Source organism: bacterium, from assembly GCA_035454885.1.
In the GTDB taxonomy this organism is placed as follows: Bacteria; UBA10199; UBA10199; order JACPAL01.
The window spans coordinates 1-57,266 of sequence record DATIGE010000040.1 but is presented as its reverse complement, the minus strand read 5'-3'; the positions used below and the strand labels follow the sequence as shown (position 1 = coordinate 57,266).

Sequence of the window (57,266 nt, the reverse complement as noted above, 5' to 3'; positions counted from 1 at the left end):
TCGCGCGCTCCTCCTCCTGGCCATGATCCACGAAAAGGAAGGCCGGACAACCCTCCAAGATGAGCGCCTCTCGGAGGCGGTCGCGATCTTCGAAAAGGCGGGATTCGCCTTCGAGGCCGCCCAAGCCCGGATCCATCGGGCCTATTTTTACGAAACGGCCGGCCGTCTCGACGCGGCCGAGTCCGATGCCCGGTCGGCCCTGGAGCGGGCCGGGGCGATCGGGGCCGCGGATCTCGCGGCCCAGGCGCGGCTGGTCCTGGGCAGGACGCTCGGCCGCCGGGGTCAAACGGCCGAGGCCAAGGCCTGCGTGGAGGAGGCCCGGCGTCATTTCGCGGCGCACGGAAACGCGCCCATGGAAAAGGAATGCGCGGAGGCCCTGAGGGGCCTGGGAGGTGAGGCATGAGCGAACGGGCGATCGCGGTCGATCAGGTCTTGGACCTCTTGGAGACGAACAAGAGGCTCGTCGCACTCGGGGAAAAGCAAAAGATGCTCGATTTCGTCCTGGACCAGGCGGTCCGCCTCTCCGGGGCGGAGCGCGGCTTCGTGATCTTCCGCAAGGGCGGGGACTGCGAGGTTGCCGCCGCGCGGAGCTTCGACCGCGAGGACCTCAAAAAAGCGGACGACAAATTCAGCCAGACGGTCTTGAAGGAGGTCATGGAGACGGGCAAGGCGCTCTTGACGATGGACGCGGGCGAAGACCGGCGCCTCAAGGGCGCGCCGAGCGTCATGCGGATGAAGCTTCGGTCCATCCTCTGCGTGCCCGTCCGGATCGCGGACCGTCCGCTGGGGGCGCTCTACCTTGACAACCGGTTCACCGAAAAGGCCTTTCAAGAGGATCAGGTCCGCGTCGTGTCGCTCTTTGCCGACCAGGCCGCGCTGGCCTTGAACGCCATCGACTCGCTGGAGGAGGCGCGCCGCCACGCGGAGGAGATGGAGCGCCTCCAGAGGCAGCTCTCCCTCTTGAACGAGACGCTGGAGGAGAAGGCCGAATCGGCGCGTGCGGAGCGGGACCGCGTCTGCGAGATGTTCGGCGTGGCCTCCTTCCGCGAGGGCTTCGAGGGGATCGTCGGAAACTCGAAGCCGATCCGCGAGATCTTCAAGACCATCGTCCGCCTGAAGGATTCGGAGGCCCCGGTCTTTCTCCACGGCGAGTCGGGGACGGGCAAGGAGGTCTTCGCCCGCGCGATCCACCGGAACTCGCCCCGGAGGGACAAGCCCTTCCTGGGCGTCAACTGCGCCGCTTTTTCCGAGCAGGTCCTGGACAGCGAGTTCTTCGGCCACGTCCGCGGGGCCTTCACGGGGGCGGACCGCGACCGCCGCGGCCTCTTCGAGGAGGCGAGCGGGGGGACTCTCTTCCTGGACGAGGTGGGCGAGATGAGCCCCGGGATGCAGGCCAAGCTCCTGCGCGTGCTCCAAGAGAAGGAGATCCGGCCCGTCGGCTCCAATCTCACGAAAAAAGTGGACGTCCGCGTCGTCTCGGCCAGCATCCGCGATTTGCAAAAGATGGTGCGGGAGGGGGGCTTCCGGGAGGATCTCTATTACCGCCTTCACGTGGTGCGGATCGGCCTCCCGCCCCTCAGAGACCGCCCCGAGGACATTCCCGATCTGGTGCGGCACTTTCTCAAGAACAATCCGGTGGGCCTGCCCGCGGAGGAGGTCTCGGTGGACCCTGACGCCATGAAGCTCCTGGTGGGCTACAGCTGGCCCGGCAACATCCGCGAGCTCCAGAACGAGATCCATCGCGGGATCGCGCTCGGGAAGGGACGGATCACGGCCGGGCTCTTGTCGCCGGAGATCTTGGAGCACGCGGGGGAGTCGGACTTGCCGCCGACGGGCTTGGGTTTGGACGAGGCTGTCCGGAACTTCGAAAAAAAGATGATCCTCCGGGCGCTGGAGGAGAGGGAGGGCAACAAGAGCGAGGCGTCGGAGGCCCTTCAAGTGTCGCGGATGCGGCTCTATCAAAAGATGAGGCAATACGGACTCTCACTCCGTCACGGACGGGCGGATGCGCGGAAGATCTGGAAGGTCCTCCGCGAGGTCGGAGGGAACCGGACGCTGGCCGCCAAGAGGCTCGGCGTGACGCGAAAGACCCTTTATAATCGCTTGAAGGAAAACTCCTGACCCCGTAAGGGCCGATATTCTAAGGACAGAGCCAAAGATGAATTCGTCCCGAGTCAAATTTCCCTGTCTTCTCGGCTTGTTGGGTCTTCTTGCCGGCTGCCCGATCCCGGCCGTGTCCCCCACGACGGCGGGTCCGGAGGGGACGACCGTCTCCGCCGCCCCTGCGGCGGTCCCGGCCCCGTCTCCCTTGGGTGCGACGAAGGAAGAGGGTCCTTCGGAGGAAGAGGCCCCGCCGCCCGAGGCCGGGGAACAACGGATCGCGGAGGCCAGCCCCACCTGGATGGCCCCCACCGACGGATTCATCGGCTGCCACGAGGCCCTCTGGGCGGAGGCGAGCGTGTCGCTCGAGGATGGGGCGGCGATGGAGACGGGGACCCTGGGCGTGAATCTCAAGGTGAGGAATCCGGAGACCGGCGAGGAGGAACCCTTGGAGGATCATTCCATCGCCGTGGAGACGCGGATCTCCCTCCCCGACGGCCTCTTGGAGGGGATTGGCGACGCCTTCCGGAGTGGGGCCGTCCACAGGGTCGGCGAGGGGTCCGGGGAGATCCCGCCGGGACCGACGTCCTTGAAGGTCACCCTGATCCTCACCTCGACCCGGCCGACCGACCCCTCGGTGCGCGATGCCTGCACCCCGGAACGCGCCTTCTTGCGCGGGAAGACGTTCGCCCTGCACGGAGCCTACCGGCGCGGCCTCGTGCCCTACTCGGGGCACGAGGACTTTCAACTGGCGGCCGACGAGTCTCTGACGCCTTTGGAAAAAATGACCTTGACCCGCACCCCCCTGTCCCTGCCCGAAGGGGCCGTCCTCAAAGGCCCTCTGAAAGGCCGCCTGACCCGATGAGCGGCTTGATCGGCGGCCCTCCCTGAGCTATTCGATCCTTTCTTATGTCGACGAACGGACGGCTCAACGCATCGGAGGCCTTGGAACTCCTGAGGGGCGACCCGGAGGGGCTTCGCGCGCGCGCCCACGCGGCGCGGTGCGAGCGCTATCCCGGCGGCAAGGCGAGCTACGTCGTCATGCGGATCGTGAGCTACACGAACGTGTGCGTGGCGGACTGCGGCTACTGCGCCTTCTACCGGCGACCGGGGGACGCTGAGGCGTACGTCCTGACGAACGATCAGATTTCACAAAAGATCGACGAACTGATCGCGGCCGGCGGATCTCTCGTCGCCATGGAAGGCGGCTTCAATCCCAAGCTCCGGATCGACCACTATGAAGACCTCTTCCGGGCCGTGAGAAGGCGCTACGGCGACGCCGTCGAGGTCTACGGGCCGACGATCGTCGAGGCGATCTTCATCGCGCGGAGCTCGCGGGTCTCCTTGGAGGAGGTCCTGGTCCGTCTCAAGGAGGCGGGCTTGCGCTGGATTCCGGGGGGAGGGGCGGAGATCCTGACCGACGAATGGCGGAAGAAGCTCTCGCCCAAAAAATATTCGGTTCAGGAGTACTTGGACGGCATGGAGGCCGCGCAACGGGTCGGTCTCGGCACGACCGCCACGATGGTGATCGGCTTCGGCGAGACCTGGGAGGACCGCATCGAGCATCTGCGCCGCGTCCGCGACCTCCAGGACAAGACCGGCGGCTTCGCGAGCTTTCTCCTCTGGACCTACCAGCCGGACAACACGGTTTGGAGGGGGGCGAAGGCGTCCAACGAGGAGTACCTGAAGGCGGTCGCCCTCAGCCGGCTTTACCTCGACAACATTCCCATCGTGCGCGCCTCGTTCCTGACGCAGCACGAACGGGGCCCCGAGGCCCTGACCTGGGGCGCCCATGACTTTGACATCCCCTTGGAGGATCAGGTGACCCAGCTCGCGGGGGCCAAGATCGAGGCGAATGTCGCGAACGTCCTGGGTTGGGTGCGGGCGGCGGGGATCGAGCCGATCATGAGACGCCCCCTGGCGGTCACGCGAAATCGATGACCTCGACGTCGACGGGGTACCACTGACGCCGCTCCATCGACCAGCCCCAGTTCGGCAGGTGCATGGCCTCGGCGGGATTCAAAGCTTCGTTTTGAAGGCCGGGAGGCACCCGCTGCAGCCATTCACTGAGCCTCTTGTCGCTTTCCGGAAGCCGGTCGGGCGTGTTCCACATCGCGCGCGGGTGTTTCAAGGCGCGCGTCACGGCGAAGAGCTGGTAGCCGCCGTCCGCCGTCTCATAAATCCCCCATCGCGTTCCTGGAAAGAGAACGCCCCGTCGGGTCAAATCGATCGCCGTGGCCAGCATCTCCCGGGCTCGGGAGAGGTCGCGGACCAGATGGATCGGCTTCGCGTAAAAGTAGCAATCGAGGGCCTTCGATTCGAACGTTCCGCGCCGAATGTGACGGAAGCCGAGATCCGCCAGCCTCTGATGAACATGCGCCTCGGTCTGTATCCCCGCGGCAGGGAGACCCTTCACGAAGCGGATCTCGGGCCCCGTGATTTCAAAATCGGCCCACTCGTTGAATTTGCGGACGCATCCCCACAGTCCGACTCGGAGGATGTCCCTCGGCGCGGTGACGCCCGGTTCCGGCCTCTCACTGAAGATTCGGGCGGCGGCGTGGAGGGCCGAGGGGAGGGCCTGGGAAGCGGTCGCGGATAGGGTCTGCAGAACGAAGGGTTCGGCGAGCGGCAAGAGCATGTTGACCATGGAGGACATCGTCATCCCTATCCTGATGGCCCTTTTCGGCGAAAAATGCTCGTTGTTGCTACAAAATGTCCATGAACGCGCTCACCGAGAAGACCGCCTTGCCCAATCCCGCCGCGCCGTAGCCCGGTGGGATCGGCAACCGGTGTTTCCGGAAGATCTCCCGGTAAACCTGCAAGAGACGAACGTAGTACGCGAGCGGCGGCGGCCCGTCGTTGGTCTTCGAGAGCTCCGTGTTTGGCTCCACGCACCAGACCGTGAAGCGCGGCAGGATTCCTTGCGACATGAAGAAGTCGAGGCCCTCGGCCGTCGATCGGATCGCGCCGTCGACCGAATCGAGGCCATGGGGTTTGGACATCTCGACGCCCGCCACGAAGTTCGGGATGACGTTTTCGGGGCCGAAGATCCTTGCGGCGTCCAAGATGCGTTTCACCCACTCGTCTCGGCCCACGTAACGGGCCTTGCCCGGGCAGAGGGTCTCGAAGAGGCGCTTGTCCCAGACCTCGTAGTTCGGGTGGTAGATCGTGTAGCCCGCATCCTTGAGGACCCTGACTTCCTCTTCGGGCAGGGCCTGGACGACCGCCTTGCCGATCCATCGGCCCGGAAACCTCTTTTCGATCGCACGCGCGTATTGGGCGTAGAACTCCGCCTCGCCTTGACCGTTCAGCGTCGAGGTCACGCTCCCGCCGGTGACGGTATAGGCGCGGCTGAGGCGCTCCGAGTCCCTTTCGTCGATGATCGCGAGGGCATCGAGGATCTCCTCCGGCGACTTCACGCCGGTGTAAGGCCGACCGACGTGCTTCTGCTGGCGGTAGTTGTGATTGATGTCGCAGAACTGGCATTCCTCCTCCGCGCCGAAATACTGGCAGAGGCGGAAGGCGGTCAGATAGATCAGATATCCCCATTCGATGGTGGGCGCGATATCGGCGACGGGTTTGCCGTTCGCCAAAGGGACGCCGTAGTAGGCGGGGAATTGGGGTAATTGGATCTCGGATAAAATGGAATTATCGGTGCGTAATTGTAGGGGCGCATGGCCATGCGCCCCTACAGGAGCATCAATGCGATACGCCGACCCCGGATTCACCCGCGCGGACACAATTGTCCGTTTCAGGTCAAAAGGCCCGCCGATGAGAGCGATCTCCTCCGGTACGGAGCGGCGCTCCATCTCCGAAAGGTCCTTCTGCTCCGCCCGGTCGAACGAAAAGATGAAGTAGGACTTCGGCTTCGCCGTCCGGCAAATTTCCAGGGCCTCGGGCGAGAAGGAAACGCCCTGGCGGAGCAGGTCCGTCTTGAGGATCGCCTCGAACGGGATGTCCGGAAAACCCTCCTTGGCGAGAAAAAGCTCTTTAGGAGACGGCATATTGGAACTTCGGTTCCTCGAGGAATCCGCCGCGGGAGACGTAGTCGCGGAAGAGGTTCAACCCTTCCATTTCCTTGGGGCCCAGGGTGTAGACCAGTTTTTCCAGGTAGGATTTGACCGCCTGAAAGCCGAAAACGGATTTTTCGGGGATGACGCTCGCGAGGTTCGACGTTCCCTTGTCGCGTGCGTCTTGGAGGTCGCGGATGGCCCGCGCGCTGACCTCCGCGTGGCGGCTGATCCAGGCCGCGTAGACAAACGGGAGGCCCGTCCAGGCCGTCCATTCATAGCCCAAATCGGCCGGGGGCGTGGTCGTGAGCTCCTTCATGGCCTTGTCGCCGATCAGGAGTTTGGCCTCGCACGAGCGGGGCGGGATGGGGTGAAAGAACGTGATCTCATCCAGGTTCCGTCCGTATTTGAACTTGAGCAAAACCTTAAGGAGTAGGGCCGAGGTTTTGGACTCCATGTCGAGATAGAGGGTGCGCACATTCGAGAGATCGATACCGGGGGCTGCGAAGAAGACCTTTACGCTCCCGACGGGCCCGTGGGAGCCGATGCAGACGCCGGGGACCAGGCTGTATTGGGGATTCTCAAAGAGAGTGACGACGGGGGCCGTGGCGATGTCCACCTCGCCAATCTTTAACAGGCGTGCGAGAGGCGCGGGCGGCTCGAGGCGCGGTCGCTCCTTGAGATAGTGAACAAGGGGAAGCGCATTCAGATACGGCACCGCGCCGAGTCTATAGAGCACGTGAGACTCCTTGAGGAATCCAAGCTTCGATCGTCCCCTAAGGGACGACGCGGGAATCTAGGTAAGGAGAGCTAGATTGTCAAACGGCGCGCTTCGTGGGAGAGCTTTCCGGCGCCGCTGATGGGAAAGAAGTTCCTCTATACGACGGTCTTTCTCTCTGGCATGGCGGTCATGGCGGTGGAGCTGACGGCCTCCCGGCTCGTAGCCCCTTATTTCGGGACCTCGTTTCTTATCTGGACCAATCTCATTGGCGTCGTCCTTCTGGTCCTCTCCTTGGGGTATTATTTCGGCGGGAACCTGGATGTTCCGGGGGCCAAGCCCTTTTCGTTCAAGGGAATTCGATAGGGGAAGGAACGTCTCCCCGTGTCAGAATCCGTCGAACGCGAAACTGCCTTTGGGCCTCCAAGACACGATTCATGACGGATTGCGGGATGGCGTCGAGACATCGTTCCACGAATTCGCGAAAGGGTTCCGTCGAGCCGTTAAAGGCGAACTCGGTCAGCTTGATCCAGAGATCCTCCAGGGCGCCAGCCATTCGGGGCCATCGGACCTGGAACCGGCCGTCATCCTCCAGTTGGACGACTCCGTTCCGCGACAGCCATCCGAATGTCATCGTGCAACCTGCCTCATGGCCGAAGTCATAGGCAGGCTCCCAAATACGATCCTTCGGCGCCATTCTCTTAACGATGGCCAGGAAGGCGTAGCGGAGCATGAGATCGAATTCCTCGTTGGTGATGCGCCCCGCATCGCGCAGCCAGCTATTGACCACGGCGAAGGCCGCATCCGACTGGGGTTCGACTAGCCGTCCCCAGAGGCGTCCGTAAACCTGTCCCAGTGTGCGTCCGTCCACGAGTTCCGTATCGGGTTTGTTGCCCAAGACCCCGTGGGAGCCTTCATGCCAGGTCGTAAATAGAAACGAGGTCTCAGTCGTGTCCGGAAGGGCATCTTTCGGAGGGAGCAACTCCGCCGCATACTTCTGGTCGAGACCTGCTGCGGCGACCATCGCGTCCGCGATCGCAATTGATCTGTGCCCCCCCACGCCGGCAAAAAAGATCTTGGGGTAGTCGTGACCGGCGGGTTCCCCATGAGGATAGGTCCTGAGAAAACCGCCGTTTCGGTAGTTCCAGACCAACTGGAACATCTTCTCGACGTCTCCTGTCTCGGCAGGGCGATTCGGGACAGGCGCCCCGTACGACTCCGCGATCCGGCGGGCGCGCTCCTCGAGCATGGCGAAGGCGTCGCCTCGACACCGGATCGTCTCGGCGAGCGATCGGCTCCGGATCCCTGCTTCGAAGCTCCACGGGAACTTTAGGTTGTCCGCCCAAGATCCTTCGTGCGGGAAGAAGGTGAAAAAGACATTTCCGCTGCTTTGCTCTAGGTCCGCTCGGAGGATGTCCAGAAAATCGCCGGTACGCAGGCTGCGGGCCATGCGGAGCGTGTAGTCTCGAAATCCCGGATCCAGACCTTGACCCCCGGCCGATAGATCCGCGTTTCGTTCCAAAATCTCCGCGAATTGTTCAAAGTAGGCGGCGTAGCGCGGGTGAAATCTCATGTGGGTCACGCGGTAGGCACGGCCTTCGCGTCCCCGGACGATCCAGACGCCTTCTCTCCTATCGGGATCGCATTCACTTTCGTCCATCCGTTCGACGACGGTGTAAGGCAGACGGATCGGGTGGTCCTGGGGAAAATCTTGAACGAGGTAGGCCAGTTCGTCCTCCGTGAAATCGACCGGAAGCATCGCATGGTAGGCTGGTTCCCGGGGAAAGAAAGCGACGGAACTCGCGTAGAGGGCGTAGTCCGGGATGTCCTCCGGCACGAATGCGGGCAGCAAACCCGGCAGTTTCGGCGTGCGGATTCGGTGGTAATGCCACAAGGAGGCGGCATCCGCATATCGAGCCATCCAGCCATCGATCTGATCCGACCATGGGCTCGCCTGCGCCGCGTAGAGGTCGTTGGCGATCCGCGCCAGGGGCTCGGCGGCTAGTTGAAGCCAGAGGCGCTCGGCCGGCGTCGCTTCATTGAGGTGTTCCAGGGTGGTGGATCGTGAGATCGTCATTTGGCGCGTGGCGGCTTCGACCACCCGCAGGCGCCGATGCTCCACGGACTTTCGGGCCTGGAGGAGAGGCCCTTGGATTAGAGATAGCTCCCTCACGAAGCGGTCTCGAACGATCTTCGAGGCAAAGATGACGGTAACCGATGGATTTGACCCCTCCGACGAGTTTGGAGCGGGCGCGACGGAAAATGGGGTATTTTCGTCGACGAGCTCCCGGTTGAGGAGATCGCAGTACCGCTCCGAGAGGGGGAGGGACTCAAGGTGTGCCGGCAAGGCTCCGGAGGCGCCGAGGATTGCCGAAATAGGCAAATAAATTGCAACAGGCATGTCGAATGTCCTATGACAGGAGTGTCGATCGTTCAGTCAGAAATGGGAGTTGCGGGTATTTTGGGAAAAAGTCAGAGGCCCGCGGACCCGAAGCTGCCCTCGGATCGAGGGTTCTTCTCCTGTACCAAAACGGAATGATCGGATGGCGGGAGCAGTTTGAGAAACTCAGCGAAGGTTTCAAGGATAAAGGGACCGTTCATATTTTTCGGGCCATATCGATCGACCATCCAGTTGATCCAGCGGACAAAGAGTTCCAATGGCGACCAGGCCGTATCGTCGAAGACCTTTTTCAGTTCAGAAGTCATGTTGTTGACCAATTCGCCATAAAAATAGGCGAAGACGGGCACGTTGAGGGGCTCCAGGAGCGGCGTTGGCACCGAGTGGAAGGAAGAGAATAGTTCCGGAGAGCTCGCAATGAGTCTGGTCGTTTCAGATCCGACGAAAGGCTGAAGGGCAAAATCGGTCATCTTTCTGGGGTCAAAGACCAGCCCGGAGGCATTCTGTTCGTAAATCGCAGTGCCCGATAGAGGGGAAAGCGCGTGAAATGAGGTGACGTTTGCTCCGGCGAGCTTCGACCAAAGGCCAAGGTTGATCGTGGCCTCGAGATCCTCGGGCGATTCTTCCGGGAATCCGATAACGAAAGAGGTCGTACATTTCAGTCCGAGAGAGACCGCTATTTTTAAATGATCCCTGAATTGATCGAGGTTGAGGTGCTTTCGAAGGGCTTTCTGCACTCGGGGCGATCCCGAATCGACTCCGAAAAAAAGTCCAGCGCACCCCGCTTCCCGCAGGAGGCGAAGGCGATCGGGATTCAGCGTGTCACTACGCGCGGCGACCGACCATCCGAATCGCTCGTGATTATTTTGCTTGAAGTATTCGCAAAAGCGCGAAACCCAGCTATGCGACGTCGTGAAGTTGTCATGGGTAAGGGGAAAGGCTTTCAGTCCGTAGCGGCGGTTGAGCCGTCGCATTTCCTCCAGAATTCGTGAGGGCGACTTAACACGGAACTTCCTCTCCCACATGATGGCTGTCGAGCAAAAAGAGCAAAGAAATGGACAGCCTCGTCCTGCCTCAATCAAATCAAAACCGGGCGCAAAGGTTAAATAATCTTCCAATGGAACGAGGCTAAAATCGGGAAAAGGTGTCTTGTCCAGGTCGTCGATCAGGTTCCTCGGCGAGGAACGGATTATCTGACCACGGTCCCGGAAGGCGACTCCGGGGATCTCTCGCAACGACTCCTCGCGAAAATCGCTTGCGACGAGTTCCGCGAGGGTCATTTCACCCTCACCGATCACAATCACATCGACCCAGGAACAAAGCCGAAGTGTCGCCTCGGGAACCGCCGAAGGTTGAGGCCCCCCCATGATGATCCTGGATGACGGCCAGAGACGGCGTATTTCCCGCGCGAGAAGGAGGGAAGCTGGAAAATTGGAACAGATGCTGGAAATCCCAAACAATTGGGTTTGCGATTGTTCCAGTCTCTGCAGCGCGTATTCACGAAAGCGCGAGAATTCGCAGAGGGAAGGATCTTTTCGAATCTCCAGATCGAAATCGACGATCTCGACCGCATAGCCGCGTTCCTTCAAGACGGAACCCAGTACCACCAGGCCCATCGGAAAGTAGATGCCCCAGACGCCGGTCGACGTCGGAGGGTTGATGAGGCAGATCTTGTTCAGTTCAATCTCCCTAGGCGTCACGGGATGGAGGTCCTAATGCCTTCATCCCGTGACGCGATAAGCAAGGCGCCGACGGCGCTGAGATCATAGCTCGCTTGAATCAGTTCCCGGTGTCGGTGACGAAAACGCCGCAGATCGGCGTCAGAATCCGTTTGACGTCGCCGATGGTTTCATCCGCCACCGTTGTCGCCTCGGCATCCGAAGCGGCAAGCTCCGCTTGATTGTTGCCCGCATTCGCAAGTGCCTGGGCCCTTTGCTTCACTCTGATGTCCGGCGAGCAATCGACCGTGTTAATGGTCCTGGTCAGATTGTTGACGATCGTGATCGTGCCAATGTCGAAGATGACCGAGACCGGCTGCTCGATTAACGTGATTGCGGAAGCGTCCCAGGCGACCGTTGTCATGCCGGCTGCTAGGGTCAATGCAGACAGTGTCTTCTTTAGATCCATTATTTCTCACCTCCCCCAGTTTTTTTGGATTAATGTTCTTCCTATACTTCTAATTTGTAAAGATAAATGAATACAAATGTTGTTGTGATTATCATAATGATAGACATGAAACAGGGTGCCTCCTGGCGGAGCCTTCCGCGCCGGACGCAAAGAGGCCATCCGATCGGACGGCCTCTTTCCAAGGTGCTACCGAACGACAGAGACGTTACCGCGTCGCCTTCTTCCGATTCGCCAGACAACAGCCGTCAGGGATTCCGTCCTTGGGGCAGAAATCCGCAAACGCCTCGTGCCCGTGACAAGCCGTCTTGCGGTTCACGCTGTCCCGGGGAATTCGGCAACAGGCAAATATTGTATTGTCGCAGAGCGGCGAGATTTCGACCAGATCATACTGGCCATGACAGGCATCCGCCTTCACGGCCTCGATCCCCACGCCCTCGCTGCAACCATCGGGAATTCCGTTGCCGTCCGAATCATCCGGGACCTCGTTGGCGGCGCACGAACAACAGTCCGCGTCGCCCTCGCCAGGAGCGGCCTCGCAGGCGAATTGGTTGTCGTTGCAAGCCTGCGCGAGCGAGAGTGCGAAGAACGACGTCGCGAGAACGGTTAATGAAAGGAACAGTAATTTCTTCATCGGTTGTTTCACCCCCCTCCATTGATTTAAGTGTGGATAGATTGTCACCCTAATAGATCGTAGTGTAAAGATTAAACGTATATTGTGTATTATTATTCTCATTATGATAATTATTATGACCGACCGGAATCGGAAATAATGGAGGGGCGTGGCGGTTCCGCGCCCCTACGGGAACATTCCCGAATATTTTGATGGCCGGCGAGAATGTCAATCAAAGGGAAACCCTTGCCCCATGAACGTCGGACACATATAGGACACCGATGCGTCTCCTCCTGATCAATCCAAAATTCCCCGAGAGTTTTTGGAGCTTCTCCTGGGTCGTCGAGAAGGTGATGACGGACAAAAAGACGATGAATCCGCCGCTGGGATTGGCCACGCTGGCGGGGCTGACGCCCCCGCATTGGGAGATCACCATCATCGACGAGAACGTCGAGGAGATCGACTGGGACTTTCCGGCCGACCTGGTCGGAGTGTGCGGCATGCAAGTCCAGTTCGGGCGCCAAAAGGAGATCATGGCCCGATTTCGCCGCCGCGGCGTCTATGTCGTGGCCGGGGGGAGCTACGCCTCGCTCTGCCCCGAGGACTACGCCGGCATCGCGGAGACGGCCGTCAGCGGGGAGGCCGAGTACATCTGGCCGCGGTTCTGCGCCGATTTCGAGGCCGGAAGACCCCAGCCGCTTTACCGCGAGGAGGGGGAGGTGAGCCTCCGCGATTCGCCCGCTCCCCGCTTCGACCTGTTGAAAACGGATCTTTACGCCGCCGTGTCCCTGCAATTTTCGCGCGGGTGCCCCTTCCGCTGCGAGTTTTGCGACATCATCGTCATGTTCGGCCGCAAGCCCCGCACAAAGGGGCTCGACCAGGTGGAGCGAGAGCTCGATCTCCTTCGAATGCGGGGCGTCCGAAACGTCTTTTTTGTCGACGACAATCTGATCGGCCATCTGCCGGATTGCCGGAAATTGCTCGCCTTCCTGGCCGGCTATCAGAAGAGGCACAACTATCGCTTCACCTTCGGCACCGAGGTCTCGATCAACGTGGCGGCGGACTTGGACCTGTTGCGCCTCTTTCGAGAGGCGAATTTTGCCTGGTGCTTCATCGGCATCGAGAGTCCCAGCGAGGCCTCTCTCCGGGAGACCAAGAAGGAGCAGAATACGCGGGCCGACCTTCTCGCTTCGGTCCATACCCTCTATTCGTTCGGCATCGAAGTGCTGGCCGGTTTCATCGTCGGATTCGACTCCGACGACCGAACCATCTTCGAACGCCAATATCGCTTCATCCTCGAGTCCGGAATCATGGTTTCTATGGTCGCCTTGCTGGCGGCCCTCCCCAAGACCCCCCTGTACGAGCGCCTGCAGAGGGAAGGAAGGCTCCGGTCCTCCTTTGCGCCCGACAACACCGTGCACGCGACCAACGTCGATCCCCTGCAGATGAGCTATGATGATCTCCTCTCCGGGTATGAAGACCTCCAACGGCGGCTGACCGATGAAAAGGCGATCGCCGAACGGATCCGGAACAAATTCCGCTCCTTCCGGGCCCCTCCCACATTTTCCCATGTGCCGAGGACCCGGCTCCTCCTTTATATGGGGCGGCTGCTGGCGCGGGGGATCCTGACGGGAGGGGTCCGGCGGTGGTATTATTTCCTGCGTTCGTTAGGGTTGGGTCTACGGGATCCCCGGAGGCTCCCCATGGTCTTGAGCGACTGGGTCATCGGGATTTCGATCAAGACCTTCGCCGCGAAATCTGCGGCGCAGGCCTCCTGTCAGCAAGGGAAGGACCAAGAACTTGTGCCGTTAGACGAGGCGCTCTTTTTCGCGCAAAAAATTCCGTAGACCCAAATCGTTCCTGCCTGGGTCTTTAAGACGAGTGGAACGGAGAAGGGACGGAAGGAGAAAGATGGAAGCAAGGTACGCGACGAGGATCGCGAATCCCGTCAGAAGCCCGAAATTTTCCGCGATCGGCAGGGCCAGCACGCAGGCCGCCGAAAACCCGACGATGGTTGTCAGGGCCGCCGCCCACAGGCTGGGACCCATCCGATTCATCGCCGTTTCAACCGCCCGGAGGCGTCCGTCCGGACCCGCTCGCTCGAGTTCCTCGTGAAAACGCTCGATCACGTGGATCGGATAGTCGACTCCGAGTCCCACGACGATCACGCCGATGCAAAGGTTCAACACGTTGAGATTGAGCCCGACAAGCGGCATGACACCCATGGTCAACGCGACTGAAAATAGGACGGGGATCATCGCCAGGAGGGCGGTCCAAATGTTCTTCCAAAACAGCCAGAGAACGAGGAAGTTGATCACGACGCTGACGAGGAACGAATAAATGAAGCTGCGGAAATAAGCCCCCTCGTCGATCCGGTAGGCGATCGCGCCGCCTCCGAGGGAGACGCGGATGCCCGGGACCTCCTTGAATCCCAATTCGTGAAGGTCCCGTTCCAGTGACTTGAGAAATTGTCTGATCTCCTCGCCGCCGCGTTCCTGGATCACGAATTCCATGGCCAATGCATCGTAACGGTCGCCCGTCTTACGAACGAGGTGTTTGGCCGCCTCCTGATAGGTTTCGTTCAGGACATAATTCGCCGTATCTCCACTCTCGGTGATCCGGTCAAAGATTTCGCGGACCGGCACGGCAGGTGGCACGGAAAGGCCCATCTTTCGGATGAGGTCGTCCACCGATTCGACATCCGGTTCCCCGAGGACTTTTTGGACGATGGGATAGTCCCTCATCCTCTCTTTCAGGCGCTTCATCTTTTCCAAGAGGGCCGGGTTTTCGACCTCCCCTTCGAGCAGGAGGTAGCCGGAGATCTCGCGTCCGAAATAGCGGTCTTGGATCCGGTCCGCCTCGAAGGTCGGCATCGTGCGCTTGAGAAAGACGCGGCGGTCGAACTCGGGCTTCAGATGAAGGATGCCGACTCCGGAGAGGAGGAGAAGCAGGAGACCGGCGGCCAATGTCTCTCGGGGCCGACGTACGACGGCGGCGGTGGCGAAACGGCTTAGTCCGTCGAGGAGACGGTTGGCGGGAGGACGCGAGCCGGGAAGCCCTTGCGACGGCCCGCCGCGGGACGCCTCGGCCCTCATCGGTTCCTGCAGGATGACCGTCAGGAGGAAGACGACGGCCATGGACAGGGCGACCAGCAAATAGAAGCCGCGAAGGGCCTCCGCGGAGGAGGTCAGCACCCCGGACAGGAAGGCCAGAAAGGTCGTGAAGGTCGTCAGGAAGATCCCCCTTCCGGTCGCCCGCTGCGTGGCTTGGATCGCCTCCTTCAGGCCCTTGGAACGGCGCTCCTCGGCGAGCCGCCACCCGAAGACGATGCTGTCGTCGATGCCGGTGCCCAGCAGGATCGGGAGGGCGATCAGGTGGAGGAAGGAGATCTTGATCCCGAGGAGGGCGGCTGCTCCGAAACTCCACAGACACGCGGTGACGAGGATGAACAGCGTGAGTCCGACCTCGCGGCCGCTCCGGAAGAGCCCCCAAAGGAGGGAAGCGTCGACGAGACAAAGGATCAAGGCCATCCACAACGCGTTGGCGCGGGCGTGGGCGTCGACGTCGTAGGACGAGAGCACCTCCGAGTGGTGATAAACCTTGAAATCGGGCGGGCTCGTGACCTCCGTCAGATGGCGGATATCCGCGAGGATCCGCTTCTGCTCCGCGGGCGGGTACGAGGGATCCAGTCTCATATAGACGGCCATTGCCCTCACGTCGGGGATCGGGAACTCCGTCCTCGCGCCTGCGAAGGCGCGGAGCGGAGCGACCGCCGACGCGACATTGAGTTTGGCGTAGAAATCGATCGCCTCAGGGTTGGAGAGGAACCTTCGGCTCACCCTCTCCAGGTCGAAGACCGTCTTCGGACCGGAGAGGGCGAGGATCGCGTGGGCGACCGTGGCGTAGTCGTCGACCTCGGAAAGGGAGATCTTCCTCGTCCTTCGGAGTCCCTCGTCGATCGCGTCGAGGGGGCTCATGGTCGTCACCTTGTGACGCTTCTTGATCTCCTGAAGGATGCGAAAGGCCTCCCGGAGCATCGACGGCTCGAAAAGGCTTTTCCCCGACTGGGATTCGAAGATCATGCCGTGGTAGGCGCCGATCTCGAACCGGTCGCGGAGCGTTCGGACCACCCGGGCGGTGTCCGTTCTGAGGAAGTCGGTGATCTCGGAGCTCACCCGCAGGCGGATCAGGGCGTAGGAGAAAAAGAAGGTCGTCGCGAGGACCAAGGCCAGGGTCAGACGGCGGTGGCGAACGGCTCGGTCGGTCCAGCGTTGCCAAAGGGACGATCCGCGTTCCGGTCTCATGCGCCCCGGCAAGGTAGCACGAACCGGGAGCGGGGTCCAAAAGGATCGGCTACGGCGCCATCCCCAAGAGCCGAGTGGCGGCGGCGGCGGTGATCAGGTCCCCGCTGTTGGAGGAGACGGTGTCCTTGAACGCTTCGAGGATGTCGTCCTGCGCGGCCGCATCGCCGGAGCGGAATTGGGCATCATAGATCATGTGATGGAGCGCGTCCGCGAGGTTCGCATCCTTGATCTCCCCCGCAGCCCTGTCGGCGTCGATCTGTTGGAGAATCTCGGCCAGGGTCGCAGCCTCCGCGTTCCGGGGCGGGAGCAGGATCCCGCTCGCCCCGAGGAGAAGACAGCCCGCTAGGACCAGGATTCTTTTTGCTGTGGTCTTCTTCATCGTTTGTCCCTCCTCGTCTATTGACTCTGGCAACACAGGTTTTCGACCGAGTCCAACGTGCCGAAAAACAGGGCGCTCAAGGTCGCATCATGGATCTGGTTCGTTGCGACCGATTGGGCAGCATGGACCCTCTTTCCGCACTTGACCAAATCGCCGTCCTGGCTGGCCATGAGGGCCTTATCCAGGTGGAGCGTGACGGCCGTCTTGATCCCGTTATTGACGGCGCCGTCGGTGTTACCTTGTTTGACGATCTCCTTGCCGAGGGCGACATTGCCCTCGCACGTGGTCGTGTCGCAGCCCGCCGGACCGCAGCCCGGGACGAATTTCTCCGTCAGGTCGGAGACCCCGTCGCCGTCCGTGTCGATTCCGGAGGACAGGACGAGGGACGGGGAGGCGTTTGCAACGAGCTCCTGATTCTTCTGGGCGAGGCTGCTATCGCCGACGTCGGCGACGAGAAGAAGAGCGCCGGGAGACGTTTCGCAAGTGCCGTCGGCCTTCCGGTAGCAGATCCCGCTGGCCCGGATGGTGTTGACGATCGAGCCGACGCTCTTGGCCGGGAAACCGCCGTATGCGGGCAGATACGTCGTATTCACGTATCCGGCCGGGCTCGCGGTGCAGTAGTTGCCCCCGGTCTCCTCGATATCGAAGAGCGCGGTCCCCCAGCGCTCCACGTCGGGTCCCGAGGTGAAGGCACCGGGGAGGGTGATCCCGCAGGCGGGTGCGCCATACAGCTTGAGGTCGGCGTTCGTGCCCGTGCAGGTCAATTCCCCGGTTTCGAGGAAGTCGGAGTTTACCCTCGGAACGATCGGGTTCCCTCCCGTGCAGTTGACGAGACCTCCGGCGCCGTTATCGCAGCAACCGAGGTTCGTATTCTGCAGAGTGACTCGGACCGGCGCCGCGATGCCGCCTGCCGTCGCGACCCGGAAGTCCTCTTCGCCGAACCCGACGTTCGGGAGGCTATAAAGGGTAGCGGCCGTCTCGCAAGGTCCCGGGGGGTCGCCGCAGCCGAAGTTTGCCGCGGAGTAACCCGTGAGCAGGGGCGTGTACTGGGTGTTGCGGATGTCCATGTTGGCGAAGGTCGCATTGATGTTGGCCCCCGTCGTGGCGCCGATCTCGACCTGGTCCACCGATGCGTTAGCGATGCCCGCCACCAGGGAACGGACGTCGTCCGCGTTCGCGTCGGTGGAGTCGCGGGGCTCGCCCGTCAGGAAGTCCACGTTCGGTCCGCCGGAGACGGCCACGCCCACCTCATAATTGGAGATGTCGCTCGCCGGGTAGGTTCCGGACGTCCGGATCGTGGCCTCGTTGGTCTCGACGTTCCCGCTGTACTCCCATCCGCCGAGAGCGCAGGTCCCGTATTGTTGGCCGCAGCTGAACGCGGTGCCCGTCGGGGAAAGAGGGTCCGACTGGCCCGTCGCGATCAGCTGTTTGATCTCCAGACGGCCGATCCCGGTCGTGCCTGGATCGGTCAGGGCCGAGCCCGTCGCCGGATTCACGGGACCGCCCCCGCCGACGTATCGGTTGGTGATGGGGTTCCACCCGACGACGTTGCCCTTGGTGGCGGCCATCGAGACGCCCCCGGCGGCAAGGGTCAGGCTGGGGTTCCCGGCTGCGTCCGGGTCCTTCCCACCGACGATCGTCAGGCGGGTGCACTTGATATCCGACTCCGCACCGGCCAGGGCGAACTGGGCCCCGGAGATCGTCAGGTGGTCGTCCGGTCCGTCACAGAGGAAGCTCGAACGTTTGTGGATGGCCGTTTCCGGAACCCCGGAGATGCGGGCATTGCGGATGTCACGGTCGCCGGGTCCGACGGCGACCCCCGAGAAACCGTCGTTCGAGGTGATCGTGGACGTTCCCGCGAAGTGGATATTGCTTCCGAGAAAGGCCACTCCGGTATCCGCGACGGCGCAATCCTCGTAGGCGCAGCCCCCCCCGAAGAACGGGAATTTGGAATAGACGATGGGGCCGCCGTCAAAGGTGCGGGGACCATCGTTATGGACGATGAACGTGATGCCGTTCAGGGTACCCTCGACATTCTTGAGCGCGACCCCGTGTCGGAGATGGACGACGGTACCGGGGGGCGGGGGATTAATGACCTGATTGGCAACCTGGATTTCGGTGCCGACCGCCACGCGGGTGGATCCGTAGGTCCGGTTCCGGTCGAGGAAGGCCTGGCTGCACCGGGCGGTGATATCGATGCTGCCGTCGGGTTGCGTCACGATGGTGGTCGAAGCCAGCTGCGAGTCACTGCCGGCGAAGGCGTCGTACTGGAACTTGATGTTGTTCGAAACCGTATTGTTGTGCCACCCGATGCCCACGAGATCCGGGGGACCGGACGTCGCCGTCTTGGGCGGCGAGCCCGACTCCTCGATGGCTGCCTGGATGCCGAGGACGTCGGTGCCGTTGTCGGTGACCGTTTCCTGTCGCCCGTTGGTTGCGCAGACGGGGGCGCTGATCTCATAGACCTTCCCGCCGGCGGCATCGCGGATCTCGATCGGCGCGTACGCGACGGGCTGTGTGGCGGTGTACCCTTGCGGCAACACGTATTGCCACGTGACGGCCGCGTCCGTGCCCGCGATGGGGATGTTCATCTCCACCCCGTTGGACACGAAGTTACCGGCGCTCCCCCAGTGGACACGCGGTGCGAGCTGAGGATCCGGAAAGTCGATCGGCAGCTTCAAGGCGCCGTCCGCCCCGACCCCCTGCCAGTGGTATTGCTGGATGTCCGAGAGGGTTCCCAAGACCATCTTCGCGCAGGAGGCACCCAGACAGACATGGCTCGGAGCAAAGTCGATGATGTTGGTCAGGTTCGGGTGGAGGCCGATATCCCCGCCGCCGCTTCCGGCCCCCGCAAACTGGGGGCCATCCGCGCCCAGCTTGAAGAGGTAGTCCTTCCCGCCGGCGAAATAGGCGCCCGAGAGGTCCTTTTCGATGATTGCGTTCAGCGTGGCGTCGTCACACCGGTCGCCGACGCGGTCGCCGTCGCTGTCCTCCTGGTGCGGATTAACATTCAAGGGACAATTGTCGCACGCGTCGCCGCGACCGTCGTGGTCCGTGTCCGTCTGGTCGGCGTTGGCGACCGTCGGACAGTTGTCACAGACGTTCCCCACGCCGTCCGAATCGCCGTCCGCCTGGTCGGCGTTGGGTTTCGTCGGGCAGTTATCCTGCGAATCGGGGACGCCGTCCCCGTCGGTGTCGGGCGCCGAGGGGACGACGACGTCGAGGTCCAAAATGGGCGCGCCGATGGCAACGCTCTGGAGGACGTCTTGAAGGTCGGGCGAGAGGACATCGACGTTCTGGCCGACGGTGTCGGCGACGACGAGGTCGTTGAGATCGTCAACGTCGGCGGGCACCCAGATCTGGCCCGGGGGCAGGTTGCGCCAGACGCCGGGAACCCAGGTGAATCCATCGTCAACCGATGTGTAGACATTGTCCCCATAAGTGGCGACCAGCCGCCCCGTGGAGTCGACGGCGGCCGCAGGTCGGGCGCCCTCCCGTGCCGCGTTGGTCACGTCGAGGACCGAATAAAAGGTCATTCCGAGGTCGACCGGTGAAAAAACGAAGAATTGGAGAAAAATGGCGTGAAAGTCAAAGTCGGTGCCTGACATCACACCCACCACTTGGTTCTTGGCGGTGTCGTAGGTGAGATCCCAGACATAATCTCCGACGAAATCGGAAGAGTCGACATTGGCCAATCGAGTCGGCGGTTTCGCGGGGTTTCTGGGGTCCCAGGCGCTCAGGGTATTGGCGGCATCGGTGAAATAGAGAAGGCGGTCCGTTGTTGAAAAGACCATCGGACCGATCCCGTTGCCGGAGAGTTCCGAGAGGAGGTTCCCTGCCGCATCGAAACAGGCGATCCCTGAGCCGGAAAGGCAAATCTCCGTCCCCACGGCCTGTGTGTCGCCCGGAATCGCCGCGAGTCTCATGGGGCATTCCTGTCCCACCGGGCAGGCGAAGGCGCGCGTCTCAAAGAGTTGCTGGACCGTCCCCGCGGAATCAATCCGCGATACGGCCGTTCCGCCGATGGCCGTCTCGTGCCAGACGAGGGTCTGGGGTTTCGATGTTGTTTGAGCGAATGTCGTGACGGGCAGCAAACAGATCGCCGCCGGGATCATCACCCGAAAGATTTTCTTGAGGCCCATGGGCCACCCCCTCGCTTCATGACTCGGTTCCGTTGAGGACAAGTCTTTATTCTTGTAAGGAACGCCCGGCCCTGACCGTCCTGAGGGAGTGGGACGAAGAAGGTCGTATCAAAGATGTCAATTATCTAGCTGGGAATGCTACACTTCTTGACGTTGGTGTCAACTTTTCAATCCATAATGATAAAGAATAGTGGGTTAATTTATTCTCATTTTGAGAAAGTGTTATGTTTAAAGACATATTTCGGCGGACCCTTGTCGGCTTTTACTCCTTAGCTTCCTCGAATTCGGCGTCCACAGCGTCCGGTTCCTTCTGAGCCTCCTTGTCCATGTCGATGAAAGGGAAATGCCCCATGAACGTCAGACACGTAGTGGATCGCACCCGATGGGGCCCATAATCGATTCCCAGGGCCAGTTGAACAAAACCCGAGCCTTGACCTGATCATAGATCACCCCCCTCGAAGGCCGGCTCTTCGAAGTCACCCGAAAAATCAAACCCGACGACGGCGTCCCGCAGGAATCGTCCGCCCAACAGGGAGACATCGAAACGGCGTACAGTCTGGGTGATCCGCATGACAATCCGGAACCGGTCGATATGAGGATCGAAGCCATAGACCGGGTTGACTCGAAGGGCCGGGTTGACCGAGACGGTCAGATTGGCCGCCGTAACCCCGGTCTTCTCTTCCCGCTCGATGGCAAAGGTGGTGAGCGGGGTGAATAAATCCACGGGGGACAAGATGCGTATGGCCCCCAATCGATTTTTTGCCGCCCAATGACGGTGGTCACCGGAGGGGTTTCAAATTTCCCATAAACGCGGTAGAGGCGTTGTCTGTAGGAGATGTTGTTTCGCCGCGCCAATTCCCATTCCAGATCGAGATAAGGCTCTTCCCTAAGATCCTGCTCAATGGAAAATTCCGGAGTATTCACCGCATCTCAAAGAATGATCTCATGATCCCAAATCGCTATGGCGGAAAAGACCGGGGTGTAGCGAAGATCCCATTCCGTTCGGATCCGATTCACGTCCCCAGGGATAGAATCCCCGCCCTCTCTTTGCCTCGATGTGAAAAAGAGATTCTTATTTAGTAGCCTTTAAGGCCCCGGGTGAAACCGTCCCCTTGGATCAATGCCGTGGCGCACAAGGATTCCGGGAGCAGATGGAGCCAAACAAGGATGATCGCGGTTCTCCTCATCCCACCTGCCGCAGCGCCTCGATGGGATCGAGCCGGCTCGCCCGCCAGGCGGGATACAGGGAGACCGTCAGGTTTCCGGCGAAGATGATGAAGATGGAAGGGATCAAGTGGGTCCATACGATCTTGGGATAAATGCGGGAACCGATCATCATGTTGAAGAACGTCCTCGAAAATCGCGACAGATCGATGCCAACGTCCGCGAAATAGAAGGTCAGCCCCGCACCCAGGAGAAGTGCCAGCGAGCAGCCGATGACGGTGATGAAAAAGGATTCCAGCATCACCATCTGAATCACCTGCCTCGGTTTGGTCCCGATCGCCATGAGGAGGCCGAACTCAAAGGTCCTTTCGACGACGGACATCATGAGCGTGTTCAAGATCCCCAAGGTCACCACGGCTAATACAATCAAGACCAGTATGAAATTCCTGGCCTCGTTATATCGGATCAACTGGGACAACATCGGCAAGAGCTCCTCCCAGCTCAGAATCGATAGCCCCAGGGAGGCTACTTTGGGCCGCAACGAAAGGACGGCCTCGTCGATCGCGTGACGCGAGTCGATCTTTAGAACAAACGCGGAATTCCTTTTGTCCAATGAGAGAAGTCCCTGCAGCGTCGAACTCAACATATAGACATTGCCGCTGTCCAGGTACTCATTGCCGGTATCGCCCGTACCGATGATACGGAGGACATTTCCATTCAAGGCGCCGTAATAATCCTGAACCGTCACAACGACCTTGTCCCCGATTTGAAGATCAAGAAATCGGGCCAGCGTTGTGCTCATGAAAAGCCCCCCCTTGTCCTCGAGGGTCAGCCATCTCCCGAATTGCAGGGGGGGACGGCTTCCAATGGCCTTTTCCTGCACCGGATCGACGCCGACGAGCCGGGTCGGATGGGAGTGGGTCGCCGTGAAAATGATTCCCCCGCCGATGACCCTTTCGGCGAATCCGGCAACCGAGGGGTCACGTCTCAATAGGGTCCGGACCTGTTCCGGATCCTCGATCACGCCGCTGGTGCTCAGGACCATATTCTCCAAATCCTTGGGTACGATCTGCGCGTCGCCCGTCATCATGGCCCTGATGTTTGACGTCATCTGCCCGTGCGCGCCGTCTGTAAATGCCCAGATCAGAAGGAGAGATCCGAGTCCCAGCACAACCGCCAGGAGTGCCAAAAGAGAACGCAACTTGTGGCGAAATAAATTGCGAAAGGCGATTCGAACGAAAATGGTCAAGAGTTCACCACCATCCCGTCGTGGAGCCGGATGTTCCGGTCTGCCTTTTTCATGATGTCGCGGTCGTGTGTCGCGATGAGAAATGTCGTTTTGAATTGCCGGTTGAGATCGAAAAATAGATTAATGAGATCGACTGCAGAACGCGAATCGAGATTGGCGGTCGGCTCGTCACCAAGAACGATCGCGGGATTGGTAACGATGGCCCTCGCGACGGATATCCTCTGCCGTTGTCCGCCGCTCATTTCGCCCGGCCTTTTGTCGCTCTGGTCGGAAAGGCCGACGCGCTGAAGGAGGTCAAACGCCTTCTCCCGCCGTTCCTTTCTTTCAACGCCGAGCAAGAGAAGCGGATATTCAATATTTTCCAGGGCGGTCAGAGCCCAAACCAGGTTATGGGTCTGGAAGACAAAGCCGACCTTCTTGAGCCGGAACTCGGAAAGCTGGTTCTTCGAGAGACGGCCCAAATCCTGTTCGCCGACGACGATCTGGCCCTGGGTCGGCCGGTCCAGGGCTCCGATGAGGTGGAGGAGAGTCGACTTGCCAGAACCGGAAGGTCCGTCGACGACCGCAAATTCTGCCGGCTGAATGTTGAGGTCGATGTTCCGAAGCGCGTTGACCTGAAAGAGGCGGTTGAGATAAAGCTTGCTGACCCCCCTCAACTCGATCAAGGCGCTCACAAAGGACGTTTATACCATCCTTCGGCCCTCTAAGTCCTCAAATTCTTCTCCGTGAAAACGGCCTCGGGGATCGGCGGGCTCGGGTTGAAGTCGATCGTCAAGATTCTCAGGATGGTCTTTTGCCCCTCTTTGGTCTCGGGGATGATCTCCCATCGGGTGGGGACGAGGGAACCGTCCATCTTTTTAAATTCCGAAAAGCGCAAATCTTTGATCAGGTTTCCTTTTTCGTCCAAAAAGTGCTGCTGGACGGGAAGGCTGTCGCTCTCACGAAGCCAAAAAATCACCTTTCCCCACACCACGGGCGCCTCGGGGTGGGGTAGGAGTTCGATCCGCACCAATTTTTCGCCGTCCCGTTCCTCGCGGCCCGCGATCCGGTGTTCGTAATCGTCGGTGTAACTCGACTCTTTCATCAAATCATCGTTCGTGAAGTCGCTCCCCATCCAGGGCTGGAGCATCATCGAGGGCGGGATTTTCAGCACCTTCTCGACTTTGGGAAGATAGCTCCAGAGATTGTCTCCCAGCCTCAAAAAGGTCGTCCCCTCCTCCTTGGGGGGTTTCAGGATCCGTATGAAGACCCGTTTATGGGCCCGATCATCCCACGCGTCCATCAAAAGGGTGCGGCTCCAATTGGGGCGCTGAATCGTCATTTCAATTTCGGAGACGTTGGCGTTCTTCCGCAACTGTTCCACCATCGTCTCAATATATTGACGGGCCGATTTTTCTGGGGGACTGCTCCCTGCCGGGAAAGGAAGGGCGGTCATCAGAAAGTCGAGCAAAAGAAACGCGAATAAGGAGCGCCGCGGTTTCATCTGAGGAGTGTTCCTACTCTTTCGCCTCCTCAAACTCCGCGTCCACAGCGTCCGGTTCCTTCTTCTTTCCGCCTGCGGCGGACCCCTTGTCCTCGCCGTCGCCTTTCTCTTCTCCGCCGGAGGCGGCCTGGGCGGCCTTGTACATCTCCTCGCTCATCTTGTGCGAGGCCTTGACCAGGGCCTCGGTGGTCTTCTTGATCGCGTCGGTCTCGTTATCCTTGACCGCCTTCTTGGCGTCTTCCAGGGCCTTCTCGACGTCGTTCAAGGCCTTGACCGAGATCTTCTCGCGGTTCTCGCTCAGGACCTTCTCCGTCGAGTAGATGAGGGCGTCGGCGGCGTTCTTGGCCTCGATTTCCTCGCGGCGCTTCTTGTCCTCTCCTTCATGGGCCTGTGCGTCCTTCACCAGCTTGTCGATCTCGTCCTTGGCCAGACCGCTCGAGGCCGTGATGGTGATGTGCTGCTTCTTGTTCGTCGCCAGGTCCTTGGCGGAGACGTTCAGGATGCCGTTCGCGTCGATGTCGAAACTGACCTCCACCTGCGGGATGCCGCGCGGGGCGGGGGGGAGCCCGTCCAGCACGAAGCGGCCGAGCGTCCGGTTGTCCTTGGCCATCTCGCGCTCGCCTTGGAGGACGTGGATTTCGACGGACGTCTGGCTGTCGGAGGCGGTCGAAAAGACCTGGCTCTTCTTGGTGGGGATCGTCGTGTTGCGCTCGATCAGCTTGGTCAAGACGCCGCCCAAGGTCTCGATGCCGAGGGTCAGCGGGGTGACGTCCAGGAGCAGCATGTCCTTCACTTCGCCGGAGAGGACGCCGGCCTGGACGGCGGCGCCCAAGGCGACCACCTCATCCGGGTTCACGCCCTTGTGGGGGTCCTTGCCGAAGAACTTCTTCACCTCTTCCTGGACGCGCGGAATGCGGGTCGATCCGCCGACCAGGACGACCTCGTCGATGTCGGAGGGCGAGAGCTTCGCGTCGGCGAGGGCCTTCTTCACGGGCTCCATGGACCTGAGCAGCAGGTCCTCGCACAGGGCCTCGAGCTTGGCGCGCGTGAGTTTCAGGGTCATGTGCTTGGGGCCGGAGGCATCGGCGGTCAAGAAAGGCAGGTTGATCTCGGTCTCGAGCACGCTGGAGAGCTCGATCTTGGCCTTTTCCGCCGCTTCGCGCAGCCGTTGCAGGACCATCTTGTCCTTGGAGACGTCGATGCCCTGGTCCTTCTTGAACTCGGAGATCAGAAACTCCATGATCCTTTGGTCGATGTTGTCGCCGCCCAGGTGCGTGTCGCCGTTGGTGGAGACGACCTCGACCACGTTGTCGCCGACCTCCAGGATGGAGATGTCGAACGTGCCGCCGCCGAAGTCGTAGACGGCGATCGTCTCATCCTTCTTCTTATCGAGACCATAAGCCAACGCGGAAGCGGTTGGCTCATTAACGATGCGGAGGACTTCCAGCCCCGCGATCTTGCCGGCGTCCTTGGTCGCCTGGCGCTGGCTGTCGTTGAAATAAGCGGGGACCGTGATCACGGCCTGCGTGACCTTATCGCCCAAGTAAGCCTCGGCGGCCTTCTTGAGCTTCATCAAGATCTTCGCGGAGATCTCCGGCGGGCTGTAGGTCTTGCCGGTGTTGGGGATTGTGACCTGGGCGTCGCCGTTGTCCGCGGACACGACCTTGTACGGCACCATCTTCTCCTCGTCCTTCACCTCGGATTCCTTGCGCCCCATGAAGCGCTTGATCGAGTAGACGGTATTTTCGGGGTTGGTGACCGCCTGGCGTTTGGCGATCTGGCCGACCAGCACGTCCCCGTCCTTGGTGAAGGCGACGACGGACGGCGTCAGCCTCGAGCCTTCTTCGTTCACGATGACCTTGGGCTCGCTGCCCTCCATGACGGCCACGACGGAGTTGGTGGTTCCCAAGTCTATCCCGATGATTTTGCCCATGAATTTCTCCTATTCCGGATTGGTTACGAGCCTAAGTTAAGCATCCGGGACATTGTGTCAAGCTAAGGGGCCGGAAAAATTGACAAATTGGGAGGGATGGTTAAATTTGCTCCACACCCTACGGGTGCGATTCAGGATTATGATTTTTTGGAGGAGCTGAAACGTGGCTTCCGCGCGACGGGACTATTACGAGATCCTCGGGGTGGCGAAGTCCGCCTCGCCCGAGGAGATCAAGAAGGCCTACCGCCAGCTCGCGCTGAAGTTCCACCCCGATCGCAACCCCGGCGACAAGCAGTCCGAGGAGCATTTCAAGGAGGCCGCCGAGGCCTATGAGATCCTGTCCGACACCGAGAAGCGGGCGCGCTACGACCGATTCGGCCACGCCGGGGTCGGGGCCGCAGGCAGCCGACCCTTTGAAGACGTCGACGACATCTTCGCCTCCTTCGGCGACATCTTTGAGGACTTTTTCGGCTTCAGCCCCGGTCGCCGCGGCCGGTCCCGCGCCCGCCGGGGGCGCGACCTCTCCTCCGAGATCGAGCTGTCGTTCGAAGAGGCCTGTTTCGGTGTCGAGCGGACGATCGAGGTCAAGCGCCGGGAGCGTTGCGAGGATTGCGGCGGTCAGGGCGCGGCCCCGGGTTCGGAGCGCAAGACCTGTCCGTCGTGCCGGGGGTCGGGCCAGGTCGGGCGAAGCCAGGGATTCTTCACGGTGACCACGACCTGCGGACAGTGCCAGGGCGAGGGGTCGATCGTGAGCGATCCGTGCCGGTCCTGCGGCGGGGCGGGGCGCGTCGCCCGCCACAAAAAGATCACCGTCAAGGTCCCGCCGGGCGTCGACGACGGCATCCGTCTCGTGCTCCAAAACGAAGGCGAGGCGGGGGAGTCCGGCGGAGGGAACGGCGACCTGTACGTGTTCCTCCATGTCGCGCGGCACGAGCGATTCGAACGGGACGGCAGGACGATTTTTTCCGAGGAAACGATTCCCATGACGACGGCCGCCCTGGGCGGCGAGATCGAGGTCGTCACGCTGGAGGGCAAGCGCGTGATCCGCGTGCCCAAGGGGACCGAGACGGGCGATACGGTCATCATCGAGGGACTCGGCGTGCCGGAACTCAAGGCGCAAAGCAAGTCGCGGCGCGGCGACCATGTGGTAAGGCTTCTCGTCAAGACGCCCAAGAATCTTTCGTCCAAGCAGGAGGATCTCCTCCGCGAGTTCGCGGCCCTCTCCGGGCACGCCGCGGAGGCGCCGAAGAAGAAAAAGAAGGGGTTCTTTTCCTGATATGACCCACGGAAATCCGGACATCCATCACGAGAAGGGCACGTTCAAGGGGGCGGGGGACTTGGACCTCTTCATCCAGTCCTGGACCCCCAAAAAGCCCCAAAAAACAGGCAAGGCCGTGGCGCCGCTCAAACCCGCCGTCATCGCCATCGTTCACGGCATGGCCGAGCATTCAGGGCGATACGGATTCCCCGTCCGGTATTTCACGCGGCGGGGCTATACCGTTTACGCGATGGACCTCCGGGGCCATGGCGAATCCGGGGGCAGGCGCGCCTACGCCGAATCCCTCGGTCATCTCATGGAGGACCTCCGGCGTTTTCTGGACCGCATCCGGAAGCACGAAAAGGGCAAGAAGGTCTTCCTGGTGGGCCACAGTTTCGGCGGCCAGCTCGCCTTGAACTACGGAGTGCGGCATCCCGAGGGGTTGGCGGGCATCATCGTTTCGTCGCCGAACGTGAGCCTCAAGGTCCGCATCCCCCTCCTCAAGCGCCTGGCGGCGCCGGTCCTCTCGCGGCTCGTCCCCAAGCTCGCGTTGGGCAACGAGTTGGATCCCAGCATGGTCTCGCGGGACCCCGAGGTCGTGGACGCCTACCGCCGTGACCCGAAGATCCAGAAGAAGATCACGACGCGGCTCGCCGACATCGTCCTGGAGAACCATCTCACCATCATAGCCCTGGCCAAGAAGCTCAAGGTGCCGAGCCTCCTGATGCACGCCGGCGCCGACCTCATCTGCTCGCCCGAGGGGACGCGCGCGTTCTTCGAGAACATTCCCATCCGGGACAAGAGGTTCAAGGTCTACGAGGGTTTCTATCACGAGCTTTTCAACGAAGTCGGCCGCAATCAGGTCTTCCGGGACATGGAGCTATGGATCTTAAAAAGGCTGTAATCACCGCGGTCATCCTACTCATCGCCGCCGCTCAGGCCGCGGCGAAGGAGTCCTATCCGTCCGCCCTCAAGGAGTGGACGCGGACCGGAAAGGTCTACGTCTGGGACAACATGGAGGCGCGACTGATCTGGAACGCGACCTACCTTTCCCCCGATTTTCGTGCGGCCCGGCGGGAGAAGCTCGATGCCCTCCTCGAATGGACCGACGCGGAGCTCATGACGCAGGTTCGCGAGGACGCGGAGGAATCGGCCGACTACGACGTCTTTTTCCTCTCGATCTACGCCGGGTCCGCGGCGGCGCCCGAGGTGGGCAAGGACGACGGCCTCTGGCGCGTCTTCTTGGATACGAAGGGCGCCACGATCGCCCCCGTTCAGATGGAGCGCCTGCCCGTCACGCAGGTGGAGAAGGTTCTTTATCCCCACCTCGACAAGTGGTCCCGGGCCTACTACGTGCGCTTCCCCAAGACCCTCCATCCAGGCGACGCCTTTACGCTCCGCATGGCCGGAGTCCCCGCCAAGTCCCAGCTGGTTTGGAAGTAAGGTGCTAGACGTAGCCCAACGACTCGACGATCCGCGTCCGGCAGATCCGGTAGGCCGGCGAGACCGCGGCGATCACGGCGGAAAGCATGGCGACGAGGAATGCCTGGAGGAGAAGCGGCGGGGTCACGGCCACCCGGGTGACGTAAACTTGAGCCGCCTGAGGAGGAGTCATCTCGATGCCGACGGCCGACAGGATGGCCGCCGCGCCGGTTCCCACGAGAAGTCCCAATCCCGCTCCCAGCAGGCCCAAGAAGAACCCTTCCATCAATATGAGCGCGAACACGGTCTCCCGCCCGCCTCCGATCGCCAGCATGGTTCCGAATTCGCGGGTGCGCTCCAGGATCGCCATATTGACGGTATTGCCGATGCTGATCACAAAGACGATCAGGAGGATCAACTGGATGGTCTCGTAGATCTTGTTCAGGAGGGACTTGCTCTGGCGGTAGTAGTCGGCCATTTCATACCAGGGGATGATCTCCAGGTCCTTCAGGTGTCCCCCCTCTATTCCGATCCGGGAGAGTAGGGCTGCCTTCACGTGATCCGTTTGAGCCGTCCTATCCAGAACGACCAAGAGGCTTTGCGCCTGATTGGGCGTTCCCAGGATGGCCTGGGCCTTTCCCAGGTTGAGCTTCATGGCCCGGTCGTCGAAGTCCTTGATGAAGGTCGTGAACGTTCCACGGACTCGAAATTGGGCGCCGTCCAGCGCCCCGCCGGGGCGGGTGGTCACGAAGCCGACGGAATCGCCGACTTTGAGACCCAACGACGCGAGGAGGCCCGTGCCGAGCACGACGCCGTCCGGTTCCGCGGGGTCGAGATCCGCGCCTTCCACGATCCGTATCGAGGGCATGTTCTGTCCGTTGGTCCGGAATCCCCCCATCCATTGTTCCCTTTGGGCGTCCACGCCCAGGGCCATGCATCCGACGGTGACCGAGCTCGAGCTCGCCATGCCGGAAAACGACAGGCGGGGCGCCGTGAAGAGAACGTGGGGTGTTTTTTCCACCTCACCCTGAACGCGCGGGAGATCCGGGATCAGGAACTGAAACGGATCGGTCGCCCCGAGCCGGTCATAGCCGCGGGCGTTCACCTGCAGGTGTCCCGTTTGGCTGTGGATGAAGACTTCACGGAACCCGTCCATCAGGTCGGTGAAAAATCCGCCGATGACGATGAGACCGCTGCTGCCCAGCGCGAGGATGGACATCGTGAGCAGGGTGCGCCGTTTGTTCCGTAACGTGTTTCTTGCGGCGATCCGCGTCAACAGCAGGATGATTTTCATAAGTTGCTGAAGCTGGAGCCTGAAAATATAGTCTAAAAAGAGATGGGACTCAAAAAAATTATCATATTGAAATGAATATTATTGTCGCAATAACAAGACGTCATTTATCAAGTGGATAGATGCGTATGGATCGATGCCTGCGAGGCGTCATAGAAGGGTGTCGGTTTGGAATTCGGCCCGGGGATCCGGATAGTCGATGTTGTAATGCAATCCCCGGCTTTCCTTCCGCCACAGGGCGCATCGGATGATCAGGTCGGCGACCGTCGCGATGTTTCGGAGCTCCAAGAGGTCGGACGTCACCCGGAAGTTCCAATAATACTGGTTGATCTCTTCCATGAGCAGATCGACGCGACTCCGCGCCCGGATCAGGCGCTTGTCGGAGCGGACGATCCCCACGTAATTCCACAGGGTGCGCCGGATCTCGTCCCAGTTCTGAGCGATGACGACATTCTCGTCGCTGTCGGTAGCGGTGCCGGGGTTCCACGCGGGGAGGGACCTCGCTTCGCTGGTCCCTGCGCGCGCCTTCACCTCGTCCATCGCGGTTTTTGCCGCCCGGTCCGAAAACACCACCGCCTCCAATAGAGAATTTGAGGCCAGCCGGTTGGCCCCATGCAGCCCCGTACAGGCGACTTCGCCAGCCGCGAGCAGCCCTTGAATGTTCGTGCGGGCGTCCAGGTCCGTCACGACGCCGCCGCAGAAGTAGTGCGCGGCGGGGACTACCGGGATAGGGCGGACGGTGATGTCGATGCCGTAGCTCAAGCATTTTTCGTAGATGGCCGGAAAGCGCTCCCGGATGAACGAGGCCGGCTTGTGCGTCAGGTCCAGCCACGCGTATTCGTAGCCGGTCCGCTTGAGCTCCGCGTCGATGGCGCGCGCGACCACGTCCCGCGGGGCCAGGTCCTTCATCGGATGGTATTTTTCCATGAAGGCACGGCCGTCCGGCAGACGGAGGACGCCGCCCTCGCCGCGGACGGCCTCGGTGATGAGGAAGGACTTCGCCTCCGGATGGAAGAGACAGGTTGGGTGGAACTGGACGAATTCGAGGTTCGCCATGCGCGCGCCGGCTCGGTAGGCCATCGCCATGCCGTCTCCGGTCGCGATGTCCGGGTTGGACGTATACAGGTAGACCTTGCCCGCCCCCCCCGTGGCCAAGAGGGTGATGCCGGCCGCAATGCTTTCGATGTTTCCGGACTTCTGATCGAGGACGTAGGCCCCCAGGCAGCGGAGCGGCTCTTTCCGATTGGTGATCAGGTCCACCGCGAAGTGGTGCTCCAAGACGCGGATGTCCGGGTGCGATTTGATCGCCTCCAGGAGGGCGCGCTCGATCTCGGCGCCCGTCGTGTCCTTGAAATGCAGGACGCGCCGTTCGCTGTGGCCGCCCTCGCGCGTGAGATCGAATCCGCCGCCGGCGGATTGTTTGGAAAACTGGACGCCCCAGTCGACCAGCCTCCGGATGGCGGACGGGCCCTGGGTCGCGACCAATCGCACGGCGTCCTCGTGGCAAAGGCCGTAGCCGCACTCGAGGGTGTCCCGGATGTGCTTGTCGACGGAATCAATGGCGGACATGACCGCCGCGATCCCGCCCTGCGCATAGTTGGTGTTGGACTCGGCCCGGGTCTTTTTCGTGATGACGGTGACCGTCCCATGCTTGGCCACCTCGAGCGCGAAACTCAGACCGGCGATTCCGGAGCCGATGACCAGGAAATCCGTCTGCATCATGATCACTATCCCGCACAAAGCGGCGGCAAAAAAGGCCTATTTTTTGACGGGGGACGGTGCTAACTTCCTGCCCCATGTCGGAGCCGAGCTTCCTCGAACGAAGATGGCGCCCGCGCAAACCCCTGACGACCGATCAGTTGCTGGGGATTGCGAATTATCTGACCTACGCCCGCATCGCGATCGTCCCCGTCGTCGTTCTTCTCCTCATGGGCGTCCAGCCCTACCGGTTGGACCGCCAGTCGCTGAATGTTTTTCTGAGTTGGACCGCGATGACCTTCTTCGTCGTCGCCCAGATTTCCGACGTGATCGACGGTATCTACGCCCGCAAGTACGGCGTCTCGAGCTCGTTCGGGAAATTCATCGATCCCCTCGCCGACAAGCTCCTTTCGACCGCCGGGCTCATCATGCTCGTCTCCCTGGACCGCGTCGCCGCCTGGGTCGCGATCCTTCTCGTCGCCCGGGAGATCACCATCACGGGGCTGCGGGGCGTGGCCGCCTCCGAAGGGTTGGAGATGGCCGCCTCGGACTGGGGCAAGAAGAAGACGATCATCCTGTCCGTCGCCCTGGGATGCCTCATGGTCCACTACCCGTTCTGGGGGATCGACCCGCAGCGTCTCGGGACGGTGATCCTGTGGGTCACGCTGGCCGTCTCGATGGGATCGGGGGCGCATTACGTTTGGACGTTTTTCAAGGCCGTCATCGTCAGTCCTAAGAAAACTCAAACCTAGGGGGCGAACACCACGTTCGCCCCTACACCATGGAGGTGTTTATGGCCGTCGCAAGAGTCACCGACATCATCGCATCATCGAAGGAAGGCTGGGAGGACGCCGCCCGCCAGGCGCTGACCCGCGCCGCGAAGACGCTCAGGGGCATCACCGGCATGGAAGTCATCAGCCAAAAGGCGAAGGTCGAGAACGGGCGCATCACGGAGTACCGGGTCGAGTGCCGGATCACGTTCATTCTGGAAAAATGATCCGTCCGTCATAAGGAGAGAGACATGAAGAAAACTTCCCTCGCGGCCGTCATCGCCTTATTCGCGGTCTTCGTCGCCTCGTCCGCGTCCGCCGCCCTTTGCGGCGCCGGTGACAGGGCGCAAGTGCTCTGGAAGGGCACCTGGTACCCGGCCTCCGTCCAACGCGTCAGCGACGACGGGCAGAAATGCTTCATCCACTACGACGGCTACGGCAGCAATTGGGACGAATGGGTCGGCTCGGACCGGATCAAGGTCGCCGGGGCCTCGGCGCCGGCCGCCGCTCCGGCTGCGGCCTTCAAGGCTGGGGACTCCGTCCAGGTCAATTGGAAGGGCTCGTGGTGGAACGCGAGCGTCCTCCAAGTCCTCGGAGGAGGCCGCTACCGCATCCATTACGACGGCTATGACAGCTCGTGGGACGAGAACGTCGGTCCCTCGCGGATCCGTCCGAGATAATAACCGCCCGTTTTCGTTGGTTATTGTGAAAGGCCGCATTCACTTGAATGCGGCCTTTTTTTGTCCTTGGAAACCGCAGATCATCCCACGGTCGATACATAAAAGGCAGCGATAAACGACAGTCCGAATTAGGACTCTCATTGGCTGCCTTTTAGTACCATAAGCCCCCATCTGCATAAGGCGTGTGGGGCTTAAGGTAACCTGAAAGCTAACGCAAACAACAATCAGGGGAGGAAGATCCATGAGTCATCGCTTTTGGGGCCTTATGGCCTGTGTGTTCGTGCTCGGTTTGGGAAGTATCGGAGCCGCGGGTTGCGGCTCGGACGGGACATCGGAAGTGACCCTGGACGATTCCGATGTCGTAACGCCCGGAGAGGGGACGGTTTCGGAGGGAGAGGGAGGCGACGAGGTCGTTCCACCCGCCGCGGCGCTGGAGGATTGCGCCGTTGCCGGCGACGAGGACGGCGATGGTGTCGCGGATTGTTTGGACGCCGACTGCGCCGCCGACCCGGCATGCGCATTGCCGCCTCCGGCGGTCGCCGAAGGCGATTGCCTGGACGGCATCGACGGCGATTCCGACGGGGCCCTCGATTGCGCCGACACCGACTGCGCAGCCGATCCGGCCTGCGCGCTTCCCCCCGCCGTCGCGGTTGAGGATTGCGCGACGGTGGCCGATGAGGATGGCGACGGTCAGGGCCAATGCTCCGATACCGACTGCGCGGGCGACCCGGCCTGCTCCGGAGGCGGGGGCGGCCCGTGGGAGATCGATCCGAGCCTCTTGGAGAAATTCAAGGCGGTCGACCAGAAACCGTTTCCCGGCCCGGGGCCGGTTTGTCTGAGCTGCCCCGATCCCTTCGAAAAGCCCGTGATCGAGCAAGGATTCGGCTTCTAGGATGGAGGGGCGACACCTAACCACGGTGCCGCTGCGCTGACCACGTGTTCGCCCGACTGTGGGGGGGCGAAAACGGCCCCGGTGGGGCAACCTGCCGGGGCCGTTTTGCATTGTCTTCTATGCAAGAATGCAGGCCTTGCAGCCATTCTTGCAAAATCGACCGAACCATAAGTATGTAAGTCTTTGATCTGACGGATCTTTCTATGTCGGCCCCGCAGGCATGGGACTTGCTAATAGTCTCATCAGAGGGGTCTATGTCTAACATCATGGATATCATCAATCAGGCCCTGCAGGCGGCCCAATCCGCCAGTCAGAACGAAGCGCTGATGTACGCGTCGGACAACAACAAGACCGTCGCTCTGGGCCAGATTCTAGGCATGCAGGCCTCCTTGCAGCAGGCCAGCCTCGACCGCGAATTGCAGCTCGCCGCCAATCTCGAGCTCTCGATCGAGAAACTGGACACCCATCTGCAGACCTCCGTCCTCGAGTATCGCCAGCAGATGACCGCCGAGGAGAACCGCCATGTCGAGAAAATAGCCGAGGCGGGCCAAAAGCTCCAAGACATGCAAATGACGTCCAGCCTGGGCCCCGACCTTCCTCCGCCCGTGCCAGAAGAAGATTCTTAAGCCCGATCCACGTACTCGTTGGTCTCGGTGTTGACCCGGACCAATTCGCCCTCTTCGATGAATTGGGGGATCTTGATGGTGAGACCGTTGTCGAGGGTGGCCGGTTTGGCGCCCCCGGCAGCGGTGGCGCCTTTCATGGGGGGCTGGGTCTCGACGATCTTGAGCGTCATGGTGGTGGGGAGCTGGACGCCGATCGGCCTTTCGTCGTGCATCAGGACCATGACCTTGGTGTTGGGCTGGAGATAATTGACGGCGTTGCCCAGTTCGTCCTTGTTGATGGTGATCTGCTCGTAGTTCGCCGAATCCATGAAGTGGTAGGTGTCGCCGTCGTTGTAGAGATACTCCATCTCTTTCTCGTTCAGGACCGCCTTTTCGACGGTGTCTTCGGACCGGAACCGGTACTGCAGCTTGTTACCGGTGCGCAGGTTCCGCATCTCCACCTGCACCTTGCCCCGCTTGTTGCCCTGCGTGATGTGGTCGATCCCCATCACCTTGCAGAGTTCTCCGTCATAGAGGATGACCATTCCGACGCGGATTTGAGTGGCTGCGATCATGGGGTTCTCCTTCGAGACATTGATTCGGGCGCCTTTATGGTTAAGATAGCACCGCGTGTCAACCCTGGGAAAGACCCTCCGTTTCGTCCTCTGGTCGCCTTTCATCGCGTTGGGGGGATTTTTCGTTTTCTCGTTGCCTCCCGTGGCGTCGCTCCGCTGGGCCCATCCCATCCGCACGGCCTTCATGTGGCAGAGGCCGGGCGCCGTCGGACAGACCTGGGTGCCGCTCCCCCAAATCTCGGCCGCCCTGCAATCCTCGGTCGTTTCCGCCGAGGATGCGACCTTCTACGAACACAGGGGCGTGGACTTTCGGGAAATGCGGGAATCCCTGAAAAAAAATCGCGGGAAAAGGAAATACGCGCGCGGATTTTCGACGATCACCATGCAGCTGGCGAAGAACCTCTACTTGACGCCCGAAAAGGTCATCGTCCGGAAGATTTTGGAGATCGCGCTGGCCTTCGAGATGGAAGCCCTCCTGCCCAAAGAGAGGATCTTGGAGTTGTACTTGAATCTCGTCGAATGGGGGCCGGGCGTCTATGGGGCGGAGGCGGCGTCCCGCCATTACTTCAAGAAGACGGCGGACTCGCTCTCCTCCGGCGAGGCGGCGTTTCTCGCCGCGATCCTGCCGAATCCGCGGAAATGGGGCCAATGGCCGCCGGGCCCGTACGTCCGGAAGCGGATGGACGTCCTTCAGGCCAAAAAGAAACCCCTCGAGCCGTTGCCGGAACTGCCCGAAGACGAGGAGATCCCTGAAAACCCGCGGCCCGAGAGGGGAGAGCCGATCCCTCAGGATCTTTGAGGAAGCGGCGGGAACGAAGGCGGAGGCGGCGGGGGTGCGGATGCCTCGCCCGTTGACGGGGGCCGGGTTCCGCGCGTCACGGCGACCCCCAAGACGGACCATCCGAGATAGACGAGCCAGAAGATCCCGCTCTTGGCCAGCCCCTGGGTCACGAGAACGGTCTGAAGGAGCGTCGGCAGTGTGATGGCGTAAAAGGCGATCGAGGCGGTCTGGCCGTACTGGAGCCCCGTTCCAAACAGCCTCGCCGGAATCAACAGTAGCAGGGCCAGGAAGCAGATCACCGGGATCAGGAAGAGCCACAACAGGGGCAGGACGCCCAGCGCCACGGCCGCGAACAAGATCCAAAGAATGCGGTCCTTGTAGGCGATCAGCCAGTCGATCACGTCGGTCGAGGTAAGTTGGAAGTCGGGCGCCGCCGACCAGAGGTATTCACGGCTCTCGAACCGGCTCTTTTTGATAATGGCCTTGGTCTTGGTGATGACGAGGGCTTGCTCGTAGTTCTCCAAGTCCTCCGCGCTGAGGACCTTGCCGCTGGTATCGACGATCAAGGTGAATTCCGCATCGGAAAAGACGAAGGGTTCGGGAAGCGTCGTCGAGAGATGACCCTGATCGATCTTGATCTCGAAAGGCGGAAGGGAGTTCTTCGCGACCTGAAGCGCCGGCGTCCAGTTCCGCGAAAGCCACCAGACGCCCACGCCGCAGACGGCCAGGGTGTAGAGGGTGGTGAAGACCATGTAGTAGACAAAGGCCCGGACGGCGGACTTGCGCACGACGGTCCGGAAGAAAAAGGGATTAACGGCGCTGATGACTATTTCGAGGAGAAGAATGAGCGGGAGACGGGATTTGAACCCGCGACATCCACCTTGGCAAGGTGGCGCTCTACCACTGAGCTACTCCCGCAACTTCAAAATCCAAGAGCGGGTCGTCCTGATCAAAGATCAGGGCTCCCGCAAAAAACAGGCCGAGCTATTAACACATGGGGCCCGTTTGTCAAATTTGATGCCTATCCCGAAACAATCCGGTTCTTGCCCGCCTTTTTGGCCTTCAGGAGCGCCGTGTCCACCGTCTCGAGGAAGACCTTCTTGTTCAGAAAACTGCAGTCGGGGAAGGCGAAGAGGCCGATGGATGCGGTGAGCGTGAGCACCGGACGGGGGACCTCGATCCGGATCGCGCGGATGTGCTCCTGGATGCGGACGGCGACCGTCCGCGCCCCGTCCATGATCGCCTCCGGCAAAAGCACCAAAAACTCGTCGCCGCCGTAGCGGCCGGCGATGTCCACCTTGCGGATGCAGTCCCGGACGGCCGTCGCCGCTTTTTTGAGGGCCACGTCGCCCATCAGGTGTCCGCGCGTGTCGTTGATCTGCTTGAAGTCGTCGATGTCGATCATGATTCCGGCGATGGAATGTTTGTAGCGTTTCGCGCGCTCGATCTCGCGTTCGATCTCAAGATCGAGCTGGCGGCGGTTCAGGAGGCCCGTCATTTCGTCGGTCATCGACTGGCGCTCCAGGATGCCGTTCAAGTGCCTGAGCGCCGCCTTTTGGACGGCGAGCCTGTCGAGGAGAAATCCGAAATAAGACCCGAAGACCGCGAAGACGAAGGGGGTCGAGATCGTCATGTAGAGGTAGATGTAACGATGTTCCTCCGCGTCGGCGTTCAGGGCGGCGAGGTTCCAACCGTTCCGAACAAGGGCGCTGACCAAGAAGCCCCCGAGAGGGGCCCCGAGGCCGAGGACCAGTCCGACAAGAAGGCCGAGATACTTGTAAAATCTCATGCGTCCAGACTCTAAAAGACGATTTCCAGGGCGCTCCGGTCGCCGGATTGGATGGCCTTGAAGGACGCCCGGACCTGCGGGAGAATGCGGTGGACGAAGAAACGCGCCGTCTTGATCTTGCCGTCCAGAAAGGCCGCTTCCTCGTTTTGCCTGATGAAGCTCTTGTGTTGCGAGGGATCGTCGACCTTCTCATCGAGGAGCTTAGCGAGTTTGGCGTGCGCTCGCACCGACTGGTCCAGCAAGTAGTAGGCGACGACGACCGTCGCGAACATGTTGAGGAAGTCGGAGGCCGAGAGCATCGGGTAATTGAAGTCGCCCTTGCCCGTCATCTCCATGAAACTCATCGCCGTCTGGGCGATCAGATCGAGCGCCTTTTTGAACTCCGCCATCTCGGCCTTGAGCGCCGGTTCGTTCTGATTCGCCGTCACGAAAGAGTCCACCATGGCGTAAAATTGCTGGACGGTCTGCCCGCCGTTCAGGGGCAGCTTCCGTCCCAGGAGGTCCAGGGCCTGGATGCCGTTCGTCCCTTCGTAGATGGAGGAGATCTTCACGTCGCGCATGTACTGCTCAACCGGATACTCCGCGATGTAGCCGTAACCGCCGTAGGTCTGCATGGCGAGCTCGGTCACCTTGAATCCCATGTCCGACCCGTAGGCCTTGCACATGGGGGTCAGGAGGTCGGCAAAACCCTGATACTTGGCGCGTTCCTCCAGATCCGGGTGGCACTTCGCCAGGTCGATGTAGAGGGCCGCGTGAAAGAGCATCGAGCGGAGGCCCTCCACGAGTGCCTTCTGGGTCATGAGCATGCGGCGGACGTCCGGGTAGGTGACGATCGCCTTGCCCTGTCCCTGGATGCGCTCCTTCGCGTATTTGACGGCGTGCTCGTAGGCCGCGGCCGCGATGGCCTGGCCCTGCATGCCGCAGAGCAGCCGCGCCTCGTTCATCATTTGAAACATCTGCTTCATGCCCGAGCGCGGTTCGCCCACGAGGTGGCCGAAGCATCCGTCGTTGTCGCCGAAGGCCAGCGTGCAGGTGGCCTGGGCGCGGATACCCATCTTGTGCTCGATGTTCACCGTCTTGACGTCGTTGGGGTCCCCGAGCGACCCGTCCTTGTTCACCCGGATCTTGGGCACCGCGAACAGCGTGATGGTCTTCGTGGAGCCTTCCTTGTCGCCCTCGATCCGGGCCAGGACGAGGTGGATGATGTTCTCCGTCAGGTCGTGGTCGCCCGAGGAGATGAAGATCTTCCCGCCCTTGATCTTGTAGGTTCCGTCGGGCTGGGGAACGGCCACGGTCTTCAGGTCGCCGACGGCGCTGCCGGCCTGGGGCTCGGTCAGGCACATCGTGCCGGCCCATGCGCCCGCGTACATCTTGGCGACATAGAGGTTCTTGAGATCCTCGGACCCGAAGACCTCGATCAAATGCGCCGCGCCGCGCGTGAGACCCGGATACATCGAGAAGGACACCGAGGCGCCCGTGATGAATTCCGCAACGGGCATCATGACGGTCACCGGCAGGCCCTGCCCCCCGTAGGTCGTCGGGACGTCCAGGCTGATGAAGCCGTTCTCGGCGTATTTCCGATAGGCCTCCTTGAAGCCCTTGGGCGTCGTGACGGACTTGCCGTCGAAGCGCACGCCCTCGCGGTCGCCGGAGGCGTTCAGAGGCGCCACCTCCTGCTGGGCGAACTTGAGGGCCTGTTCGATGATCATGTCGAACATATCTCCCGTGAAGTCCTTGAACGGCGGGAGCGCGAGGACCTTGTCGTAGCCGATCTGCTCCTTGAGGATGAAATCAATGTCGCGTCGATTGACGATGTAGTCCATTGCGTTACCCCCTCATCCCACCTTCGGCCGAGCCCGTTCGATGATCGCCGCAAGATCCGCCGTCGCCGGCAGGGTCCCGAAGGCATGGCCCCAGTCGCCGCCCAGGCGCGAGGCGAGGAAGGCTTCCGCGACGGCCGGGTGTCCGCGGCGAAGGAGGAGCGAGGCCTGAAGGGCCAGGGCCAAACCTTCGACCAGTCTCCGGGCCAGGGATTCGTCGGCCGGAATCTTCTTTGCGGCATTCAAGATGCGGTCCAAATGATGGTCGAGGCGGATGTCCGAAGCCTTCTTGATCTCGGCGATCAAGGCTTCCAGGGTTTTAGGCTCCTTCTGCGCCGCCCTCAGGACGTCGAGGGCGATGACGTTTCCGGACCCTTCCCAGACGGCATTGACCGGGGCCTCGCGGTAAAGCCTGGGCAGGATGGATTCCTCCACGAACCCGCCGCCGCCGAGGCATTCCAGGGCTTCGTAGACGTGTGAGGGCGCGCGCTTGCAGATCCAATACTTCGAGACGGCGGTGGCGATCCGGCGGAAGGCGTCCTCGAAGCCGTCGTTTTCGTGGTCGTAGGCGTGGGCCAGCCGCATGGCGAGGAGGGTCGCCGCCTCGGACTCGACGGCCAGGTCGGCCAGGACGTTTCGCATGAGGGGTTGGTCGATCAACGTCTTGCCGAAGGCGTTCCGGTGGCCGGTGTGGTGCAAGGCCTGGACCAACGCCTGCCGCATGAGGGACGACGAGCCGATCGTGCAATCCAGCCGCGTGTGGTTGACCATCTCGATGATGGTCGGGACGCCGCGGCCTTCCTCTCCGACCATCCGCGCCCAGGCGCCGTCGATTTCCACCTCGCCGGAGGCGTTCGAGCGGTTGCCGAGCTTGTTCTTGAGCCGCTGGATGAAAAAGGGGTTCTTCGTTCCGTCCGGTTTCCAGCGGGGGAGGAGAAAGCAGGAGAGACCCTTGGGGGCCTGGGCAAGGATGAGAAAGGCGTCGCTCATCGGGGCGGAGACGAACCACTTGTGGCCCGTGACGACGTACTCGCCGCCCGGCCCGCCCTTTCCCTGAGGAACGGCCCTGGTCGTGTTCGCGCGCACGTCGGAACCGCCCTGCTTCTCCGTCATCCCCATGCCGAGGATCACGCCCTTCTTGCGTGAGGCGGGGACGAAGCGCCGGTCATAGACGGAGGAGGTGATCAGAGTTTCCCATTCGGCCGCGACGTCGGGTTGTTTCCGGAGCGCGGGAACGACCGAATAGGTCATCGAGATCGGGCAGAGGTGTCCGAATTCCGCCTGGCTCATGAGGAACATCTTGGCCGCGCGGGCGACGTGGCTCCCGGGTTTGTCCGTCTTCCACGGCCCGCTGTGCAGCCCGTTCTCGACCGAGAGGCGCATGAGCTCGTGCCAGGAAGGATGATAATCCACTTCGTCGAGGCGGTTCCCGAAGCGGTCATGCGTCTTGAGGACGGGGGTATTTTCGTTCGCCTCGAAGCCCAGGCGGATCGATTCGGGTCTCCCCAGGAGTTCGCCGAAACGGGCCAGATCGTCGATGAAGGCCCCAGCGCCCTCGCGCGAGACCGCGTCGACCAGGGCGGCGTCGGAGGTGAATAGGTTCAGGTTCTCGAGGGGAGGGGGCTGGTTGAAGACCTCATGCGTGGACATATGGAACCTCCCTAGGTAAGGAACCCCTAGAATGAAACCGATTCGGAGTCTACCAATGAGTCATTTTCTGATCCATTTCTCATTGGTACTGCGCCGATTGAAAGGAGTTTTTCAATGATCGGCGCTGTATGCGTCTTTTGCGGTTCGAGCCCCGGTGACCGCCCGGTCTTTGCGGACGCGGCGCGGGCCTTGGGGACGACGCTTGCGCACCGCGGGATCCGGCTGGTCTACGGAGGGGGGAACGTGGGTCTCATGGGCGTCGTCGCCGACGCCGCCCTGGCCGCCGGCGGAGAGGTGGTCGGCGTCATCCCGGAGGCCCTCTTTGCCAAGGAGGTCGCGCACGGGGGCCTGACCAAGCTCCATCGGGTCCAGTCCATGCACGAACGGAAAACGCTCATGTACGACCTCTCCGATGGATTCATCGCCTTGCCCGGCGGGATCGGAACCCTTGAAGAAATTTTCGAGATCCTCACCTGGGGGCAGTTGGGTCTCCATCAAAAGCCTTGCGGTTTCTTGAATGTTGAGGGTTATTTCGACCCGCTTCTGGCGTTCATGGACGAAATGGTGAGCAGGCGGTTCGTGAAGGAGAAACACCGGGCGCTCGTGATGACCTCGCCGGACGTGGACGGGCTCCTCGAGCGATTCGAGCGGTTCCATCCCCCCCGCCTGGACAAGTGGATCGAACCCGGCGAGACTTAGACAAACAAGGAGAGTGCCGTGCAGCAACGATTCATCGAAAAACGGATTCAGACCAAGGTCGAGGGCGAGGTCCTCAAGTGGGGCCGGTGCCTCTGCGGCCTCTGCCACAAGAAGGGCAAGATGGGCACGACGACCAAGCCCACGGTTCAGAAGCCGGTCGTGGTCATCCTCTGCGCCGATTGCGCCGTGAAGGACCTCGAACAGCGCCACAACATCCCCCACAAGGAGGCCAAGGACCGCCACGAAAAGACCCAGAAGGCCCAGGAGCGTCTCCTGAAGGTCATCTTGGAGCGGTATCAGGAGACGACGGGCAAAAAGGTGCCCAAGAACATGCAGGCGATCTCGGAGGTCGTCCAGCCGGGCGTGGAGTGGTGGCAGAACGGGCTCTCGGAGAACGAGCGCTGGGAGATTGCCCAGCTCTCCAAGGACGATCAAAAAAAGCGCTTCCGCGAATCGCCGATCCTGCCCCCCACCAAGACGCCCATCGTCAACACCGGCCCCGAGACCGGCCGCAACGACCCGTGCCCGTGCGGGAGCGGGAAGAAGTATAAGAAATGCTGTCTGGAAAAGGCGGCCTAACGACCCGAAGTTTTGATCAGGGTCAGCGTGTAGGGGACATTTTCCGCCAAGGCCTTGGCGAGGCTCACCTCGAGAACATAGTCGCCGTCCTGGGGCATTCGCACGGATTCCAGGGCGACGCGTCCGCCCGAACCGCTCGCCTCGGCGACGGTTTTTGTCTTCTTCAGCCGGTTCCGATACGTCAGCTTCGCCCTCAAGTCGGCGACGGTCCCCTCGGGCATGGCGGCGTCGATCCGGTAGATCTCCCTTTTGCGCGCCCTGAAACGGAAGGTATCCTGCTCATCGCCGCCACCGAGGCAGTTCCTTTGAGGCTCCGCCGCGTCCACGTCGATTTCTCCAGTCGCGCCCTCCGGGCAGTCGAGGTCCATGGGAACGAGGCTCACCTTGAAAACCGTCTGGTCCTTGTGCATGTCCCCCGTGTCGCTTCCGACGGCCAGGACATAGCGGCCGGGCCGGACGACTTGATAGGCGGACCGCCTGAGCCGGCGGGGTTCGCCGTCAATGGAAAGGGCGGCCAGCCTTTCGCCCTCGGGGTCTTGAAGCTCCACACCGGCGTAGGGTTTTGAGGTTTCCCTGGGCCGCCCGGAGGAGAGATCGATCCCCTTGTCCAAGGCCTTGAGCCCCAGCGTGATTTCCGCGCCGGGCTTGAGCTTGAGGTAGAAATAATCCTTCGCCCCCTTTTTTTGATGGTGATTGAGCCTGTAGTCGCGGTTGAGCTCGATGGGCTCGGCCTTGTCGGCATTGGGTCCGCCGGCGACCGGGAGGCCGAAGTTCAAGTCCTTTTTCTTGGCGGGGGCGGGCTCCGCTTCCCTGTGAGGGCAGGGGCAGCAGTGCTCTTCAGCCTGGACCGCCGAAGAGGCGACCGTCAAGGCGAGCGCGACGACCCATGCCGCCTTTCTCATCCCCTACTCATCGCACATTTTCGCCGTTTCGCAAAGCGCTTCGGATGGCGTACAGTCGGTCCTCATGGCGGAGGGCGGTTTCTATTTTGAAGGAGACGACTACTTCGAGGCCCTCGAACGGGACCTCGCCCTGGCGACGCGGTCCATCGACGTCGAGCTCTATTACTTCGCCAGCGACCGCACGGGGGTGCGCTTCGCCGACCTCCTGATCCGGAAGGCCTCCGCCGGAGTCCGGGTCCGGCTGATCTATGACGCCATCGGTTGCCGGGGAACGTCGGAGGAATTTATTCTCCGGCTCGACCATGCCGGCGTCGCGGTGAAGTCCTTCCACCCCCTCCTGTCCTTGGGGACCCAGCTCACGCGCCGCACGCACCGGAAGTTCTTTGTGATCGACGGGCACACCGCCTTCTTGGGGGGATTCAACCTGGCGGACGAGTATTCGCGGGCTGCCTCCGGAGACGCCGCGTGGAGGGACACGGGGGCGCGGGTGGCCGATCCGCGTCTCGTGGCGAGCTTGAGCGCCCTCTTTGAGGAGTCGTGGAACGACGTCCGCCGACGCCCGCGGGATCTGCTCGGCCGCAGGCCCCGCCCGGCCGACTGGGGGAGGCCGCGCGGGGAAATTGTCGCCAATTACGGCTGGCAGAAGAGGAGTTTGATCCGCCAGGAGTACCTGGCGGCGATTGTCCACGCCAGGAGGAGCATCTTCATCACGAATCCCTACTTCGTGCCCGACGTGGGGCTGAGGCGCGCGCTGAAACGGGCGGCGCGGAGGGGCGTGGACGTGCGCATTCTGACGGCGGGGGAGAGCGACGTGCCGATCGCGCGCTGGGCCGGGCGCGCGGTCTACGGCGGCATGCTCCGGGCCGGCGTCCGGATCTTCGAGTACACCGAACGCATCCTGCACGCCAAGAGCGCCTCGGTCGACGGGGCCTGGTACACGGTGGGCACGGCCAACCTGGATCACTTGAGCTTTTTCCGGAACCACGAGGTCAACCTCTTCGGCTTCGACGAGAAGCCCGCGGCGGTCCTTGAGGCGCAATTCGGAAAGGACCTGGCCGGCGCCCGGGAAGTGGTCTGGGAGGCCTGGAAGCATAGGTCGTGGCTGGAGAAATTGCGCGAACGGGTGCTGTATTGGTTCCGGGTGTGGTTGTAAATTGACGCGGCTTCGGGGTGGATGCTACCTGAAGATCCTCTATGAAAGAACCCTACGATCCCCAATCCGTCGAACCGAAGTGGCAAAAGGTCTGGGAGGATCAAAAGACCTTCCGCGCCTCCGAAGGCGGCTCCAAGCCCAAATACTATTGCCTGGAAATGTTCCCGTACCCCTCCGGCAGGATCCACATGGGGCACGTCCGCAATTACTCCATCGGGGACGTCATCGCCCGCTATAAGAAGATGCGGGGGTTCAACGTCCTGCACCCCATCGGCTGGGACGCCTTCGGCATGCCCGCGGAGAACGCGGCGATCGAGAACAAGACCCATCCCGCGAAGTGGACGGATCAGAATATCTCCTCCATGCAGGTCCAACTCCGGAAGATGGGGTTTTCCTACGATTGGGAACGCGAGATCGCGACCTGCCGGCCCGAATACTACCGCTGGGAACAGCTCGTCTTTCTCAAGATGTATGAAAGAGGGCTGGCCTACAAAAAGCGCTCGTTCGTGAATTGGTGCCCCAAGTGCGAGACGGTGCTCGCCAACGAGCAGGTCGAGCAGGGGAGATGCTGGCGCTGCGACTCGACGGTCGAGCAGCGGCCTCTCGACCAGTGGTTTTTCAAGATCACGGCCTACGCCCAGGAGCTGCTCGACGAAACGAACCACCTCAAGGGCTGGCCCGAGCGCGTGCTCACCATGCAGCGCGAGTGGATCGGGGAGAGCGAGGGGGCGGAGGTCGACTTTCCGATCGAGGGGAAGAAACAAGCGATCAAGATCTTCACGACGCGTCCCGACACCCTTTACGGCACCACGTTCATGTCGCTGGCGGCCGAGCACCCGCTCGCCTTGGAGCTTTCGAGAGGGACTCCCCAGGAGAAGGCCGTCCGGGAATTCGCGGAAAAGACGGCCAAAATGGACAGGGCCAAGCGCCTGACCGACGATTACGAGAAAGAAGGGGTCTTCACCGGCGTCTCTGCGATGAACCCGCTCACGGGGAAGAAACTCCCGGTCTACGCGGCCAATTTCGTCTTGATGGAATACGGCACGGGGGCCGTCATGGCCGTGCCGGCTCACGATCAGCGTGATTTTGAGTTTGCGAAGAACTACGGGATTCCGATCGAGGTTGTGATCGATCCCGTAGGGGCAGTTCATGAACGGCCCCTACAAAAGGCGTTCGAAGATGCTGGTGTTTTGGTGAATTCGCAGCAATTCACCGGCCTGCCCTCGGAGGAGGCAAAGAAGAAGATCGTCGCCTACATCGAAAAGAAAGGAATGGGTCGCAAGACCCTCAACTACAAACTCCGCGACTGGGGCATCAGCCGCCAGCGTTACTGGGGGGCACCGATCCCCATCGTATATTGCGACGCCTGCGGCACCGTGCCGGTGCCGGAGAAGGACCTGCCGGTGAAACTCCCGCTCGACGTCGAGTTCACCGGCAAGGGTGGCTCCCCGCTCGCGAAGATCGCCTCGTTCGTCAACGTGAATTGCCCCAAATGTGCGAAACCCGCTCGCCGCGAGACAGACACGATGGACACCTTCGTCGAGTCCTCCTGGTATTTTCTGCGCTACGGTTCCCCGAGGTTCGACAAGGCTCCGTTCGACCCCAAGGCCGTCGCTTATTGGATGAAGGACGGCGGTGTCGACCAATACATCGGCGGGATCGAGCACGCCGTCCTCCATCTCCTCTACTCGCGATTCTTCACCAAGGTCCTGGTCGACCTGGGCTTCCTCGACGCCGGCGTCCGCGAACCCTTCAAGAACCTGCTGACCCAAGGCATGGTCATCAAGGACGGCGCGAAGATGAGCAAGTCGAAGGGGAACGTCGTCGATCCGAACTACCTGATCGAACGTTACGGGGCGGACACGGCCCGGCTCTTTTCGCTCTTCGCCTCGCCGCCGGAGAAGGATCTCGATTGGAACGACCAGGGCGTCGAAGGCGCCTACCGGTTCCTCAAGCGCGTTTGGACACTTGTCCAAGAATCGATCGACTCCTTCGGGCCGGATGGCGAGGAGGAAAAACGCTGGCGGAACAGAACCGTCAAGAAGGTGACGGAGGACCTGGACCGCTTTCAATTCAACACGGCCATCGCCGCCCTGATGGAATACTACAACGCCTTGCACGATCTCGGGCGAAGTCCCTCGCGGGCCTCTCTCGAGTCCTTCGCGCAACTCCTGAGCCCGTTCGCGCCGCACATGGGCGAGGAGTTGTGGAGACTGCTGGGCCGTCAGGACCTGGTTTCACTGTCGCGATGGCCCGCCTTTGACGAGTCGGCGCTCAAAGTCGAGACAATCCTTTTGGTCGTCCAGGTCAACGGCACGGTCCGCGCCAGGCTCGAGGCGCCCGCGGGGCTTGGCCAAGACGCGGCCCGCGACCTCGCCTTGAAGGACGAGAACGTGAAACGCTTCTTGGAGGGCAAGAGCGTCGCCAAGGTCATTCACGTCCCCAACAAACTCATCAACCTCGTGGTGTCATAAACCATGATTTTCGCACTGGTCGGTGAAGAAGCCCTCCTCCTTCGAAGAGCCCTGGACAAGCTCCTCGCGGAGCGCGTCGATCCGGCCGCCAAAGACTTCAATTTCGACGTCCTGGAAGGCCCCGAGGTCGAGACGCGGAAATTGGCCGATCTGGCCGGGCTTCTGCCGGTGATGGCCGCCCGGCGCGTGATTCTCGTCCGGAACGCTCACGCCCTGAGAAAAGGGGAGATGGAGGGCCTGACGGAGCTCCTGCCGAAGATCCCCGAGACGACCGACGTGATTTTGAGCGCCGACAAGGCCGACATGCGGACGTCGTTTTGGCAGAAGGTGGGAAAGGCCGGCAAACTGCGCGAGTTCAAGCCGCTGGATGCGCGCGAGGCCCCTCAATGGGTCGCGGAGGAGGCGCGGGAGGCGGAATATTCGATCGACTTTCAGGCCTCCCAGTGGCTCGTCCAGGCGGTGGGCAACGACCTCTCGGCCCTTCAGTCGGCCCTCGAAAAGATTTATCTGCTGAAGGGCCAAGACAAGAAGATCGTCCTGGCCGACGTCGAGGCCTGCGTGACGGCAGTTTCGTGGAGGTCGATCTTCGATCTGACCGACGCCGTCGCTGCGCGGAATCTCGAGCGGGCTCTGAGGCTGTTTCGCAAGATGGAGACGTCCGGGGAGTCTCCGATCGCCCTCCTGGCCCTGCTCGCGAGGCACTTCCGGATCTTGAGCAAGGTCAAGGAAGGGGACGCGGGAGGCGTGCCGCCGTTCTTTCTTAGGGAATACCAGAGACAAGCGGCGGTCTTCGACGTCTCCGGCCTCGAACGGAGGCGGGAAAAGATCTTTCAAGCCGACTGGGCGCTCAAGAGCTCGCCGATCGACAATAATCTGCTGTTCGAGCGGTTGTTGATGGAACTCTGCCGGTAGCTAGCCGAGGCGCGCGACCATCGCGGACAGGCGTCCGACGTGGCGCGAGGCGTGGCGGTGATGCACGCGGTTCTTGTTGCCGGCCTTGGTGAGCTTGGAGACGGCGTCCCGGAGGAGGGTCTTGGCGGCGGCGGCGTCCTTCTTGTTCACGGCGTCGATCACCCTCTTCACGGCGGTCCGCATGGCCCCCCGGAATCCGGTGTTGAGCTCTTTCCGCTTCAGGCTCTGCCGGTGCCGCTTGATGGCCGAGAGGTGACGGCCCTTGGGGACCTTCCGTTTGGCTTTTTCGCCCGCCGCTTTTTCTTCCGCCATGACTTAACTCCTTAATATTTCGTGAAAAATGTCGCGAAGACCTAGCATTCGCGCGGAAAGTGTGTCAAGGACTCTCTCCACCCATGACTGAGCGTCGAAGCATCGCCAAGAGGGCGGGGACCGTCGGTTTCTTCACGCTGGTCAGCCGCGTGGCGGGGCTTCTCCGGGACATGGCGATCGCCTACGCCTTCGGCACGCTCGCCTCGGCGGACGCCTTCTTCGTCGCCTTCCGGATTCCGAACCTGCTGCGCCGCCTTTTCGCCGAGGGGGCGCTCACCGTCTCCTTCGTTCCCGTCTTCACGCAATATTTGAAGAAATCCCATGACGAGGCCAAGCGGGTGGTGGACGTGACGTTCACGATCCAGGCCTTGGTGATGGTCGGCGTGGCGCTCGCCGGCATCCTTCTTTCGCCCGTTCTGGTCAAGCTCACGGCCTGGGGGTTCTCCAACGATCCGGAGAAATTCGCGCTCACGGTGAAGCTGACCCGCGTGATGTTTCCCTACATCTTCCTGATCTCGATGGCCGCCTGGGCGATGGGGATCCTCAATTCCTGCAAGCATTTCAGTTCGCCCGCGGCGGCGCCTATTTTCATGAATCTGGGGATCATCCTGGGCGCCTTGGTGCTCACGAAGTATTTCGATCCTCCCGTGTTGGGTCTGGCCGTCGGGGTGATCGGCGGCGGGATTCTGCAGCTTGCGTGTCACTTTCCCTTTCTGGCGGAGTTTCATTTCTGGCCCCGCCTTACGTGGGACCCTTCGCACCCCGCGGTGAAGAAAATCCTGGGGATGATGGTGCCTGCCGCGTACGGGGCCGCCGTCTACCAGTTCAACGTCATCGCCAGTACGTTCCTGGCGTCGTTTCTTCCGACGGGGAGCGTGTCTTATCTCTGGTACGCCGACCGCGTGATGGAGTTCCCTCTGGGTGTCTTCGCGGTATCGCTCGCGACGGTCGTCCTGCCGACCTTTTCGGATCACGCCGCCGCGGACAACCTCGGCGAGTTGAAGAAAACCTTCGGTTTCGCGTTGAGGATGATTTTTTTTATCACGATACCCGCCGCCGGCGGCCTGATGATCCTCTCCGACGACATCATCCGCACGCTCTTCCACCGCGGAAATTTCGGGGACGCCTCCACCGCGGCCACGTCGTGGGCCCTGGTCTGTTTCGCGGCGGGACTGCCCTTCATCTCGGGCGTTCGCGTGACCTCCAATGCCTTTTACTCCCTGCAGGACTCCAAGACTCCCGTGCGCGCCGCGAACCTGTCGGTCATCGTGAATTTCGTTCTCGCCCTGATTCTGATGGGACCTCTGAAGCACCTGGGGCTGGCGCTGGCCATCAGTCTGGCCTCGCTCTTCAACTTCGTCATGCATTTGGTCGATTTTAGGAAAAAGGTCGGGGCCCTCGGTTTGACGAAGATCCTCTTTGGGACGGGGCGCACCGTCGTCGCGACGATCCTGATGGCGGCGGCGGTTTGGGCGATCCGTCGTTACGTGCCTCTTCTCGGCGGAAGTCCGGCGTCGATGCTGGGACGATGGGCGGCGGCCGCCACATTGTCCGTTCACATCGCCATCGGCGTGGCGGCCTACGCGGCGGCGGGCTGGGCCCTTAGGATGGAGGAGTTCCGGGAGCTTATACAGGCGCTTCGGAAAAGGAGGCGGGGGAGGACGCCTCCACCCGCAGATCTGTCCGCGGATGCCGGAATCTAAGGCGCGAGGCGTGGAGGTGTAATCGTAGGGGCGAACCTTGTGTTCGCCCGGCCTGTGGCGACCCGTACACTTCATCGCCGATAATCGGATGCCCCAGGGCCGCCAAGTGTGCGCGGATCTGGTGGCGGCGACCGGACTTGATGGTAACCCGAAGCAGCGTTGATGGGGCGAACACGAGGTTCGCCCCTACGGGCATATAAATGGTCACCGCCTCCTGTGCCTTCATCCTCCTCGCCTCCGCGACGTTCCGGTACACCTTCACCCGCTTGTCGCTCTTGGGATCCGGCCCGATGGGCCAGTTGATCGTTCCGGCCTGTTGAATTTCTCCTTCCACCAACGCCGCATATTCCTTCTCGACCTCGTTCTTGGAGAACGCCCGGCGCAGGGCCTCGTAGGCCTTCTGATTCCTGGCGAAGACGACGAGCCCCGAGGTCTCCCGATCCAGCCGGTGGACGGCGCCCCAATCGGAACCGCCGACGGATTGAATCTCGGGGAAGGATGCGGAGACCTGATGGGCCAATGTAGGGGCATCCCGCGGCGGGACTGCTGCGCTGTGGCGCGCCATGCCCCTACGGGACGACAGCGGCTGCGTCGAAATACCTACCGGTTTCTCCACGATCACGAAATCCGGGTCTTCAAGATGGATCGTGACCGTCATCTATATAACTGTCCGATATGCCGCATCGCCAGGTTGCTCGCGGTGTGAAAGAGGACGGGGGCGATGAGTCCGCCCGTCCGGTCGCGGAGCCAGCCGAAGACGAGCGACGGGAAGAAGATGGCGAAGTGCCACCAGCGGAAGGTGATGATGCTGTGGGAGGCGGCGAAGATCAGGCAGGTCAGGGGGACGGCCCAGGAGACCTCCAGAACTTTGAGCCCCAAAGGGCGGAAGCGTTTGGGAAAACGAGTCGCCAGGGCGCTTTGCAGATAGCCGCGGAAAAAGAACTCCTCCGGAAGGGCGACCAGCAGGACCTGGATGGCGGCTTCGCTCCAGCTCCAGTTGAGGCCGCGCGTGCTGAACTCCAGGCCGAAGATCAACGTCTGGTAAAAATGCGCCGCGAGGAAGAAGAGGGGAAAGATCACGGCGGCCGTGACGGTGAAGAGCCGGACGGACCTCAGGGCGTGCGCGGCGTCCCTCTCGAAAAAGACGATGGGGAGCCGCCTTTTTTGCGTGTGCCAGAAGGCCGGATAGACCAGAAGGACGGCGACCAATGCCGAGAGGGACTCGCGGACGAACGGGACTCCCTTGAGATGAAAGAGGGTCGTGATGGCGGCTAGGACACAGCCGTAAAGGATGAAGACTTCCTGGATCATCAGACCCCGGCGGCCTTTTTGGCCCTTTGCCGGAGGAGCAGGAAGACGGCGAGGGCGACGAGGAAGATGATTCCCCCCGTGATCTGGCCGGTGGAGGTCGTCCCCCCGAACCAGAGGCCCCGGTCGGCGTCGCCCCGGAAGAATTCCAGCAGGGCCCTGGGCAGTGTCCAGCCCATGGTCAAGACGGCGATCGTCTCGCCATCGATATGTCCCCTCTTGGAGACGGCCTTTCCGTTCACGACGTCGTGGGAAAAGCCGAAGTACCATTTGACCAGGAAGAAGAGCAGGGTCGCGTGGATCATCGAATAGACCTGAGAGGGGTGGAGGGGCGTGTTCGGAAAATAATAGTAGGCGGTCGCGGCCGGGTTGGTGAATGTGATCGCCCAAGGAAGGTCCGTGGGCTTGCCGTAGCAGCAGCCCGTCAGAAGGCACGCGACGCGGACGAAGAACTTGATGATCGGCGCGCCTGTCGCGAAGTAGTCCATGTAGACCATGATGGGCAGCTTCCGGATCTTGAAATAGGTGGGGAGCGCGATGACGAGCGCGAGAAATCCCCCCCAGGACACGAAGCCGCCGCGCCAAAACTCGAAGACGCGCATCGGCTTCTCCCAATAATAGTCCGGCGCCTCGACCAGGATGTGGAAGATCCGCGCCCCGAGGACCCCCGCCAGCATTCCGATGATGCCGATGTCGAGCATGGCCTCGGGCTGGATGCCGTTCTTCTTGGACCGGAAGTAGAGGTAGAAAGTGCAGGCCAGCGTCGCGACCATGATGAAGAAGAAGAAGGACGGGACTTTGACGCTTCCGACGGTGAAGAGGAACGGACGCATGGTTAGTTTCCTTCCTTGGGTGGTTTCAGCATCAGAATCATGAGCCAGGCGACGGCGATTGAGATAGCCATGTCGGCCACGTTGAAGGCCGGCCATTCGAGGCGGAACCGGAGCACCCATCCGGCCACCCTGAAGTTCGCGATCCGGTCATACCAGTGAAATGAAAGAAAATCTACGACCTCTCCCAGGGTCAGGCGGTCCCAGATGTTGCCCAGGGCGCCTCCCAAGATCAGGGCCAGACACACGGCGACGGATCTCCGGCCGTCCTTCATGCGGAAAAAATAGGCCGTGATAAGCCCGAGGGCCAGGAAGGAGACGATGAAAAAGAACGGAAGACGCACCGACTCGGGCAGGCCCGCCATGAAACCGAAGGCCGCACCGCGGTTCCGGACGTGGACGATGTCGAAAAGGCCCGTCAAGACGTGATGAATGTCGCCGAGGGCGAGGTTTTGCCGGATGAGCCACTTCGACGCCTGATCGAGGAGGAAGACGAGGGGCGTGATGACCGCGAGGGTCTTGGCCTTCTCTTTGTTTGAGATCGTCATAGGACGTCCCGGCACCTCTCGCAGACGGCCGGGTGATCCGGAAACTCGCCGACGCGCGGGCTGAATCGCCAGCAGCGCTCGCACTTCGTTCCGTCCGCCGGTTGGACCTCGATGAAAAGGGTCGGAAAACGCTCGCTCCGGTCGGCCGTGGGGGAAAGGGCCGTGCCCCAGGCGACCTGGGAGACCTGCAGCAGATCGGGAAGCTCCGCTCCGAAGCTCTTAAAGAGGCGTTCCGGCTCGTCGGTCGCCGTGAGGACGACCTTGGCCTGAAGCGAGGTGCCGATCCTCTTGGCCTGCCGCGCCTTCTCCAGGACCTTGAGGACCTCGTCCCGCGCGGCTTGAAAGTCGTCCCAACGGGCCCCCAGCGATTCGTCGACCCACCGTTCGTCGGCGACCGGAAAGTCCGTCAAGTGAACCGACTCCGCCTTGCCCGAAAACGAGGGCAGGTGCTGCCAAATTTCCTCCGCCGTGAACGAGAGGATCGGCGCGATGATCTGGGCGAGCGTCGAGGCGATCTCAAAAAGGACGCGCTGGGCCCCCCGCCGCGCCGGATCCTTTTTGGCGAAGGTGTAGAGACGGTCCTTGAGGATGTCCAAATAGAAGGCCGACAATTCGACCGTGCAGTAGCGGTTCAACTCATGGAAGATGATGTGGAAGTTGTAGCCCTCGTAGGCGTCGCCGGCCTTCTGAACGAGCTTCTGCAGCCGATGGAGGGCCCACCGGTCGATTTCGTGAAAGGTCACGTCTTGGAGTGGCGTCGCCGGGTCGAAATCGAAAAGATTCCCCAAGAGGTACCGGCCCGTGTTCCGGATCTTGCGGTAGGCCTCCGTCAGCCGCGTGAGGATCTCGTTCGAGACGCGGATGTCGTTCCGGTAGTCCTCCGCCGCGACCCAGAGCCGGAGGATCTCCGCGCCGCTCTCTTTCAAGACCTTGTCGGGAGGGACGTAGTTGCCGGCGGACTTGGAATATTTCTTGCCGTTGCTGTCGACGACGAAGCCGTGGGTCAACACCGTTTCGTAGGGCGCCTTCCCCCGCGTGCCGATGGAGGCCAGGAGCGACGAATGAAACCACCCGCGATGCTGGTCGCTCCCCTCCAGGTAGAGGTCGGCCGGGAACTTAAGTTCCTTGCGCGCCTCCAACACGGCCGCGAAACTGACGCCGGAATCGAACCAGACGTCCAGGATGTGCTGTTCCCTCCGCCATTTTTCCGCCTTGCAACGGGGGCAGGGCCGCCCCGCGGGAAGCAGCTTTTCGTTCTGAGAGTCGTCGAACCAGATGTCGGAGCCTTCGGTCTCGAACCGGTCGGCGACCTTCTCGATGACGCCGGCGTCCAGGAGAAGCTCCGAGCACTCGCCGCAGCGGTAAGAGACGATCGGAACGCCCCAACTGCGTTGACGCGAGAGGCACCAGTCGCCGCGCCGCTCGATCATGCCGTAGATGCGCTCCCGCCCCCAGGACGGGATCCATTGGGTCCGCCGGATGGCGTCCAGGGCCTTGGCGCGCAGGTTGTTTTTTTCGAGAGAGAGAAAGTATTGCTCCGTCGCCCGGAAAATCAGGGGATTCTTGCAGCGCCAACAATGCGGGTACGAATGCCGGATCTTCTCCTCCGAGACGAGGGCGCCCCGGTCTTTGAGTCTTTGGATGACCAGGGGGTTCGCTTCGAAGACCTTTTGTCCCGTCCATTCCGGGACCCCGGCCTCCTCGGTCAGCCGGCCCGCGTGGTCGACGGGGCTCAAAATGGGGAGTCCGTACTTGAGCCCCACCTGGTAGTCGTCCTCGCCGTGTCCGGGCGCGATGTGGACGCAGCCGGTGCCGGTGTCGAGGCTGACGTGGTCCGAGACGACGATCTTCGATTCCCGGGACAAGAAGGGATGCCGGCAGGCCTTGTTCTCCAACTTCTTGCCCGAAAAGCGGACGACCGCGTCGGGTTCTTCTTCAAGGCCCAGGGACTTGGCGAAGGCCGCCAGGAGCTGCTTGGCGACGATGAAGTATTCGTCTTTGTACGGGAAGACGATGTAGTCGTAATTCGCGTGCAGGGCGACGCCGAGGTTCGCCGGCAGCGTCCAGGGCGTCGTCGTCCAGATGACGATCGAGACTCTCTTGCCGGCGAGTTGAGGGGACAGTTCCTCCGCCGTTTTCGGGTCGATCGCGAAACGCACGTAGATGGACGGAGAGTCCTTTTCCTCGTACTCCGTCTCGGCGTCGGCCAGTGCCGTGCGGCAGCTCGCGCACCAGAGGACGGGCCGCAGGGCGTTGTAGACGTTGCCCCCGCGCACGAACCGCCCGAACTCGCGGGCGATCGCCGCCTCGTACGGGTAGTTCATCGTGAGATAGGGATTCTCCCAGTCGCCCAGGACCCCCAGGCGCTTGAACTCCTCCCTCTGGATGTCGACGAATTTCTTCGCGTACTCCCGGCAGGCCTTGCGGATTTCGAGCTTGCCCATGCCCTTCTTCTTGGCGCCCAGGTCCTTGTCGACCTGATGCTCGATGGGCAACCCGTGGCAGTCCCAGCCGGGCACGTAGGGGCTGTCGAATCCCTTGAGGCTCTTGTAGCGGACGATGATGTCCTTGAGCGTCTTGTTGAGGATGTGGCCGAAGTGGATGTTGCCGTTGGCGTACGGCGGGCCGTCGTGCAGGACGAACTTGGGCCCGCCGGCGTTCTTCCTGCGGATCGCGCCGTAGAGACCGATCTCCCGCCATCTCTTCAAGGTCTCCGGTTCTTTTTTGGCCAGTTCCGCCTTCATGGGGAAGGCGGTTTGCGGGAGGTTGAGAGTAGCGCGGTAGTCGTTATTTTTCTTCAACTCCGACATTGGTCATCGAAAAATCGTCCGTGCGCAAAAGATCGGTGATCTTCTTCAGGACTTTTTTCTCCTCGCGATTGGACGTCTTGAGCCGCCCCGTGATGAGCGAACGGACCGGCGCCGAGACCGCCACCTGAGTTTTGCCCCCCACGCTCTCCGTCACCTCGAGCTTGAGCCGGTAGTACGCACCCACGGTCCCATAATCTTTGCGGTCGAAGAGGTCAACATAATGGGACGTCGCCTTGGTGCTGTTCCAGTTGGTGAGGATCGTCCCGGTCTTGTCGTCCTCGTTCTCGATCTTGTAACCCAGCCGGATCAGCGCCTCTTTGCCCACCTTGTAGGCCACTTCGGTGGACGTGCCGAAGAGCTTGGTGACCGGGTCCATATCCTTGTCGCGCCCGTGGACCAGCACCTTGGTGCAGGAGGCCGTGACGGCGAGGGAGACAAGCGCGATCAACAGCAGGGCGATTTTTTTCATATCAGAGTCCTCCGGCTTCTCTTGTGGAGAGAATAATAGATGAATCCCGCCAGAATCACCAGCCCGATGCTGATGAATTGGGACGTGGACAACCACCCGGGAATCAGGAATCCGCGCACGGAATCCCCCCGGAGCGTCTCCAAAAACGAGCGGCTGACGCTGTAAAAAACCAAATAGAGGAGAAAGATCTGGCCGTCGAAACTTTTCCGGCGGCGGAAGAAAACGAGTAGGAGAAAGATCAGGAACTCGGAGCCGGACTCCAAGAGTTGGCTCGAAATGATCGGCACGCCCGCCGGGGCGAGCGAATAAGGGTTTGACGGGAAAACGACCGACCACCAGGAATGCGGGTCCGCAGGGCGCCCGTAACAGCAGCCGGCGGCGAAGCAGCCCAGGCGCCCGATGGCATGTCCGAGGGCCAGCCCCGGCATGAAGACGTCGGCGACCTTCAAGAAGCTCTGGCGGTGCTTCCGGATGTAATAGAGGCTCGTGGTGGCCGCCCCGATAAATCCGCCGTAAAACACGAGACCGCCTTCCCAGATCTTGATCACGTCCAGCGGGTGTTCGACGTACCGCTGCCAGTCGATGGCGATGTAAAGGATGCGGGAACCGACCAAGGCCGCGACGATGATGTAGAAGGAGAGGTCGAGGACGAAGTCCGTCTTGATCCGGACGAATTTCGCCTCTCGGGTCGACCACCAAATGCCCGCCACGAACCCCAA

General features: G+C 61.5%; 52 protein-coding genes and 1 tRNA gene (1 of these 53 running past the window's edge). 21 read left to right on the top strand and 32 right to left on the bottom strand.

The genetic code is table 11. The features are described 5' to 3' along the window. From VLJ37_07410 to VLJ37_07395, 4 genes are all read left to right on the top strand, one after another. A protein-coding gene (locus VLJ37_07410) for a protein kinase (GenBank protein ID HSA59497.1) crosses the window boundary here: on the top strand, positions 1 to 403 show its end. 2,318 nt of this gene lie to the left of the window's left edge; 403 of the gene's 2,721 nt are visible here — the last part of the coding sequence; its start codon lies off the left edge, out of view; it ends in the stop codon at positions 401 to 403. Continuing rightward, positions 400 to 2,121, top strand: a complete 1,722-nt coding sequence (locus tag VLJ37_07405) for a sigma 54-interacting transcriptional regulator (protein ID HSA59496.1) — start codon at positions 400 to 402, stop codon at positions 2,119 to 2,121. The genes VLJ37_07410 and VLJ37_07405 overlap by 4 nt, the downstream gene beginning before the upstream one ends. 76 nt (positions 2,122 to 2,197) lie before the next feature. After that, positions 2,198 to 2,965 carry a hypothetical protein gene (locus VLJ37_07400; protein HSA59495.1) on the top strand — a complete coding sequence of 256 codons (768 nt, stop codon included), beginning with the start codon at positions 2,198 to 2,200 and terminating at the stop codon, positions 2,963 to 2,965. A gap of 44 nt (positions 2,966 to 3,009) precedes the next feature. Next, entirely contained in the window at positions 3,010 to 4,041 is a 1,032-nt protein-coding gene (locus VLJ37_07395) for a radical SAM protein (GenBank protein HSA59494.1), read from the top strand. Here VLJ37_07395 and VLJ37_07390 read toward each other — a convergent pair. Genes VLJ37_07390 through VLJ37_07380 form a run of 3 tightly spaced genes read right to left on the bottom strand, consistent with a single transcriptional unit; the run spans position 4,025 to position 6,849 of the window. After that, positions 4,025 to 4,762, bottom strand: coding sequence for a hypothetical protein (locus tag VLJ37_07390; protein HSA59493.1), 738 nt, complete (start codon positions 4,760 to 4,762; stop codon positions 4,025 to 4,027). The two genes, VLJ37_07395 and VLJ37_07390, sit on opposite strands and share 17 nt — an antisense overlap. Positions 4,763 to 4,805: 43 nt before the next feature. Beyond that, positions 4,806 to 6,104 carry a radical SAM protein gene (locus tag VLJ37_07385; GenBank protein ID HSA59492.1) on the bottom strand — a complete coding sequence of 433 codons (1,299 nt, stop codon included), beginning with the start codon at positions 6,102 to 6,104 and terminating at the stop codon, positions 4,806 to 4,808. Then, positions 6,091 to 6,849 carry a menaquinone biosynthesis protein gene (locus tag VLJ37_07380; protein HSA59491.1) on the bottom strand — a complete coding sequence of 253 codons (759 nt, stop codon included), beginning with the start codon at positions 6,847 to 6,849 and terminating at the stop codon, positions 6,091 to 6,093. The genes VLJ37_07385 and VLJ37_07380 overlap by 14 nt, the downstream gene beginning before the upstream one ends. A gap of 120 nt (positions 6,850 to 6,969) precedes the next feature. Here VLJ37_07380 and VLJ37_07375 point away from each other — a divergent pair, with 120 nt between their 5' ends. Further along, the gene (locus tag VLJ37_07375) at positions 6,970 to 7,194 is read left to right on the top strand and encodes a fused MFS/spermidine synthase (GenBank protein HSA59490.1); all 225 of its coding nucleotides are present in this window, start codon (positions 6,970 to 6,972) and stop codon (positions 7,192 to 7,194) included. On the opposite strand, the gene VLJ37_07370 is transcribed toward VLJ37_07375, so the two are convergent. The 4 genes from VLJ37_07370 to VLJ37_07355 form a co-directional block, all read right to left on the bottom strand. Further along, complete coding sequence (locus VLJ37_07370) at positions 7,178 to 9,175, bottom strand: hypothetical protein (GenBank protein HSA59489.1); 1,998 nt, start codon at positions 9,173 to 9,175, stop codon at positions 7,178 to 7,180. The two genes, VLJ37_07375 and VLJ37_07370, sit on opposite strands and share 17 nt — an antisense overlap. 125 nt (positions 9,176 to 9,300) lie before the next feature. Next, on the bottom strand, positions 9,301 to 10,926 hold the full coding sequence (locus tag VLJ37_07365) for a radical SAM protein (GenBank protein HSA59488.1): 1,626 nt from the start codon (positions 10,924 to 10,926) through the stop codon (positions 9,301 to 9,303). A gap of 79 nt (positions 10,927 to 11,005) precedes the next feature. After that, positions 11,006 to 11,353, bottom strand: coding sequence for a hypothetical protein (locus VLJ37_07360; protein ID HSA59487.1), 348 nt, complete (start codon positions 11,351 to 11,353; stop codon positions 11,006 to 11,008). A gap of 205 nt (positions 11,354 to 11,558) precedes the next feature. Continuing rightward, a complete protein-coding gene (locus VLJ37_07355) occupies positions 11,559 to 11,984 on the bottom strand; it encodes a hypothetical protein (protein ID HSA59486.1) in 426 nt (141 codons plus the stop codon). Positions 11,985 to 12,244: 260 nt separating this feature from the next. Between VLJ37_07355 and VLJ37_07350 the strand changes: the two genes are divergently transcribed. Further along, entirely contained in the window at positions 12,245 to 13,810 is a 1,566-nt protein-coding gene (locus tag VLJ37_07350; protein HSA59485.1) for a B12-binding domain-containing radical SAM protein, read from the top strand. On the opposite strand, the gene VLJ37_07345 is transcribed toward VLJ37_07350, so the two are convergent. From VLJ37_07345 to dnaK, 8 genes are all read right to left on the bottom strand, one after another. Next, positions 13,772 to 16,267, bottom strand: a complete 2,496-nt coding sequence (locus VLJ37_07345) for an efflux RND transporter permease subunit (protein ID HSA59484.1) — start codon at positions 16,265 to 16,267, stop codon at positions 13,772 to 13,774. The two genes, VLJ37_07350 and VLJ37_07345, sit on opposite strands and share 39 nt — an antisense overlap. 49 nt (positions 16,268 to 16,316) lie before the next feature. Further along, the gene (locus VLJ37_07340) at positions 16,317 to 16,646 is read right to left on the bottom strand and encodes a hypothetical protein (protein ID HSA59483.1); all 330 of its coding nucleotides are present in this window, start codon (positions 16,644 to 16,646) and stop codon (positions 16,317 to 16,319) included. A 17-nt stretch (positions 16,647 to 16,663) separates the two neighbouring features. After that, a complete protein-coding gene (locus tag VLJ37_07335) occupies positions 16,664 to 20,788 on the bottom strand; it encodes a thrombospondin type 3 repeat-containing protein (GenBank protein ID HSA59482.1) in 4,125 nt (1,374 codons plus the stop codon). Positions 20,789 to 21,227: 439 nt separating this feature from the next. Further along, complete coding sequence (locus VLJ37_07330) at positions 21,228 to 21,512, bottom strand: hypothetical protein (GenBank protein HSA59481.1); 285 nt, start codon at positions 21,510 to 21,512, stop codon at positions 21,228 to 21,230. 459 nt (positions 21,513 to 21,971) lie between these two features. Further along, a complete protein-coding gene (locus VLJ37_07325) occupies positions 21,972 to 23,141 on the bottom strand; it encodes an FtsX-like permease family protein (protein HSA59480.1) in 1,170 nt (389 codons plus the stop codon). 56 nt (positions 23,142 to 23,197) lie between these two features. After that, complete coding sequence (locus VLJ37_07320) at positions 23,198 to 23,875, bottom strand: ABC transporter ATP-binding protein (GenBank protein HSA59479.1); 678 nt, start codon at positions 23,873 to 23,875, stop codon at positions 23,198 to 23,200. Positions 23,876 to 23,904: 29 nt separating this feature from the next. Next, the gene (locus VLJ37_07315) at positions 23,905 to 24,567 is read right to left on the bottom strand and encodes an outer membrane lipoprotein-sorting protein (GenBank protein HSA59478.1); all 663 of its coding nucleotides are present in this window, start codon (positions 24,565 to 24,567) and stop codon (positions 23,905 to 23,907) included. Between the two features lie 130 nt (positions 24,568 to 24,697). After that, complete coding sequence (dnaK, locus tag VLJ37_07310) at positions 24,698 to 26,617, bottom strand: molecular chaperone DnaK (protein HSA59477.1); 1,920 nt, start codon at positions 26,615 to 26,617, stop codon at positions 24,698 to 24,700. 163 nt (positions 26,618 to 26,780) lie between these two features. Here dnaK and dnaJ point away from each other — a divergent pair, with 163 nt between their 5' ends. From dnaJ to VLJ37_07295, 3 genes are read left to right on the top strand one after another with little or no spacing between them, the layout of a single operon-like run. Further along, entirely contained in the window at positions 26,781 to 27,893 is a 1,113-nt protein-coding gene (gene dnaJ / locus VLJ37_07305; GenBank protein ID HSA59476.1) for a molecular chaperone DnaJ, read from the top strand. Between the two features lies 1 nt (position 27,894). Then, on the top strand, positions 27,895 to 28,779 hold the full coding sequence (locus VLJ37_07300) for a lysophospholipase (protein ID HSA59475.1): 885 nt from the start codon (positions 27,895 to 27,897) through the stop codon (positions 28,777 to 28,779). Further along, entirely contained in the window at positions 28,758 to 29,318 is a 561-nt protein-coding gene (locus tag VLJ37_07295; GenBank protein ID HSA59474.1) for a hypothetical protein, read from the top strand. The genes VLJ37_07300 and VLJ37_07295 overlap by 22 nt, the downstream gene beginning before the upstream one ends. 4 nt (positions 29,319 to 29,322) lie before the next feature. Here VLJ37_07295 and VLJ37_07290 read toward each other — a convergent pair whose 3' ends face one another. Both VLJ37_07290 and nadB read right to left on the bottom strand, forming a co-directional pair. Beyond that, positions 29,323 to 30,591, bottom strand: a complete 1,269-nt coding sequence (locus VLJ37_07290; GenBank protein ID HSA59473.1) for an FtsX-like permease family protein — start codon at positions 30,589 to 30,591, stop codon at positions 29,323 to 29,325. Positions 30,592 to 30,738: 147 nt separating this feature from the next. Next, the gene (nadB, locus tag VLJ37_07285; protein HSA59472.1) at positions 30,739 to 32,313 is read right to left on the bottom strand and encodes an L-aspartate oxidase; all 1,575 of its coding nucleotides are present in this window, start codon (positions 32,311 to 32,313) and stop codon (positions 30,739 to 30,741) included. 71 nt (positions 32,314 to 32,384) lie between these two features. Here nadB and pgsA point away from each other — a divergent pair, with 71 nt between their 5' ends. From pgsA to VLJ37_07260, 5 genes are all read left to right on the top strand, one after another. Continuing rightward, positions 32,385 to 33,038 carry a CDP-diacylglycerol--glycerol-3-phosphate 3-phosphatidyltransferase gene (gene pgsA / locus VLJ37_07280; protein HSA59471.1) on the top strand — a complete coding sequence of 218 codons (654 nt, stop codon included), beginning with the start codon at positions 32,385 to 32,387 and terminating at the stop codon, positions 33,036 to 33,038. A 41-nt stretch (positions 33,039 to 33,079) separates the two neighbouring features. Beyond that, positions 33,080 to 33,283 (top strand): dodecin family protein, encoded by a 204-nt coding sequence (locus VLJ37_07275; protein HSA59470.1) that lies wholly within the window; start codon positions 33,080 to 33,082, stop codon positions 33,281 to 33,283. A 24-nt stretch (positions 33,284 to 33,307) separates the two neighbouring features. Further along, the gene (locus VLJ37_07270) at positions 33,308 to 33,736 is read left to right on the top strand and encodes a Tudor-knot domain-containing protein (GenBank protein HSA59469.1); all 429 of its coding nucleotides are present in this window, start codon (positions 33,308 to 33,310) and stop codon (positions 33,734 to 33,736) included. 241 nt (positions 33,737 to 33,977) lie between these two features. After that, entirely contained in the window at positions 33,978 to 34,628 is a 651-nt protein-coding gene (locus tag VLJ37_07265; GenBank protein HSA59468.1) for a hypothetical protein, read from the top strand. Between the two features lie 266 nt (positions 34,629 to 34,894). Continuing rightward, complete coding sequence (locus VLJ37_07260) at positions 34,895 to 35,254, top strand: hypothetical protein (GenBank protein ID HSA59467.1); 360 nt, start codon at positions 34,895 to 34,897, stop codon at positions 35,252 to 35,254. Here VLJ37_07260 and efp read toward each other — a convergent pair. Next, a complete protein-coding gene (efp, locus tag VLJ37_07255; protein HSA59466.1) occupies positions 35,251 to 35,808 on the bottom strand; it encodes an elongation factor P in 558 nt (185 codons plus the stop codon). The genes VLJ37_07260 and efp overlap by 4 nt on opposite strands. A gap of 55 nt (positions 35,809 to 35,863) precedes the next feature. Here efp and mtgA point away from each other — a divergent pair, with 55 nt between their 5' ends. After that, a complete protein-coding gene (gene mtgA, locus VLJ37_07250) occupies positions 35,864 to 36,607 on the top strand; it encodes a monofunctional biosynthetic peptidoglycan transglycosylase (protein ID HSA59465.1) in 744 nt (247 codons plus the stop codon). Here the strand turns inward: mtgA and VLJ37_07245 are convergent. From VLJ37_07245 to VLJ37_07225, 5 genes are all read right to left on the bottom strand, one after another. Then, positions 36,595 to 37,413: a DUF1189 domain-containing protein gene (locus tag VLJ37_07245; protein ID HSA59464.1), complete on the bottom strand. Its 819-nt coding sequence runs from the start codon at positions 37,411 to 37,413 to the stop codon at positions 36,595 to 36,597. The two genes, mtgA and VLJ37_07245, sit on opposite strands and share 13 nt — an antisense overlap. Before the next feature lie 22 nt (positions 37,414 to 37,435). Further along, a tRNA-Gly gene (locus VLJ37_07240) sits at positions 37,436 to 37,507 on the bottom strand. 103 nt (positions 37,508 to 37,610) lie between these two features. Continuing rightward, on the bottom strand, positions 37,611 to 38,378 hold the full coding sequence (locus tag VLJ37_07235; GenBank protein ID HSA59463.1) for a GGDEF domain-containing protein: 768 nt from the start codon (positions 38,376 to 38,378) through the stop codon (positions 37,611 to 37,613). 11 nt (positions 38,379 to 38,389) lie between these two features. Continuing rightward, a complete protein-coding gene (locus VLJ37_07230) occupies positions 38,390 to 40,201 on the bottom strand; it encodes an acyl-CoA dehydrogenase (protein ID HSA59462.1) in 1,812 nt (603 codons plus the stop codon). 12 nt (positions 40,202 to 40,213) lie between these two features. Continuing rightward, positions 40,214 to 41,848, bottom strand: a complete 1,635-nt coding sequence (locus VLJ37_07225) for an isovaleryl-CoA dehydrogenase (GenBank protein ID HSA59461.1) — start codon at positions 41,846 to 41,848, stop codon at positions 40,214 to 40,216. 114 nt (positions 41,849 to 41,962) lie between these two features. Here VLJ37_07225 and VLJ37_07220 point away from each other — a divergent pair, with 114 nt between their 5' ends. Further along, positions 41,963 to 42,547, top strand: coding sequence for a TIGR00730 family Rossman fold protein (locus VLJ37_07220; protein HSA59460.1), 585 nt, complete (start codon positions 41,963 to 41,965; stop codon positions 42,545 to 42,547). Positions 42,548 to 42,565: 18 nt separating this feature from the next. Next, the gene (locus VLJ37_07215; GenBank protein HSA59459.1) at positions 42,566 to 43,126 is read left to right on the top strand and encodes an SEC-C metal-binding domain-containing protein; all 561 of its coding nucleotides are present in this window, start codon (positions 42,566 to 42,568) and stop codon (positions 43,124 to 43,126) included. On the opposite strand, the gene VLJ37_07210 is transcribed toward VLJ37_07215, so the two are convergent. After that, positions 43,123 to 44,028 carry a hypothetical protein gene (locus VLJ37_07210; GenBank protein ID HSA59458.1) on the bottom strand — a complete coding sequence of 302 codons (906 nt, stop codon included), beginning with the start codon at positions 44,026 to 44,028 and terminating at the stop codon, positions 43,123 to 43,125. The two genes, VLJ37_07215 and VLJ37_07210, sit on opposite strands and share 4 nt — an antisense overlap. 64 nt (positions 44,029 to 44,092) lie before the next feature. Between VLJ37_07210 and VLJ37_07205 the strand changes: the two genes are divergently transcribed. From VLJ37_07205 to holA, 3 genes are read left to right on the top strand one after another with little or no spacing between them, the layout of a single operon-like run. After that, the gene (locus VLJ37_07205) at positions 44,093 to 45,181 is read left to right on the top strand and encodes a phospholipase D-like domain-containing protein (protein HSA59457.1); all 1,089 of its coding nucleotides are present in this window, start codon (positions 44,093 to 44,095) and stop codon (positions 45,179 to 45,181) included. 41 nt (positions 45,182 to 45,222) lie between these two features. Next, a complete protein-coding gene (leuS, locus tag VLJ37_07200; GenBank protein ID HSA59456.1) occupies positions 45,223 to 47,655 on the top strand; it encodes a leucine--tRNA ligase in 2,433 nt (810 codons plus the stop codon). Between the two features lie 3 nt (positions 47,656 to 47,658). Continuing rightward, the gene (gene holA / locus VLJ37_07195; protein ID HSA59455.1) at positions 47,659 to 48,567 is read left to right on the top strand and encodes a DNA polymerase III subunit delta; all 909 of its coding nucleotides are present in this window, start codon (positions 47,659 to 47,661) and stop codon (positions 48,565 to 48,567) included. Here the strand turns inward: holA and rpsT are convergent, their stop codons facing one another. Further along, the gene (gene rpsT, locus VLJ37_07190) at positions 48,568 to 48,879 is read right to left on the bottom strand and encodes a 30S ribosomal protein S20 (GenBank protein HSA59454.1); all 312 of its coding nucleotides are present in this window, start codon (positions 48,877 to 48,879) and stop codon (positions 48,568 to 48,570) included. Positions 48,880 to 48,962: 83 nt separating this feature from the next. Here rpsT and murJ point away from each other — a divergent pair, with 83 nt between their 5' ends. After that, positions 48,963 to 50,582 carry a murein biosynthesis integral membrane protein MurJ gene (gene murJ / locus VLJ37_07185; GenBank protein ID HSA59453.1) on the top strand — a complete coding sequence of 540 codons (1,620 nt, stop codon included), beginning with the start codon at positions 48,963 to 48,965 and terminating at the stop codon, positions 50,580 to 50,582. On the opposite strand, the gene VLJ37_07180 is transcribed toward murJ, so the two are convergent. The 7 genes from VLJ37_07180 to lgt form a co-directional block, all read right to left on the bottom strand. Then, complete coding sequence (locus tag VLJ37_07180; protein ID HSA59452.1) at positions 50,506 to 51,240, bottom strand: RluA family pseudouridine synthase; 735 nt, start codon at positions 51,238 to 51,240, stop codon at positions 50,506 to 50,508. The genes murJ and VLJ37_07180 overlap by 77 nt on opposite strands. Further along, the gene (locus VLJ37_07175; GenBank protein HSA59451.1) at positions 51,237 to 51,893 is read right to left on the bottom strand and encodes a CPBP family intramembrane glutamic endopeptidase; all 657 of its coding nucleotides are present in this window, start codon (positions 51,891 to 51,893) and stop codon (positions 51,237 to 51,239) included. Before VLJ37_07175 ends, VLJ37_07180 begins: the two co-directional genes overlap by 4 nt. Beyond that, positions 51,893 to 52,723: a prolipoprotein diacylglyceryl transferase family protein gene (locus VLJ37_07170; GenBank protein ID HSA59450.1), complete on the bottom strand. Its 831-nt coding sequence runs from the start codon at positions 52,721 to 52,723 to the stop codon at positions 51,893 to 51,895. Before VLJ37_07170 ends, VLJ37_07175 begins: the two co-directional genes overlap by 1 nt. 2 nt (positions 52,724 to 52,725) lie before the next feature. Beyond that, entirely contained in the window at positions 52,726 to 53,268 is a 543-nt protein-coding gene (gene lspA, locus VLJ37_07165; GenBank protein ID HSA59449.1) for a signal peptidase II, read from the bottom strand. Further along, the gene (gene ileS / locus VLJ37_07160; GenBank protein HSA59448.1) at positions 53,265 to 56,078 is read right to left on the bottom strand and encodes an isoleucine--tRNA ligase; all 2,814 of its coding nucleotides are present in this window, start codon (positions 56,076 to 56,078) and stop codon (positions 53,265 to 53,267) included. Before ileS ends, lspA begins: the two co-directional genes overlap by 4 nt. Next, positions 56,056 to 56,547 carry a hypothetical protein gene (locus VLJ37_07155; GenBank protein HSA59447.1) on the bottom strand — a complete coding sequence of 164 codons (492 nt, stop codon included), beginning with the start codon at positions 56,545 to 56,547 and terminating at the stop codon, positions 56,056 to 56,058. Before VLJ37_07155 ends, ileS begins: the two co-directional genes overlap by 23 nt. Further along, the coding region (lgt, locus tag VLJ37_07150; GenBank protein HSA59446.1) for a prolipoprotein diacylglyceryl transferase at positions 56,544 to 57,266 on the bottom strand (723 nt) is incomplete at its 5' end. The genes lgt and VLJ37_07155, both read right to left, overlap by 4 nt.

Coding starts and splice junctions, on each gene's coding strand:
- VLJ37_07405 (HSA59496.1), top strand. CDS start 400: ATGAGCGAACGGGCGATCGCGGTCGATCAGGTCTTGGACCTCTTGGAG.
- VLJ37_07395 (HSA59494.1), top strand. CDS start 3,010: ATGTCGACGAACGGACGGCTCAACGCATCGGAGGCCTTGGAACTCCTG.
- VLJ37_07390 (HSA59493.1), bottom strand. CDS start 4,762: ATGACGATGTCCTCCATGGTCAACATGCTCTTGCCGCTCGCCGAACCC.
- VLJ37_07385 (HSA59492.1), bottom strand. CDS start 6,104: ATGCCGTCTCCTAAAGAGCTTTTTCTCGCCAAGGAGGGTTTTCCGGAC.
- VLJ37_07375 (HSA59490.1), top strand. CDS start 6,970: ATGGGAAAGAAGTTCCTCTATACGACGGTCTTTCTCTCTGGCATGGCG.
- VLJ37_07360 (HSA59487.1), bottom strand. CDS start 11,353: ATGGATCTAAAGAAGACACTGTCTGCATTGACCCTAGCAGCCGGCATG.
- VLJ37_07355 (HSA59486.1), bottom strand. CDS start 11,984: ATGAAGAAATTACTGTTCCTTTCATTAACCGTTCTCGCGACGTCGTTC.
- VLJ37_07350 (HSA59485.1), top strand. CDS start 12,245: ATGCGTCTCCTCCTGATCAATCCAAAATTCCCCGAGAGTTTTTGGAGC.
- VLJ37_07345 (HSA59484.1), bottom strand. CDS start 16,267: ATGAGACCGGAACGCGGATCGTCCCTTTGGCAACGCTGGACCGACCGA.
- VLJ37_07340 (HSA59483.1), bottom strand. CDS start 16,646: ATGAAGAAGACCACAGCAAAAAGAATCCTGGTCCTAGCGGGCTGTCTT.
- VLJ37_07335 (HSA59482.1), bottom strand. CDS start 20,788: ATGGGCCTCAAGAAAATCTTTCGGGTGATGATCCCGGCGGCGATCTGT.
- VLJ37_07315 (HSA59478.1), bottom strand. CDS start 24,567: ATGGTGGAACAGTTGCGGAAGAACGCCAACGTCTCCGAAATTGAAATG.
- dnaK (HSA59477.1), bottom strand. CDS start 26,617: ATGGGCAAAATCATCGGGATAGACTTGGGAACCACCAACTCCGTCGTG.
- VLJ37_07300 (HSA59475.1), top strand. CDS start 27,895: ATGACCCACGGAAATCCGGACATCCATCACGAGAAGGGCACGTTCAAG.
- VLJ37_07295 (HSA59474.1), top strand. CDS start 28,758: ATGGATCTTAAAAAGGCTGTAATCACCGCGGTCATCCTACTCATCGCC.
- VLJ37_07290 (HSA59473.1), bottom strand. CDS start 30,591: ATGAAAATCATCCTGCTGTTGACGCGGATCGCCGCAAGAAACACGTTA.
- pgsA (HSA59471.1), top strand. CDS start 32,385: ATGTCGGAGCCGAGCTTCCTCGAACGAAGATGGCGCCCGCGCAAACCC.
- VLJ37_07275 (HSA59470.1), top strand. CDS start 33,080: ATGGCCGTCGCAAGAGTCACCGACATCATCGCATCATCGAAGGAAGGC.
- VLJ37_07270 (HSA59469.1), top strand. CDS start 33,308: ATGAAGAAAACTTCCCTCGCGGCCGTCATCGCCTTATTCGCGGTCTTC.
- VLJ37_07265 (HSA59468.1), top strand. CDS start 33,978: ATGAGTCATCGCTTTTGGGGCCTTATGGCCTGTGTGTTCGTGCTCGGT.
- VLJ37_07260 (HSA59467.1), top strand. CDS start 34,895: ATGGATATCATCAATCAGGCCCTGCAGGCGGCCCAATCCGCCAGTCAG.
- efp (HSA59466.1), bottom strand. CDS start 35,808: ATGATCGCAGCCACTCAAATCCGCGTCGGAATGGTCATCCTCTATGAC.
- VLJ37_07235 (HSA59463.1), bottom strand. CDS start 38,378: ATGAGATTTTACAAGTATCTCGGCCTTCTTGTCGGACTGGTCCTCGGC.
- VLJ37_07230 (HSA59462.1), bottom strand. CDS start 40,201: ATGGACTACATCGTCAATCGACGCGACATTGATTTCATCCTCAAGGAG.
- VLJ37_07225 (HSA59461.1), bottom strand. CDS start 41,848: ATGTCCACGCATGAGGTCTTCAACCAGCCCCCTCCCCTCGAGAACCTG.
- VLJ37_07220 (HSA59460.1), top strand. CDS start 41,963: ATGATCGGCGCTGTATGCGTCTTTTGCGGTTCGAGCCCCGGTGACCGC.
- VLJ37_07210 (HSA59458.1), bottom strand. CDS start 44,028: ATGAGAAAGGCGGCATGGGTCGTCGCGCTCGCCTTGACGGTCGCCTCT.
- VLJ37_07205 (HSA59457.1), top strand. CDS start 44,093: ATGGCGGAGGGCGGTTTCTATTTTGAAGGAGACGACTACTTCGAGGCC.
- leuS (HSA59456.1), top strand. CDS start 45,223: ATGAAAGAACCCTACGATCCCCAATCCGTCGAACCGAAGTGGCAAAAG.
- holA (HSA59455.1), top strand. CDS start 47,659: ATGATTTTCGCACTGGTCGGTGAAGAAGCCCTCCTCCTTCGAAGAGCC.
- rpsT (HSA59454.1), bottom strand. CDS start 48,879: ATGGCGGAAGAAAAAGCGGCGGGCGAAAAAGCCAAACGGAAGGTCCCC.
- murJ (HSA59453.1), top strand. CDS start 48,963: ATGACTGAGCGTCGAAGCATCGCCAAGAGGGCGGGGACCGTCGGTTTC.
- VLJ37_07180 (HSA59452.1), bottom strand. CDS start 51,240: ATGACGGTCACGATCCATCTTGAAGACCCGGATTTCGTGATCGTGGAG.
- VLJ37_07175 (HSA59451.1), bottom strand. CDS start 51,893: ATGATCCAGGAAGTCTTCATCCTTTACGGCTGTGTCCTAGCCGCCATC.
- VLJ37_07170 (HSA59450.1), bottom strand. CDS start 52,723: ATGCGTCCGTTCCTCTTCACCGTCGGAAGCGTCAAAGTCCCGTCCTTC.
- lspA (HSA59449.1), bottom strand. CDS start 53,268: ATGACGATCTCAAACAAAGAGAAGGCCAAGACCCTCGCGGTCATCACG.
- ileS (HSA59448.1), bottom strand. CDS start 56,078: ATGTCGGAGTTGAAGAAAAATAACGACTACCGCGCTACTCTCAACCTC.
- VLJ37_07155 (HSA59447.1), bottom strand. CDS start 56,547: ATGAAAAAAATCGCCCTGCTGTTGATCGCGCTTGTCTCCCTCGCCGTC.